The sequence below is a fragment of the Limnohabitans sp. genome, from assembly GCF_017848645.1.
Classification (GTDB): Bacteria; Pseudomonadota; Gammaproteobacteria; order Burkholderiales; family Burkholderiaceae_C; genus Limnohabitans_A.
This window is the reverse complement of the sequence record NZ_JAFEIF010000004.1, coordinates 1-53,534: the sequence shown is the minus strand read 5'-3', so window position 1 is coordinate 53,534 and position 53,534 is coordinate 1. Positions and strand designations below refer to the sequence as shown.

At 58.6% G+C, this 53,534-nt stretch carries 66 protein-coding genes, 1 tRNA gene and 1 pseudogene (1 of these 68 running past the window's edge); 23 read left to right on the top strand and 45 right to left on the bottom strand.

The annotated features are described in order from the left end of the window. The 5 genes from QZ190_RS01110 to QZ190_RS01090 form a co-directional block, all read left to right on the top strand. Positions 1–830, top strand: the 3' portion of a protein-coding gene (locus QZ190_RS01110) for a tripartite tricarboxylate transporter substrate binding protein (protein ID WP_291912563.1). The gene continues 142 nt to the left of window position 1, outside the view; only the last 830 of its 972 coding nucleotides appear in the window; its start codon lies beyond the left edge, outside the window; it ends in the stop codon at positions 828–830. After that, the gene (locus QZ190_RS01105; protein WP_291912561.1) at positions 827–1,210 is read left to right on the top strand and encodes a nuclear transport factor 2 family protein; all 384 of its coding nucleotides are present in this window, start codon (positions 827–829) and stop codon (positions 1,208–1,210) included. Before QZ190_RS01110 ends, QZ190_RS01105 begins: the two co-directional genes overlap by 4 nt. 13 nt (positions 1,211–1,223) lie before the next feature. Further along, positions 1,224–2,537, top strand: a complete 1,314-nt coding sequence (locus QZ190_RS01100) for a sulfatase-like hydrolase/transferase (protein WP_291912559.1) — start codon at positions 1,224–1,226, stop codon at positions 2,535–2,537. Positions 2,538–3,192: 655 nt separating this feature from the next. Beyond that, positions 3,193–3,420, top strand: coding sequence for a glycine zipper 2TM domain-containing protein (locus QZ190_RS01095; RefSeq protein WP_291912557.1), 228 nt, complete (start codon positions 3,193–3,195; stop codon positions 3,418–3,420). A 10-nt stretch (positions 3,421–3,430) separates the two neighbouring features. Beyond that, on the top strand, positions 3,431–3,577 hold the full coding sequence (locus tag QZ190_RS01090; protein WP_291912554.1) for a lmo0937 family membrane protein: 147 nt from the start codon (positions 3,431–3,433) through the stop codon (positions 3,575–3,577). Between the two features lie 223 nt (positions 3,578–3,800). On the opposite strand, the gene QZ190_RS01085 is transcribed toward QZ190_RS01090, so the two are convergent. After that, the gene (locus QZ190_RS01085; RefSeq protein WP_291912552.1) at positions 3,801–4,184 is read right to left on the bottom strand and encodes a hypothetical protein; all 384 of its coding nucleotides are present in this window, start codon (positions 4,182–4,184) and stop codon (positions 3,801–3,803) included. Further along, positions 4,184–4,510 (bottom strand): hypothetical protein, encoded by a 327-nt coding sequence (locus QZ190_RS01080; protein WP_291912549.1) that lies wholly within the window; start codon positions 4,508–4,510, stop codon positions 4,184–4,186. The genes QZ190_RS01085 and QZ190_RS01080 overlap by 1 nt, the downstream gene beginning before the upstream one ends. Before the next feature lie 61 nt (positions 4,511–4,571). On the opposite strand from QZ190_RS01080, the gene QZ190_RS01075 reads away from it, so the two are divergent. Beyond that, on the top strand, positions 4,572–5,492 hold the full coding sequence (locus tag QZ190_RS01075; RefSeq protein WP_367114214.1) for a methyltransferase: 921 nt from the start codon (positions 4,572–4,574) through the stop codon (positions 5,490–5,492). A 13-nt stretch (positions 5,493–5,505) separates the two neighbouring features. On the opposite strand, the gene QZ190_RS01070 is transcribed toward QZ190_RS01075, so the two are convergent. After that, positions 5,506–6,309: an exodeoxyribonuclease III gene (locus QZ190_RS01070; RefSeq protein WP_291912548.1), complete on the bottom strand. Its 804-nt coding sequence runs from the start codon at positions 6,307–6,309 to the stop codon at positions 5,506–5,508. On the opposite strand from QZ190_RS01070, the gene pyrE reads away from it, so the two are divergent. After that, on the top strand, positions 6,308–7,012 hold the full coding sequence (gene pyrE, locus QZ190_RS01065) for an orotate phosphoribosyltransferase (RefSeq protein ID WP_291912547.1): 705 nt from the start codon (positions 6,308–6,310) through the stop codon (positions 7,010–7,012). The genes QZ190_RS01070 and pyrE overlap by 2 nt on opposite strands. 302 nt (positions 7,013–7,314) lie before the next feature. On the opposite strand, the gene QZ190_RS01060 is transcribed toward pyrE, so the two are convergent. Continuing rightward, positions 7,315–7,512 carry a hypothetical protein gene (locus tag QZ190_RS01060; protein ID WP_291912546.1) on the bottom strand — a complete coding sequence of 66 codons (198 nt, stop codon included), beginning with the start codon at positions 7,510–7,512 and terminating at the stop codon, positions 7,315–7,317. Between QZ190_RS01060 and QZ190_RS01055 the strand changes: the two genes are divergently transcribed. Genes QZ190_RS01055 through QZ190_RS01040 form a run of 4 tightly spaced genes read left to right on the top strand, consistent with a single transcriptional unit; the run spans position 7,511 to position 13,044 of the window. Then, positions 7,511–8,878, top strand: a complete 1,368-nt coding sequence (locus tag QZ190_RS01055; RefSeq protein WP_291912545.1) for a TolC family protein — start codon at positions 7,511–7,513, stop codon at positions 8,876–8,878. The two genes, QZ190_RS01060 and QZ190_RS01055, sit on opposite strands and share 2 nt — an antisense overlap. Positions 8,879–8,907: 29 nt before the next feature. Next, positions 8,908–11,136 carry a type I secretion system permease/ATPase gene (locus QZ190_RS01050; protein WP_291912543.1) on the top strand — a complete coding sequence of 743 codons (2,229 nt, stop codon included), beginning with the start codon at positions 8,908–8,910 and terminating at the stop codon, positions 11,134–11,136. Further along, positions 11,133–12,344 (top strand): HlyD family efflux transporter periplasmic adaptor subunit, encoded by a 1,212-nt coding sequence (locus tag QZ190_RS01045; RefSeq protein ID WP_291912541.1) that lies wholly within the window; start codon positions 11,133–11,135, stop codon positions 12,342–12,344. The genes QZ190_RS01050 and QZ190_RS01045 overlap by 4 nt, the downstream gene beginning before the upstream one ends. A 28-nt stretch (positions 12,345–12,372) precedes the next feature. Continuing rightward, the gene (locus QZ190_RS01040) at positions 12,373–13,044 is read left to right on the top strand and encodes a helix-turn-helix domain-containing protein (RefSeq protein WP_291912539.1); all 672 of its coding nucleotides are present in this window, start codon (positions 12,373–12,375) and stop codon (positions 13,042–13,044) included. A gap of 103 nt (positions 13,045–13,147) precedes the next feature. Here the strand turns inward: QZ190_RS01040 and QZ190_RS01035 are convergent. Continuing rightward, positions 13,148–13,223: transfer RNA gene (locus QZ190_RS01035), tRNA-Arg, on the bottom strand. Between the two features lie 138 nt (positions 13,224–13,361). Here QZ190_RS01035 and QZ190_RS01030 point away from each other — a divergent pair. After that, the gene (locus tag QZ190_RS01030) at positions 13,362–13,877 is read left to right on the top strand and encodes a c-type cytochrome (protein ID WP_291912537.1); all 516 of its coding nucleotides are present in this window, start codon (positions 13,362–13,364) and stop codon (positions 13,875–13,877) included. Positions 13,878–13,921: 44 nt separating this feature from the next. Here the strand turns inward: QZ190_RS01030 and QZ190_RS01025 are convergent, their stop codons facing one another. The 12 genes from QZ190_RS01025 to QZ190_RS00970 form a co-directional block, all read right to left on the bottom strand. Further along, on the bottom strand, positions 13,922–14,473 hold the full coding sequence (locus tag QZ190_RS01025) for a DUF2946 family protein (RefSeq protein ID WP_291912535.1): 552 nt from the start codon (positions 14,471–14,473) through the stop codon (positions 13,922–13,924). Then, on the bottom strand, positions 14,466–15,479 hold the full coding sequence (locus tag QZ190_RS01020; RefSeq protein ID WP_291912533.1) for an alpha/beta fold hydrolase: 1,014 nt from the start codon (positions 15,477–15,479) through the stop codon (positions 14,466–14,468). Before QZ190_RS01020 ends, QZ190_RS01025 begins: the two co-directional genes overlap by 8 nt. Positions 15,480–15,485: 6 nt before the next feature. Continuing rightward, a complete protein-coding gene (locus QZ190_RS01015; RefSeq protein ID WP_291912531.1) occupies positions 15,486–15,935 on the bottom strand; it encodes a nuclear transport factor 2 family protein in 450 nt (149 codons plus the stop codon). Positions 15,936–16,121: 186 nt separating this feature from the next. After that, on the bottom strand, positions 16,122–16,535 hold the full coding sequence (locus QZ190_RS01010; protein ID WP_090044366.1) for a F0F1 ATP synthase subunit epsilon: 414 nt from the start codon (positions 16,533–16,535) through the stop codon (positions 16,122–16,124). A 70-nt stretch (positions 16,536–16,605) separates the two neighbouring features. Next, positions 16,606–18,009: a F0F1 ATP synthase subunit beta gene (gene atpD, locus QZ190_RS01005; RefSeq protein ID WP_291912528.1), complete on the bottom strand. Its 1,404-nt coding sequence runs from the start codon at positions 18,007–18,009 to the stop codon at positions 16,606–16,608. A gap of 38 nt (positions 18,010–18,047) precedes the next feature. Then, complete coding sequence (gene atpG / locus QZ190_RS01000) at positions 18,048–18,932, bottom strand: F0F1 ATP synthase subunit gamma (protein ID WP_291912526.1); 885 nt, start codon at positions 18,930–18,932, stop codon at positions 18,048–18,050. 27 nt (positions 18,933–18,959) lie between these two features. Beyond that, complete coding sequence (atpA, locus tag QZ190_RS00995; RefSeq protein ID WP_090142412.1) at positions 18,960–20,513, bottom strand: F0F1 ATP synthase subunit alpha; 1,554 nt, start codon at positions 20,511–20,513, stop codon at positions 18,960–18,962. Between the two features lie 44 nt (positions 20,514–20,557). Next, the gene (locus QZ190_RS00990; protein ID WP_090142411.1) at positions 20,558–21,088 is read right to left on the bottom strand and encodes a F0F1 ATP synthase subunit delta; all 531 of its coding nucleotides are present in this window, start codon (positions 21,086–21,088) and stop codon (positions 20,558–20,560) included. 22 nt (positions 21,089–21,110) lie between these two features. Continuing rightward, the gene (locus QZ190_RS00985; RefSeq protein WP_291912524.1) at positions 21,111–21,581 is read right to left on the bottom strand and encodes a F0F1 ATP synthase subunit B; all 471 of its coding nucleotides are present in this window, start codon (positions 21,579–21,581) and stop codon (positions 21,111–21,113) included. Between the two features lie 36 nt (positions 21,582–21,617). After that, positions 21,618–21,866, bottom strand: a complete 249-nt coding sequence (gene atpE, locus QZ190_RS00980) for a F0F1 ATP synthase subunit C (RefSeq protein ID WP_019429175.1) — start codon at positions 21,864–21,866, stop codon at positions 21,618–21,620. 56 nt (positions 21,867–21,922) lie between these two features. Continuing rightward, positions 21,923–22,801 (bottom strand): F0F1 ATP synthase subunit A, encoded by an 879-nt coding sequence (atpB, locus tag QZ190_RS00975; protein WP_090142409.1) that lies wholly within the window; start codon positions 22,799–22,801, stop codon positions 21,923–21,925. Positions 22,802–22,816: 15 nt separating this feature from the next. Further along, complete coding sequence (locus tag QZ190_RS00970; protein WP_291912511.1) at positions 22,817–23,335, bottom strand: ATP synthase subunit I; 519 nt, start codon at positions 23,333–23,335, stop codon at positions 22,817–22,819. 192 nt (positions 23,336–23,527) lie between these two features. On the opposite strand from QZ190_RS00970, the gene QZ190_RS00965 reads away from it, so the two are divergent. The 5 genes from QZ190_RS00965 (at position 23,528) to QZ190_RS00945 (ending at position 27,118) form a co-directional block, all read left to right on the top strand. Continuing rightward, positions 23,528–23,974 carry a CopD family protein gene (locus QZ190_RS00965; protein ID WP_291912509.1) on the top strand — a complete coding sequence of 149 codons (447 nt, stop codon included), beginning with the start codon at positions 23,528–23,530 and terminating at the stop codon, positions 23,972–23,974. Positions 23,975–23,999: 25 nt separating this feature from the next. After that, the gene (locus QZ190_RS00960; protein WP_090142406.1) at positions 24,000–24,299 is read left to right on the top strand and encodes a DUF493 family protein; all 300 of its coding nucleotides are present in this window, start codon (positions 24,000–24,002) and stop codon (positions 24,297–24,299) included. A gap of 2 nt (positions 24,300–24,301) precedes the next feature. Next, positions 24,302–24,964: a lipoyl(octanoyl) transferase LipB gene (lipB, locus tag QZ190_RS00955; RefSeq protein ID WP_291912506.1), complete on the top strand. Its 663-nt coding sequence runs from the start codon at positions 24,302–24,304 to the stop codon at positions 24,962–24,964. A gap of 43 nt (positions 24,965–25,007) precedes the next feature. Further along, positions 25,008–26,015 carry a lipoyl synthase gene (gene lipA, locus QZ190_RS00950; protein WP_291912504.1) on the top strand — a complete coding sequence of 336 codons (1,008 nt, stop codon included), beginning with the start codon at positions 25,008–25,010 and terminating at the stop codon, positions 26,013–26,015. Between the two features lie 377 nt (positions 26,016–26,392). Further along, entirely contained in the window at positions 26,393–27,118 is a 726-nt protein-coding gene (locus QZ190_RS00945) for a CPBP family intramembrane glutamic endopeptidase (protein WP_291912502.1), read from the top strand. 126 nt (positions 27,119–27,244) lie between these two features. Here the strand turns inward: QZ190_RS00945 and QZ190_RS00940 are convergent, their stop codons facing one another. Beyond that, positions 27,245–29,137 (bottom strand): tetratricopeptide repeat protein, encoded by a 1,893-nt coding sequence (locus tag QZ190_RS00940; RefSeq protein ID WP_291912500.1) that lies wholly within the window; start codon positions 29,135–29,137, stop codon positions 27,245–27,247. Between the two features lie 184 nt (positions 29,138–29,321). On the opposite strand from QZ190_RS00940, the gene yghU reads away from it, so the two are divergent. Further along, positions 29,322–30,206, top strand: a complete 885-nt coding sequence (yghU, locus tag QZ190_RS00935; protein ID WP_291912498.1) for a glutathione-dependent disulfide-bond oxidoreductase — start codon at positions 29,322–29,324, stop codon at positions 30,204–30,206. Positions 30,207–30,248: 42 nt separating this feature from the next. Here the strand turns inward: yghU and ptsP are convergent, their stop codons facing one another. From ptsP to QZ190_RS00910, 5 genes are read right to left on the bottom strand one after another with little or no spacing between them, the layout of a single operon-like run. Next, complete coding sequence (gene ptsP, locus QZ190_RS00930) at positions 30,249–31,997, bottom strand: phosphoenolpyruvate--protein phosphotransferase (RefSeq protein WP_291912497.1); 1,749 nt, start codon at positions 31,995–31,997, stop codon at positions 30,249–30,251. Between the two features lie 3 nt (positions 31,998–32,000). Continuing rightward, on the bottom strand, positions 32,001–32,270 hold the full coding sequence (locus QZ190_RS00925; protein WP_291912495.1) for an HPr family phosphocarrier protein: 270 nt from the start codon (positions 32,268–32,270) through the stop codon (positions 32,001–32,003). Next, positions 32,239–32,682 (bottom strand): PTS sugar transporter subunit IIA, encoded by a 444-nt coding sequence (locus QZ190_RS00920; protein WP_291912493.1) that lies wholly within the window; start codon positions 32,680–32,682, stop codon positions 32,239–32,241. Before QZ190_RS00920 ends, QZ190_RS00925 begins: the two co-directional genes overlap by 32 nt. 12 nt (positions 32,683–32,694) lie before the next feature. Beyond that, entirely contained in the window at positions 32,695–33,975 is a 1,281-nt protein-coding gene (locus tag QZ190_RS00915; protein ID WP_291912491.1) for an MFS transporter, read from the bottom strand. Then, positions 33,972–34,520, bottom strand: a complete 549-nt coding sequence (locus tag QZ190_RS00910) for a hypothetical protein (protein ID WP_291912489.1) — start codon at positions 34,518–34,520, stop codon at positions 33,972–33,974. Before QZ190_RS00910 ends, QZ190_RS00915 begins: the two co-directional genes overlap by 4 nt. A 53-nt stretch (positions 34,521–34,573) precedes the next feature. On the opposite strand from QZ190_RS00910, the gene QZ190_RS00905 reads away from it, so the two are divergent. Then, positions 34,574–35,818 (top strand): CaiB/BaiF CoA-transferase family protein, encoded by a 1,245-nt coding sequence (locus QZ190_RS00905; protein WP_291912487.1) that lies wholly within the window; start codon positions 34,574–34,576, stop codon positions 35,816–35,818. Continuing rightward, positions 35,818–36,546 (top strand): alpha/beta hydrolase, encoded by a 729-nt coding sequence (locus QZ190_RS00900; protein ID WP_291912486.1) that lies wholly within the window; start codon positions 35,818–35,820, stop codon positions 36,544–36,546. The genes QZ190_RS00905 and QZ190_RS00900 overlap by 1 nt, the downstream gene beginning before the upstream one ends. A gap of 33 nt (positions 36,547–36,579) precedes the next feature. Here QZ190_RS00900 and QZ190_RS00895 read toward each other — a convergent pair whose 3' ends face one another. Further along, positions 36,580–37,242: a DUF4197 domain-containing protein gene (locus QZ190_RS00895; protein WP_291912484.1), complete on the bottom strand. Its 663-nt coding sequence runs from the start codon at positions 37,240–37,242 to the stop codon at positions 36,580–36,582. Between the two features lie 24 nt (positions 37,243–37,266). Here QZ190_RS00895 and QZ190_RS00890 point away from each other — a divergent pair, with 24 nt between their 5' ends. Continuing rightward, complete coding sequence (locus QZ190_RS00890; RefSeq protein ID WP_291912482.1) at positions 37,267–37,794, top strand: peroxiredoxin; 528 nt, start codon at positions 37,267–37,269, stop codon at positions 37,792–37,794. 81 nt (positions 37,795–37,875) lie between these two features. Here QZ190_RS00890 and QZ190_RS00885 read toward each other — a convergent pair whose 3' ends face one another. Then, entirely contained in the window at positions 37,876–38,328 is a 453-nt protein-coding gene (locus QZ190_RS00885) for a cytochrome c (protein ID WP_291912480.1), read from the bottom strand. 94 nt (positions 38,329–38,422) lie between these two features. Here QZ190_RS00885 and QZ190_RS00880 point away from each other — a divergent pair, with 94 nt between their 5' ends. Continuing rightward, on the top strand, positions 38,423–39,085 hold the full coding sequence (locus tag QZ190_RS00880; protein ID WP_291912478.1) for a cytochrome b/b6 domain-containing protein: 663 nt from the start codon (positions 38,423–38,425) through the stop codon (positions 39,083–39,085). A gap of 122 nt (positions 39,086–39,207) precedes the next feature. Then, complete coding sequence (locus QZ190_RS00875) at positions 39,208–39,627, top strand: GNAT family N-acetyltransferase (protein WP_367114215.1); 420 nt, start codon at positions 39,208–39,210, stop codon at positions 39,625–39,627. Positions 39,628–39,711: 84 nt separating this feature from the next. Here the strand turns inward: QZ190_RS00875 and QZ190_RS00870 are convergent, their stop codons facing one another. From QZ190_RS00870 to QZ190_RS00775, 20 genes and pseudogenes are all read right to left on the bottom strand, one after another. Further along, complete coding sequence (locus QZ190_RS00870) at positions 39,712–40,218, bottom strand: peroxiredoxin (RefSeq protein WP_291912476.1); 507 nt, start codon at positions 40,216–40,218, stop codon at positions 39,712–39,714. Between the two features lie 103 nt (positions 40,219–40,321). Further along, positions 40,322–40,591: a 30S ribosomal protein S17 gene (gene rpsQ / locus QZ190_RS00865; protein ID WP_090044304.1), complete on the bottom strand. Its 270-nt coding sequence runs from the start codon at positions 40,589–40,591 to the stop codon at positions 40,322–40,324. Positions 40,592–40,600: 9 nt separating this feature from the next. Beyond that, entirely contained in the window at positions 40,601–40,795 is a 195-nt protein-coding gene (gene rpmC, locus QZ190_RS00860; protein ID WP_053172813.1) for a 50S ribosomal protein L29, read from the bottom strand. 17 nt (positions 40,796–40,812) lie between these two features. Next, a complete protein-coding gene (rplP, locus tag QZ190_RS00855; RefSeq protein ID WP_019426900.1) occupies positions 40,813–41,229 on the bottom strand; it encodes a 50S ribosomal protein L16 in 417 nt (138 codons plus the stop codon). Positions 41,230–41,240: 11 nt separating this feature from the next. After that, positions 41,241–42,119, bottom strand: a complete 879-nt coding sequence (gene rpsC, locus QZ190_RS00850) for a 30S ribosomal protein S3 (protein ID WP_090142387.1) — start codon at positions 42,117–42,119, stop codon at positions 41,241–41,243. A 14-nt stretch (positions 42,120–42,133) separates the two neighbouring features. Continuing rightward, a complete protein-coding gene (gene rplV / locus QZ190_RS00845; protein WP_019426902.1) occupies positions 42,134–42,463 on the bottom strand; it encodes a 50S ribosomal protein L22 in 330 nt (109 codons plus the stop codon). Between the two features lie 9 nt (positions 42,464–42,472). Then, the gene (gene rpsS / locus QZ190_RS00840; RefSeq protein WP_007847809.1) at positions 42,473–42,751 is read right to left on the bottom strand and encodes a 30S ribosomal protein S19; all 279 of its coding nucleotides are present in this window, start codon (positions 42,749–42,751) and stop codon (positions 42,473–42,475) included. Between the two features lie 10 nt (positions 42,752–42,761). Then, on the bottom strand, positions 42,762–43,586 hold the full coding sequence (gene rplB / locus QZ190_RS00835; protein ID WP_019426904.1) for a 50S ribosomal protein L2: 825 nt from the start codon (positions 43,584–43,586) through the stop codon (positions 42,762–42,764). Between the two features lie 2 nt (positions 43,587–43,588). After that, the gene (gene rplW, locus QZ190_RS00830; RefSeq protein ID WP_089952296.1) at positions 43,589–43,903 is read right to left on the bottom strand and encodes a 50S ribosomal protein L23; all 315 of its coding nucleotides are present in this window, start codon (positions 43,901–43,903) and stop codon (positions 43,589–43,591) included. Then, the gene (rplD, locus tag QZ190_RS00825; RefSeq protein ID WP_019426906.1) at positions 43,900–44,520 is read right to left on the bottom strand and encodes a 50S ribosomal protein L4; all 621 of its coding nucleotides are present in this window, start codon (positions 44,518–44,520) and stop codon (positions 43,900–43,902) included. The genes rplW and rplD overlap by 4 nt, the downstream gene beginning before the upstream one ends. Then, complete coding sequence (gene rplC / locus QZ190_RS00820; protein ID WP_062406804.1) at positions 44,520–45,185, bottom strand: 50S ribosomal protein L3; 666 nt, start codon at positions 45,183–45,185, stop codon at positions 44,520–44,522. Before rplC ends, rplD begins: the two co-directional genes overlap by 1 nt. Positions 45,186–45,367: 182 nt before the next feature. Beyond that, positions 45,368–45,682 carry a 30S ribosomal protein S10 gene (gene rpsJ, locus QZ190_RS00815; protein ID WP_019426908.1) on the bottom strand — a complete coding sequence of 105 codons (315 nt, stop codon included), beginning with the start codon at positions 45,680–45,682 and terminating at the stop codon, positions 45,368–45,370. Positions 45,683–45,758: 76 nt separating this feature from the next. Further along, complete coding sequence (gene tuf / locus QZ190_RS00810; RefSeq protein ID WP_100174243.1) at positions 45,759–46,949, bottom strand: elongation factor Tu; 1,191 nt, start codon at positions 46,947–46,949, stop codon at positions 45,759–45,761. A gap of 205 nt (positions 46,950–47,154) precedes the next feature. Continuing rightward, positions 47,155–49,257, bottom strand: a complete 2,103-nt coding sequence (gene fusA / locus QZ190_RS00805) for an elongation factor G (protein ID WP_291912425.1) — start codon at positions 49,255–49,257, stop codon at positions 47,155–47,157. 99 nt (positions 49,258–49,356) lie between these two features. After that, positions 49,357–49,827, bottom strand: a complete 471-nt coding sequence (rpsG, locus tag QZ190_RS00800; protein ID WP_291912423.1) for a 30S ribosomal protein S7 — start codon at positions 49,825–49,827, stop codon at positions 49,357–49,359. A 165-nt stretch (positions 49,828–49,992) separates the two neighbouring features. Next, positions 49,993–50,370, bottom strand: a complete 378-nt coding sequence (gene rpsL / locus QZ190_RS00795) for a 30S ribosomal protein S12 (protein WP_011466063.1) — start codon at positions 50,368–50,370, stop codon at positions 49,993–49,995. A gap of 150 nt (positions 50,371–50,520) precedes the next feature. After that, positions 50,521–51,678, bottom strand: a complete 1,158-nt coding sequence (locus tag QZ190_RS00790; RefSeq protein WP_291912370.1) for a D-alanyl-D-alanine carboxypeptidase family protein — start codon at positions 51,676–51,678, stop codon at positions 50,521–50,523. Between the two features lie 114 nt (positions 51,679–51,792). After that, positions 51,793–52,419 (bottom strand): CocE/NonD family hydrolase, encoded by a 627-nt coding sequence (locus QZ190_RS00785; protein WP_291912368.1) that lies wholly within the window; start codon positions 52,417–52,419, stop codon positions 51,793–51,795. After that, complete coding sequence (locus QZ190_RS00780; protein WP_291912367.1) at positions 52,419–52,763, bottom strand: (2Fe-2S) ferredoxin domain-containing protein; 345 nt, start codon at positions 52,761–52,763, stop codon at positions 52,419–52,421. The genes QZ190_RS00785 and QZ190_RS00780 overlap by 1 nt, the downstream gene beginning before the upstream one ends. Positions 52,764–52,808: 45 nt before the next feature. Next, a pseudogene (locus QZ190_RS00775) lies at positions 52,809–53,534 on the bottom strand (VanZ family protein); the annotation flags it as partial.

Here is a 53,534-nt window from a genome sequence, read left to right as displayed (position 1 = left end):
TGGCGAGGCATTTGGCTGACCGCTTGTCCAAAGTTTTTGGGCAACCCTTCATTGTGGAAAACCGGTCCGGGGGCACCGGGCTCATTGGCATGGACCAAGTGGCCAAAAGCAGCGATGCCCACACCCTGGGCATCATGTTCATGCCGCACACGGTATTGCCCGCGTTGGTCGCCAAGATGCCTTATGACACCTTGAAAGACATTGTGCCTATCAGCCAGACGCAGTGGACCTACAACGTGCTCGTGGTCCGCAGCAACTCGGCTGTGCGGGATGTGACCGGTTTGATGGCGTTGGCCCGCAAAAGCCCTGGCAAGCTGATTTACAGCTCTGGTGGTGCAGGCTCACCCGCGCATTTGATGGGTGAGTATTTCAAGCAGCTGACCGGCACTTTCATCTTGCATGTGCCCTACCGGGGACCGGTGGCGGCCTTGCAAGACCTGATGGGCGAGCAGGTGGACATGATGTTTGCCTCACTGGCTGCGGCACTGCCCCACATCAAAAGCGGTCGTTTGCGGGCCATCGCGGTCACGGCGGCTGAACCGCTGGAAGCCCTGCCCGGTGTTCCGACTTTTGCCCAAGCTGGATTCCCCCAATTTGATGTCCGGGACTGGGCCGGTCTGGTGGGGCCTGCTGCGTTGCCGCCAGCTGTGGTTGAGCGACTCAATGCCGAGGTGGGCAAAGCGCTCACTGAAGCCGGTCTTGAGCAAAGATTCTCCCAGATGGGGGTGTATCTGCAGACCAGCACGGTGGCCGGATTTGGCGAATTGGTGAAAAAAGAAATCCCCAAATGGGCGGACGTGGCGCGCCGCTCGAACATCAAAATGGAATGACAAACATTAGCGCATTGATGGCAGAAGAGCAACGCCGCCAAGCCATGCTGGGCGGTGACATCGCGGCACTCGAAGCCTTGCTGTCGGAGGGGCTGGTCTACGTGCATTCCACCGGTGGGCGCGATACCAAGACCACCTACTTGAACAAAATGGCCAGCGGCAGCCTGAAGTACCTGACTTTGTCTTTTGAAGACTTGCAGGTGCATGCGGCGGGCCCGGGCGAAATGGTGACTGGACGCATGTCGGCCGACGTGATCATCGGTGGGCAGTCCAAAGCGATCCGCAGCTTGTTTTTGACAGTGTGGATGCCCGAGCTTGGTGCAGATGGGCAGCAAGGCCTGCGCATGCTGGCCTACCAGGGCGCACCCTACCCCGTCTGATTGTTTTGGGCCTATGACCAACTTCATTTTCATCGTCGCCGACGATCTGGGCTACGCTGACTTGGGCTGTTATGGCGGACGCGAGGCCGGGTTCGGGCCTGTGTCACCGGTGCTGGACCGTCTGGCGGCCCAGGGTCTAAAGTATGTGAATGGGTATTCGAACTCGCCTGTGTGTTCACCCACACGGTTTGCATTGATGACCGGTCGCTACCAGTACTGGGTCCGTGGGGCCAGTGAAGAGCCCTTGTTGGGGTCCACGCGTGGCCATCCGGAAATGGGCCTTCACGCCGACTTGCCGACATTGCCGTCCATGCTCAAGGCGCAGGGGTACCACACGGCCTTGATTGGAAAGTGGCACCTTGGATTCAGGCCACATTTTGGTCCTGAAAAATCGGGCTACATGCACCACTTCGGCCCCATGTCGGGCGGCGTGAGTTATTACGGACACAACGCGCGTGGGCCAGACTCGGATCTGGAGCTCGATGGCCAGCCCTACGATGAGCCGGGCTATCTGACCGATCTGATCTCCAGACGGGCCGCGCAGTATGTGCGAGACCGTGCCGCCGATGGACAGAAATTCTTTCTGAGCTTGCATTACACCGCGCCACACTGGCCCTGGGAGACGCGTGCTCAAGGACAGGTCAACCCCGAAATTGTCAAAGACATCATGCACCTCGATGGTGGGAATGTGGAGACTTACCGCACGATGATCCGAGAAATGGACGAAGGCATCGGATGGGTGGTGGATGCTTTGCGCGAGACCGGGCGGCTGGACGATACGCTGATCATTTTCACCAGCGACAACGGCGGCGAGCGTTTCTCGGACAACTGGCCCTTGGTGGGCGGCAAGATGGACTTGACGGAGGGGGGTATCCGTGTCCCCTACATCGTGCATTGGCCAAAGGGAATTGCCCAGCCTGGCAGCGTCTGTACACAACACTGCCTGACAATGGACTGGACCGCCACCGTGCTGGACATCGCCCAAGCGCAGCCGCCTGAAGGGCATGTGCTCGATGGTGTCTCGATGAGACAGACTATGCAGGATGCTCAAAAGACCTTTGAGCGACCAATGTTCTGGCGGATGAAACACAAGCAACAGCGGGCGCACCGCGACGGTGATTGGAAATACCTCCAGGTCGAAGACCACGAATACCTGTTCAACCTGTCTGAAGATGCCCGGGAGAGGGCCAATCAGGCACACCGTCATCAGGACAAGTTCAGGACCATGAGGGCCGCCTGGCTCCAATGGAATGCCCAAGTGCCCCCAGTGCCTGAAGATGCTCGGGTGCATGTGGTCTATACATTGCGCGAAATGCCCGCCCGGTGATATTGGAACAAGTCTTTGTCTTTCAAGGCCTTGCTGCTTTGACACAACTTGGGGGAATAAGGGTTCACTCGCTTTCAAATGTCCAACAAGAGCCAGCTAGTGCTGCTCACATGTTCGCCGTGATGGTCCGCTATCAGCCTCTATGCTCAGGTGACAACTATGCGCAGATGTTGTTTTGTGAATGACACTGGCCCCTCTGTCGGTGAGACTGCGGGGCCAGCGAAATCTGCGCATAGTTGTCACCTGAGCATAGAGGCTGTTATGTAGAGATCTACATAACAGCCTGAAACGGTCATAAAAACTGAACGTTTTAGGCCTGTGTAGCTCACAAGCAATAAGTCTTGTAAATCAATGCTGTTCTAAACATTGACCACATAAAAATTTAGAGCCACCCAGTCCTGTGCGCTGAAATTCGAAACTTTGACAATGATTTTTTGATCTACTTACTCCTTTTTTCAGAGGGAAGCGAGTTCTAAACTTTGTTATCAGGTCCCTTTATAGGAAGCGGTCCCCCCAAGGTGCTGTGGTGCACCTGTGTGGCCTGCCGGACAGACCGGGCAGGAGCCTTCTTCTATCTTGGGATGGCTGGCTGGTCCTGCGTCATGGTGACGCGGGCCTGAGCCGGGTATTCGTCTTTTCAGACAAGGAGTTCACCATGCATATTCCTCATCCATTGATCCGCATCTCAGGCACGGCCCTGCCGGTCATGGCCTCTGTGGCCATGGCTGCCTGCTCGGGCATGACGCGACAAGAAAAGAACACCGCCATTGGCGCTGGTGTAGGGGCCATTGGCGGCGCCATCCTGACCGGCGGCAGCACCACGGGCACCGTAGGTGGTGCTGCCGTGGGTGGTGTGATTGGCCACGAAGTTGACAAAAAATAAAGGCCCTCAAATGCTTGAAACTCTGGCCGTCGTTTTGGTGATTTTGTGGCTGTTGGGTCTGGTCTCGTCGTACACACTGGGCGGCTTGATTCACCTTTTGTTGGTGCTGGCTGTGGTGGTGGTGCTGGTGCGCGTGATCCAGGGACGCAGGCTGTGAACCCTGCCCGACCGCCCCCAAGCGGCACCCTTGCTTCATACCGATTGCTTTTGTCTTCCACCGTTTGGTTTTTTTGTAGCACAAGCTTGTGCAGATGCTGGGGCGAAAGACGTCTTGCTCTCAAGCCAGCGCTGAAGCAGCAGCAACCAAGCAGGGTCACGCAAAGCCTGGGTCAACTGGGCCCTCGACATCGCCAATCGCTGTGCGGGTGTCAGGTCAGGATTCATGCCGAATTCACTTGCCGGATGGCCTGCAGGTCGAGCGCGATTTGCGCTTGGATGTCTTCCAGCAAAGGTTGCAAGCGCAGCCGACGCGCCCACCACCAACAGATGACGCTCAAAAGCAGACATGCGCCTGGCAGCGCTGGCAGTACCCAGACGTGTGGACTCGCCTGCTGTGGCCATGCGCTCCACAGCAGCAAGGCCACGCCACCAAAAATCAACGCCAGCAACATGGCCAAAACGCTGAGCCCATACATCAGCCAGCGGTTTTTTTGGGCGCACACATAACGGGCACTCACTTCACTGACCAAGTCAGCATACCCTTGGGCATGTGACTTGAGCAAGTGTGGCGGCAGCAGCAACACTTTCAGAAGCAAGCGCAGCATCACTGCGAACGTGAACGCATGAACCAAGACGCAGCCAGCGCGATCGCCGCACCCGTGCCTGCAGCAATCAGCACAGAACGAATGGGGTCATGGTGGATCATGTGCTCAGTGGTCAAGCGCACATGCTTTGCTTCTGTTTCCAGCTTGTGTTTGGCATCTGCCAAGGCTTCTTTGCCAGACTCAGTCAGATCGTGCCATTCGTCTTTCACACGGTGACTCATGCGATCGAGAGCCGGGCGGGCTTCATCGACCAAGTCTTCGACCTGGCTGGTGATGCCAGCGCCCAGTGAAGAGATTTTTTCGTTCGCCGTTTTGGTGTTTGACATGGAATGCCTTGAGGTTGGTTGAAATGGATGGAGGACTTCACTTTAGCCCTCGCACACATCGATGTCTGTGGTCTACCGCACCCAAGTTCATGACGTCATCATTCGATGGAACTTTGTTGAGATCGCAGACCACACACAAGCGATCCGCAGACCCCAAGCGTTCAGCCGCTGTGCTGGCGCTGGCTGGGTGTACAGTCCGACCAGCCAGCGCCTTTTGGTCTTTTGCATGCGCGCTGCACCGATTGCTTTTTTGAACCCCTCATCACCCGGCTACCTGACCAAACAGGAAAGCATTGCGGTCACAGGCGTGGACGACTTGCTCATCCGCTCCTTGCTCGACAAGCACCAGTTTCACGACCCCTTGGACGAAGCCCTGAATCTGGGCATTTCATCGGCCACCTGGCCCTTGTTTGGTCTGCTGTGGCCCTCAGGCATGCGCTTGGCAGAGCGCATGGCGCGCCGCCCCGTCTCGGGCGAGCGCATTCTGGAAATTGGTTGTGGTTTGGGCCTGGCCAGTTTGGTGGCGCACCGCCGGGGCGCACAGGTCACGGCCAGCGACTGCCACCCGCTGGCGCATGCTTTTCTGGACGAAAACACCCGACTCAATGGCTTGCTGCCCCTGCCCTATTGCCATGGGCTGTGGGGCACGGCCGCCGCCCGAGAGGACGGCCTGCCCGTGCTCACACATGCGCACGATGCCCCTTTGTCCGGTCTGTTCGACTTGATCGTGGGCAGCGATATCCTGTACGAGCGCGATGACGCGGGCACACTGGCCCAATTCATCGGTGAACACGCCGCCCTCAGTTCAGAGATCTGGGTGATCGACCCCAACCGGGGCAACCGCGCCGCCTTTCACAAACACATGGCACAGCTGGGTTTTGCAATGCATGAGCAGGTGCTGGACCAAGCCGCACAGGGTGGTGAGGACGCTTACAAGGGACGCATGCTGACGTACACGCGCGAGCTGCGCGGCAACACGTGAGGCAGGCTGCGACTCACAAGCTCATGTCGTAGCCGATCGTGATCGGTGCGTGGTCCGAGAACTTCTCGCCTTTGTAAATGTGCTCGGTGCGGGCCTTCTCGGCCACAGCGGGGGTGGCCAGGTGGTAGTCCAGACGCCAGCCCACGTTCTTGGCGTAGGCTTGGCCCCGGTTGCTCCACCAGGTGTAGCAATCGTCGGTGGTGTGCGGCTGCAGTCGGCGGTACACGTCCACCAGGCCCCCTTCGGTGGTCAGTTGCGTCATCCAGGCGCGCTCTTCAGGCAGGAAGCCGCTGTTTTTCTGATTGCTGCGCCAGTTTTTCAGGTCGGCTTGCTGGTGCGCGATGTTCACGTCGCTGCAAACGATGAATTCGCGCTCGCCCTTGAGGGCCATCAGGTGCGGGTACATCACACTCAGAAAGCGGAACTTGGCTTCCTGCCGCTCAGGGCCCGATGAGCCGCTGGGAAAGTAGCTGCTGATGATGGACATCTTGCGCGTGGGCGTGTCAAAGCGCAGCTCCACATAGCGGCCTTCGGCATCGAACTCGCCGCCGTCAAAGCCGACCACCACATCGCTGGGTTCGTGGCGGGTGTAGACCCCCACGCCCGAGTAGCCTTTTTTCTGGGCAAAGTGGAAATAGCCCTTGAGGTCCGCCAAGGCCTCGAACTTGCCCGCCACGTCGGGGGCCTGGGCTTTGACCTCTTGCACGCCAATACAATCGGGTTTTTCTTGCGCCAGCCAGGCTTCAACGCCTTTGGTCGTGGCCGAGCGGATGCCGTTGAGGTTGAGGCTGGTGAGTTTGAACAAGGATTTCCCCATGGTGACAGGACAGGCAAGCAGCGCCGATACACAGGCGCTCGCTCAGGAATTTGTGCAGTTTGCGGTCGATTCGGGCGTCTTGCGCTTTGGGCAATTCAAGACCAAGGCCGGGCGCATGAGCCCTTACTTCTTCAACGCCGGTCTGTTTGACGACGGCGCCAAGCTCAGCCGACTGGCGCAATTTTATGCACAAGCCCTGCTGGCCAGTGGCATCGAGTTCGACATGATCTTCGGCCCGGCCTACAAGGGCATTCCACTGGGCGCAGCGGTGGCCATCGAACTGGCCCGTTTGGGCAAGAACGTGCCCTTTGCCTACAACCGCAAAGAGGCCAAGGACCATGGCGAAGGCGGCTCTTTGGTGGGCGCCCCCCTCCAAGGGCGCGTGCTGATCGTGGACGACGTGATGAGCGCGGGCACGGCAGCGCGTGAATCCATTGCCCTGATCCAGGCCGCCGGGGCCACGCCGCACGCCATCGCCATTGCGCTGGACCGCCAGGAGATGGCGACCGAAAAGCAAGCCGACGGCTCGGTCAAGGATGTGCCGCACAGCGCGGTTCAATATGTGCGCAATGCACTGGGCATGCAGGTGTGCACCATCGCCCAGCTGTCTGACCTGCTGGCCTTCCTGGCCCGCCAAAGCCAGCCCGAGCTGCTGGCCCACCTGGCCCATGTGCAGGCCTACCGGGACCGCTACGGGGTTTGATCACGACAACAGGCCCTGAACATGGGATGGGCCATTGGATGTGATGGGGGCACATTTTGCAGGCGTGCTCAGCCTCCCCATGCGCGGCCCAGCAGGTGCATGGCTTGACCCTTCGGCCATTTCCAATAGACTTCAAACAGATCTAAAAAGTTAATATATTTGTATACTTTTGTTTATAATTTGCTATTTATAGGCTATTAAGTCCTTGAAATGGAAAAAACACCTCCATCAAGTGCTGTCACCCGACAGAAAAAAGCAGAATTTTGATCCTTTTGTGACCTCTTTCGGCTTGCCTGGCAGCATCAATGCTTGTTTTTTGCATCAAGCACGCCCTTGACCTGCCCCCTTGCTTCGCCAAGACTTGGGTACAAAACATTTTTTTGCACTAAATCACCATTTACGTCTATTTTTTTGGCAGGGGTACGCCAATTGGTGGATTCGCGAACTATTTTTTGTAGCGAGAATTTCATTTTTAACGTAGTTGGTATTTCATCCACCATGATTCATTCCGAATGTCAAAAATACATTCTTCGGTCTCCGCACAGGGGCGGGCCGTTTTTTGGATTTTTTGCCACTTCCAAGAGCGCCTGCTTGGTGCTGGCGGCTGCACTCGTGCCTGCCGCATTGCATGCTCAGTCATTGCCTCAAGTGGTGAATCAAGCCTTGCAAACCTACCCGGCCGTGTTGTCTGCATCCGCAAAGACCGCAGCTGCCCGCAGCGACATCACCCGTGCACGCAGCGCCCACTACCCCCAGCTCGGCGTCAGCGCTACAGCCAACGCCTATTCATCCGGAACCCTGCCTTTGGGCACAGAGCGGACCGCGATCTCCCCCACAGCCCGCCTCAACCTGTGGTCGGGCGGCCGGATTGAAGCGGAGGCACAGCGCGCCGAAGCGCTGACATTGGCCTCTGAACATTTGCAAGCGAACACGCTGGATGAGGTGGCGCAATTGGCGGCTGAAGCCTATCTCAATTGGGCTAAAACGGCCGACTTGTACAGCCTGGCCGTTCGCAACGTCAACGCACATCGCGAAACCCTGAATGACATCCAGAAAATTGCCGAAGCCGACACGGGTCGCAGGGTAGATTACGAGCAAGCCTTGGTTCGTATGGAAAACGCGACCCTGGCATTGCAGCAACGCAAGTCAGACTTTGCCCAAGCGATTCAGCGCTTGCGACGCTTCTGGAAGGGCGATATGGATGCACGGCCCATGAACCTGGATGCCGCCATGTCTGACTCGGGCGTCCTGGGTCGTATCCCCACCTCTTTGAGCAAGACGATGGAGCTGGTCTCCGAAGACTTGGCCCCCATTGCACAAGCGCGCGCCCAACTTCAGGCGGCACAAGCCAGTGTGCGTCAGGCCAAGGGGCAATACTGGCCCACCGTTGACCTCGCGGTATCACGTCAGGTCAACACCTTCACCGGCAAACAAGATGCCTTGACCCAACTTCAGGTCAATGCACCCTTTTACAACGGTGGCGGCACCTCTGCCTTGGTTGAAGGTGCCGTTAACCAAGTCAAATCTGCCGAATTTGCATTGGAAGAAGCCCGTCTGCTGGCCCGTGAAAAAGCAGCTTTTGCCTGGCAAGAATGGGCCTCGGCCAAAGCCCGTTCGGATACTGGCAGCGCCCAAACCCTGGTGAGCGACAAACTGGTCGAGGCCTACCGACAGCAATTCCGGGTGGCCAGGCGTTCTTTGCTGGATCTTTTGAATATCCAGGCCGACACTTTCAATTACCGCAGTGCGGCCCGGGCCGCTTTTCACGACGAACGTCTGGCACGCGTGCGCGTCCTCGCGGCCACCGGCGAATTGGCCAAACGCTTTTCTGCAGAGCCCGGTCTGGTGACTGCACCTGCCAGATGAACGACGTACAGACCCCACATTGATTGAACATGGCTAAATTGATCCCATTGCCCACCACGGGCGGTGCACATTCACCTGTCCTGGGTGACACGCCGCCTCGTCCTGCCCAAGGGTCTGACGCGATGGCAGACCCCTTGCTGCTGTGCATGACCATGGCCGCGAAACTGCTGGGGCGGCCCGTTCACTACCAAGTGATGCGTGCCGGCTTTGCCCTCGACAGCAGAGGCCGCGTGCCTTTGGCCGCCTACCCCGACATGGCGCACAAAAATGGCTTGATGGCCGCGTGGTCACGGGTTCGCTTGTCCGAGATCCCCCACTACGTTCTTCCCGTGTTGATGCCCTTGATCGATGGCAGAGCCTGTGTGCTGCGCAACATCCAGGGCAACGAAGCCATCGTCTTGTGGGCCGACAAAGGCCTGGAGGACCAGCGCATTCCTTTGGCCGAATTACAAGCCTTGGCGCGCCCCGAGGTTTTGGCTCTGAAATTGCCCCCCACGCGCCACGACCAGACCTTGACGCCCATGCAAGGTTCGGCGTTCAACTGGTTTTGGGGCACGCTGTGGCGTTTTCGGGCTTTTTACGTGGAATCCATGGTCGCCACTGTGGTGGCCAACATCCTCACGCTGGCCTCCATCTTTTTCACCATGAACGTCTACGACCGTGTGGTGCCAACGGGTGCCTACACGTCCTTGTGGACCTTGGCCATTGGAACGACTGTGGCCATTTTTCTGGAATTCATCATGCGCTGGCTCAAAGCCCGCTTGGTGGATCTGGGCGGCAAAAAAGCCGATTTGGCCATCAACGCGACGCTGCTGCGGGAGATCATGGCCATTCGCCTGGAACACCGCCCTCAGTCTGCAGGTATTTTTGCCAGCTCCATGCGGGACTTTGAATCCTTGCGCGATTTCTTCTCCTCGGCTTCCCTCGTCTTGTTGGCGGATATGCCTTTTGTCTTGATGTTTCTGGCCTTGATCGCCATGGTGGGTGGGCCGCTCGTCTGGATTCCGGCCTTGGCCGTGCCTGTGCTGATCATCATCGGACTGCTGGCCCAAAAGCCTTTGATGTCCGCCATGCGGCAGAACATGAAGGAATCGGGTGACAAACAAAGTGTTTTGGTGGAGTCGGTCCTTAATCTCGAATTGCTCAAGGCCCACAACGCCGAAAGCTATTTGCAGCGGCGCTGGGAGATGTCGAACTTGGCTGGCGCCGATTCCTACAAGCGCATTCGCAGCTTGACCAACTGGATCATGGGCTTGACCACGTCGATCCAGCAAATCATCACAGTCGCCATGGTGGTAGGTGGTGTTTACCTGATCCATGCCAATCAGTTGACCCTGGGCGGTCTGATTGCATCGGTGATCTTGGCGGGTCGCGCCATCGCACCTTTGGCCAGCGTCATGTCACTGGCCTCGCGCTACCAGCAAGCAGCCACCGCGCTGGAGACGCTGGATGGTCTGATGAAGCGCCCACGCGATCGAACCCATGGCCGCAATTACTTGGTTCCTGAAAGCATCCAAGGCGGCCTTCAGGCCGAAGCACTTGAATTTGCTTATCCTGGCGAACACAAGATCCCAGTGATCAAAAAACTGTCCATCCAAATCGCCCCGGGGCAAAAAGTCGCCATGCTCGGCCGCGTTGGCAGTGGCAAAAGCACCTTGTTGCGGCTCATGGCGGGTCTTTATGCCCCCGGTGCTGGCAACATTCGACTGGACGGCGTGGATTTGCAACAAATTGAGCCCAGCGAAGTTCGCAGCCGCACCGGTTATGTCGGTCAGGACCCCCAGTTGTTCATGGGCACTGTGCGTGACAACCTGATCCTCGCTGACAGCTGGATCACCGACGTCAGGATCACTGAGGTGCTCAAAGCCTTGAACATCTATGACATCGTGGCCAACCACCCGCTGGGTCTTGACATGCCCGTCACAGAAGCTGGCGGCGGCTTGTCGGGTGGCCAACGCCAGTTGCTGTCCATCGCTCGCATGATGCTGCGCAACCCGCAATTGGTCTTCATGGACGAGCCCACATCGAACATGGATCAAAACACGGAAGCTCGTGTGATCGCGGTCCTCAAGGATTGGTTGCGCGGGCGCACGCTCCTGATGGCCACCCACAGACCCCAACTTTTGGAGTGGGTGGATTTGATTGCTGTTGTTGACAGTGGGCAATGCGTGGCGCTAGGCCCCAAGCAGGAAATGATTGACAAGTTGTCCCGTGGCATTGATGTCAATGGCGTCAAGAATCAGGGAGCATCTACATGATCAAGTACAAAGCCAGCCGTTCAGGCTTTGGCGTCAATACCGTTGAAGATGATGAACGCCACGCCAGCAAGACCCTGGTCTGGGCCACCGGTCTGACCTTGGTTTTAGCCTTGGCTTGGGCAGCATTTTTCGAACTGGATGAAATCACGCGTGGCCAAGGTAAGGTGATTCCCACCAGCCGCGAGCAAGTTATCCAAAGCCTTGACTCAGGTGTTTTGAGTGAATTGTTTGTACGAGAAGGCAGCGTCGTTGAAAAGGATCAGGTTCTTTTGCGCATCGACGATGCCCGCTCTGGGGCTGTCTTCAGAGAAGCGCAGGAAAAGTTCCTCTCCTTGACAGCCTTGGCAGCTCGACTCAAAGCCGAAGCCTATGGCACAGCACTCGTTTTTCCACCCGAACTCAATGAGCACCCCGACTTGATGCAGCAAGAACTGCAAGCATTCAATGCACGAAAGCGTTCACTGACCCAGTCACTGCACGCCTTGGACACCTCTTTGGCTGCTGTCACGCGTGAATTGACCATCACCGAACCCATGGTTCGCCAGGGTGTGATGTCTGAAGTTGAGTTGCTGCGCCTCAAGCGCCAGCAATCGGAGTTGATGGGTCAACGTGCCGAGCGTCAAAACCGCTATCTCACCGATGCCAACAACGAGTTGACACGGGTGGCATCTGAGCTTTCTCAAACCAAGGAAAACGCCTCTGCGCGCGAAGATGCCTTCCTTCGCACAACGATTCGCTCCCCCATGAAAGGCGTTGTCAAGAATGTGCAAATCACCACCGTGGGTGGTGTCGTGCAAGCGGGTCAACCGATTTTGGAAATCGTCCCAACTGAAGACGTCATGTTGGTTGAAGCCTACGTCAAACCCTCTGAAGTGGCGTTCTTGAAAGTTGGACAGGCTGCTGTGGTGAAGCTCACCGCTTACGACTTCAACAAATATGGTGGCCTCGAAGGTGTTCTTGAACATTTGAGCCCGGACACCTTGCGTGATGAAAAACAAAAGAAGCCCGGGAACCCCGTGGAATTGGAAGAGGGTTTTTACCGAATCATTGTTCGCGTCAAAGAACCCACAGATTTGCGCAACGGTTTGCGCCTGGTTCCTTCGCCCGGCATGACCGCATCTGTGGAGATCCGCACGGGGTACAAAACCGTTCTGGAATACATCTTCCGTCCACTGCAAAACGTCACGCAAGCATTGCGTGAACGTTGAAATGACAACTTAGAACAGGAGCATCAGCATGTCCGATCAAACCTACCCCGTGATCGATTCTGATCGACCACAAACCACCAACAAAGTCGTATCCCTGCCCAAGACTGCCACGCAGACACCTCAGTTCTTGAGTACTGCCGAAGCTGCCCGCATGCTGGGCTTGTCCACCACCTTGGTCCAAACTTTGGTGGACCAAGGTGACCTCAAAGGATGGAAAACACGTGGGGGTCACCGTCGCATCTCCCTGGATTCGATCATGGATTACCAAACCGTCTCCAGACATGTGGTCGGCTCCCAAAACAAATCATCGGTCAAGCCCAATGTCACCGTCGTGATCGAGTCACCACCTTTGTTCTTGGAACTTAAAACGGAATGCGCCTTATGGAATCTGCCCATTGATGTGCATTTCTTTGATTCAGTCACCGAAGCATTGCTAGAACTTTCCAGCCAGAAGCCGGACATGATTGTTGTCGAAATGTCCATGCCTCGACCCCAGCAAGAAAAGACGTTCCAGGCACTTGAAAACTTTAACCAACGTGGTCACACCCCGTTGTCGGTGGTGTTGATCACTGCTGAAAAAGATTTAAAGGCCAGCATGCCTGCAGGGGCAAGCTCCTCCATCCAGGTCGTTTCAGGCCCCATGTCAGCCGTTTGGTTGCACGCCTACCTCACGGGTGTGATTGCTTCGTGCAGAGCTTGAAACTTGTTGTCGGTTTTTCCAATCGGCACAGTCGAGTAACTGTTGAACTGCCAACAAGGTGTTAAAGCGCATCTGCGCCCTGTGGAGTTTTTGTGATTCAAGTTGGTGCGGCTGGCGGGGATCGAACCCACGACCCTTGGCTTCGGAGGCCAATACTCTATCCACTGAGCTACAGCCGCACATCACTTTTTTGATTATCTCACGCCCGCGCGCCCTCTTGAACGTTTTGCAAGATCGGTGAAGGGTGCAACGCTATAATCTGTGGTTGATTTGATCTATACATAGGCCCTTGCGGCCACGCCCCAACAGAGGATCTCATGAGCGACAACAGCCACGATCAGCACGAAGCCCACACCGGCCCGGTCAAAACCCCCAAGCAAATGCTTTTGTTGAGTTTGGCCTCCTTTGTCATCCCAGTGTTCATCATCATTGGCTTGGTTTTCTATGTGACATCGGCCAATAAACCAGCCGCCGGTGCGGTCGACACCGAAAAAGCCACGGCCATGCGCATCCAAAAAATTGGGGCTGTAGAAGTTCGTGATGCCAACCGCCCCCTCAAACCAGGTGCCGATGTTTACAAAGCCCAGTGTGCTGCTTGCCATGATGCGGGTGCTGCCGGCGCTCCGAAGTTTGCGGATGCGGGTGCTTGGGGTGCACGTTTGGGCCAAGGCCTTGAAGCCTTGGTCAACTCGGCCCTCAAAGGCAAGGGAGCCATGGGTGCCCAAGGCGGTGGCGATTTCAACGACACTGAAATCGCCCGTGCGGTGGTGTATTTGGCCAATGCAGCGGGTGGCAAGTTTGAAGAGCCCAAAGCCCCTGAAGCTGCCAAGTAATTTGTCAAACTCCTTCAAAAAACCGACCTTCAAGGTCGGTTTTTTTACGCCCTTTTGCTTGCAGTCGCTTTCATTTCCGGGCTCATCACATAACCATATTGAGCGGGCAACTCATCTGCGGCGACATCCTCCAAGGTCCATCGCGACATCTCCAGCGCTTGTGCGGCCTTGGGCACATCGAGTGTGTGCACCAAGCCCAATCCCAACGTGGTGTGCAGATAGACCTTGCCATCGTTGTCCACCAGCGTCTTGTTCACTTGAGCCAATGCCCCGGTGTGTGAAGTCACTTCAAAGTCATCACCAATGCGCCAAATGTGTGGGGTCGCTTCGAGCTCGATGTACACACGCTGCGGTCCATTCTGAAAAAACCAGCACCCCTGAGCATCGGCTTCGTAGTTGCGGTGGATGAAATCGATCAGTTTCTCGTGCCTCAACACCGAGCCCTTAGCACCAGGCAGACCGCTCTGAAACGCCCCCAGCGCCTGCGCCCTGTCATCGCGCATCCACCATTGCCCTCGGCTGTCCAGGCCCAGCCAACCATAACAATCTGGCACATCGGGCCATTTGGCCATGGCTTGTCGTACGATGTCATCCACGTCTTGACTCCTCTGGTTTCACACAGAGTCCTGCAGCTTGCAACAACCAGGCACCTACCGCATCGGGCATGGCCCTGACATGCGCGGGCCAGCGTCCTTGTGCAAAACCCACATGACCACCCTGTGCTGGCTGCCACAAGCACACGCTGGACGACACATCATCTGGTCCCGGCAAACTGTTGGCGGGTACGAAAGGATCGTTCAAGGCGTTGAGTGCCAGCGCAGGCACGCGGATGTCTTGCATCATGGCTTTGGCCGATGCGCGCTTCCAGTAATCCTCGGTGTTTTTGAATCCATGCACAGGCGCCGTGAAAACATTGTCAAAACTGTACAGATCTTTGGCGGCCAACATGGCGTCTTTGTCGAACAAACCCGGGTGTTGCGCCCACTTGGCCACGGCTTTGGGCTTCATGCTGCGCAAAAACATGGGCGTATAAATGTGCCTGTTCAGCCCCCGCCCAATGGCCAGACCGCTTTGCATCAAATCCAGTGGTGAACAAATGGAGGCCACCGCATCCGCTTGAATGCGTGCTTGCTGGCCGTGCTCAGCAGCCCAACGCATCAAGGCATTGCCGCCCAAGGAAACCCCAGCGGCCACCAGTGTCTGCCCCCCAAGCGCTCGGTGTTCGCGGCGAAGCCGCTGCAGCAACCAATCTATTTCCTCATGATCACCAGAGTGGTAGGCGCGTGGCGCGCGGTTCAACTCGCCACTGCAACCTCGAAAATGAGGCAGTGCCAAATTCAGATCTTGCTCTGCGGCCCAGTCCGCAAAGGCCTGGGCGTAGTGACTCGCCGATGAACCCTCCAAGCCATGAAATAAGACCAACAAGGGGCGCTCATTTCGGCTGGCGTGTTGCTTATCGATGTCCAGGAAATCACCATCAGGCGTTGTCCATCGTTCTCTCAGCCAAGGCTTCAAAGAACTCCAACGCCTGCGGGCATAAAGGGCTGACCAGATGGTTTGGGCGTGTCCACCTGGCAGCCAAGCGGGGGCATGGTCCAACATTCGTTTTCAGTGCAAAACCGTGGGTTTCGCACCCACATCGGCTGCATCCTTGGGCGTGCCAGGACTCGCGTGATGGGCCACCATGCGCCAACCTTGTGGGGTCTTGTGGTAAACGTTGGTGGCAATCACGTAGGCTTGCCGAGCACCTTGAGGCGTGATGACCTCCACCCTTTCAACCAAGTGGTGCACGGAGCTCGCCAAGGACTGAACTTTGTGCACACGCTCAGGAAATGCCTGCACACTGCCGTTGTTGAACATGGCCTCAAATGTGGCCCGAATGGCACCTGCGCCGATCATGCGAGCCCCCCCTGGGTGCACACACACAATGTCATCCTCTTCCGCCCAACAAGCCATGAGTTGCGCGATGTCGGCGTTGTGCAGGGCTTCGTAAAAGGCCTGCTCGATGTCATCGGGCGTGCCGCCGACCACGGCCGCCTGCAATTTGGCGCGTTTCATGGGCTTGTTTTATTCCAAGAAGTCATTTTCTCATTTTGCCTTGTTTGCCTCGCCTTGGCCTGTGTGTTGTCTTACCATGACCTAGCCGAACCCTTAGATAAGAAAAAACCCGGTCACAGTGAACTGTGCCGGGTTAGTCGACTGGACCATATTGCCAATGGCAATACAGCTGTCAGTGCATGAGTTTTACTTTTTACGGTATTTGCGCAAGGCCGACAACTGTGCCGCGAGCACAGCCAATTCGGACTGGGCCACAGCCAAATCAATTTCACTTTTGGCGTTGCGCAGAGCTTCTTCGGCCAATTGCTTGGCAGCGTTGGCTTTTTCTTCGTCGAGGTCTTTGCCGCGGATCGCGGTGTCCGACATCACGGTCACGCAGTCGGGCTGCACTTCCAGAATGCCACCGGCCACGAAAACGAATTCCTCGCCGCCGTCAGCCTTTTCGATGCGAACCGACCCGGCCTTGATGCGGGTGATCAGCGGTGTGTGGCGGGGGTAAATGCCCAGCTCGCCAGACTCACCGGGCAAGGCCACAAATCGGGCTTCACCCGACCAGATGGACTCTTCGGCACTGACCACATCAACGTGGATGGTGTTCATGTTTACTCCTTAAAAAGGTGCTTTGAAGCGGGCTACGGGAAGGCTGGATCAGCCACCCCGTGGCGCTGCTTTAAGCGGCCTTTTTGGCCTTCTCGAAAGCTTCGTCGATGGTGCCGACCATGTAGAAAGCTTGCTCTGGCAGGTGATCGCACTCGCCAGCCACAATCATCTTGAAACCACGGATGGTTTCGGCCAAGGTGACGTACTTGCCTGGCGAACCGGTGAACACTTCAGCAACGTGGAAGGGCTGCGACAGGAAACGCTGGATCTTGCGGGCACGGGCCACGGCCAACTTGTCTTCAGGCGCCAAATCGTCCATGCCCATGATGGCGATGATGTCGCGCAGTTCGCGGTAACGCTGCAATGTGCCTTGCACAGCGCGGGCTGTTTCGTAGTGGTCTTGACCGACCACCAGAGGATCGAGCTGACGGCTGGTGGAGTCCAAAGGATCCACAGCGGGGTAGATACCCAGCGAAGCGATGTCACGGGACAACACCACGGTGGAGTCCAAATGCGCGAAGGTGGTCGCTGGCGAGGGGTCGGTCAAGTCGTCCGCTGGCACGTAAACGGCCTGGATCGATGTGATGGAGCCCACCTTGGTGGAGGTAATACGCTCTTGCAGGCGGCCCATTTCTTCGGCGAGTGTAGGCTGGTAACCCACAGCAGAAGGCATACGACCCAACAAGGCGGACACTTCGGTACCGGCCAGTGTGTAACGGTAGATGTTGTCCACGAAGAACAACACGTCTTTGCCTTCGTCACGGAAGGATTCGGCGATGGTCAGACCGGTCAAGGCGACGCGCAAACGGTTGCCTGGTGGCTCGTTCATCTGACCGTACACCATGGCCACTTTGGACTCAGGCAGGTTCTCGAGGTTCACAACGCCGGAGTCGGCCATCTCGTGGTAGAAGTCGTTACCTTCACGGGTACGCTCACCCACACCAGCGAACACGGACAAACCGCTGTGCGCCTTGGCGATGTTGTTGATGAGTTCCATCATGTTCACGGTCTTGCCCACACCGGCACCACCGAACAAGCCCACCTTACCGCCTTTGGCGAAGGGGCACACCAAGTCAATCACCTTGATGCCGGTTTCCAGCAACTCTTGCGAAGGCGACAGTTCGTCGTACGCAGGGGCTTTGCGGTGGATGGAGGCGGTCAGTTCCTGGCTCACTGGACCACGCTCGTCGATGGGCGCGCCGAGCACGTCCATGATGCGGCCCAGAGTGGCCTTGCCCACGGGCACGGTGATCGCTTTGCCGGTGTTGGACACCATCAGGCCACGGCGCAAGCCGTCGGAAGAACCGAGCGCAATGGTGCGCACGATGCCGTCGCCGAGTTGCTGCTGCACTTCCAGGGTCAGCGCGGAGCCTTCCATTTTGAGCGCGTCATAAACTTTGGGCATCTGGTTGCGTGGAAACTCCACGTCGACCACAGCGCCAATACACTGAACAATTTTTCCTTGGGCTTGCATTTTTCGCTCCAAATAATTTGAATTTGCAGAACTGGGAATCAACCGCTGATCGCGGCTGCGCCAGAGACGATTTCCGACAGTTCTTTGGTGATGGCGGCTTGACGGGTCTTGTTGTAGACGAGCTTGAGCTCGCCGATCACATTGCCGGCGTTGTCGGTCGCTGCCTTCATGGCCACCATACGGGCGGCATGCTCAGAGGCCATGTTTTCAGCCACGGCCTGGTAGGCCAAGGCTTCTGCATAACGGACCAAGAGATCGTCAATCACCGACTGGGCATCGGGTTCATAGATGTAATCCCAGGCGTGCGTGTGACCCGCGGCTTTGGTTTCGGCCTGCATGTCGGCCGCAGACAAAGGCAGCAACATGTCGATGGTGGGCACTTGAGCCATGGTGCTGACAAACTTGTTGTAGCACAGGTACACCGCGCTCACTTCACCGGCAGCGTAAGCATCGAGCAACACCTTGACGGGGCCAATGAGCTTGTCCAGGTGCGGCTTGTCGCCCAATTGCGTCACATGCGCTACCACCTTGGCATTGACCCGGTTCAGAAAACCGAGGCCCTTGCCACCGATGGCCACCGCCATGGGCGTTTTGCCTTGGGCTTGTGTTTCACGCAGTTGAGCCGTCACCGCGCGCAACAAGTTGGTGTTCAAGCCACCGCACAAACCCTTGTCCGTGGTCACCACAATGAAGCCCACCGACTTGCCGTCGTTGCGCTGCATGAAGGGGTGGACGTATTCAGGGTTGGCCTGACCGAGATGGGTCGCAATGGTGCGAATCTTCTCGCTGTAAGGCCGGGCCGTGCGCATACGCTCCTGCGCTTTGCGCATTTTGGAGACGGAAATCATCTCCATGGCCTTGGTGATCTTCTTGGTGTTTTCCACCGATTTGATCTTGGTGCGTAGTTCCTTGCCCGATGCCATCAGAGGCTCCTTTTGATCAGGTGGAAATTAAGCAAAGCTTTTCTTGAAAGCGGCCACGGCGGTGTTCAATTCGGCTTCAGCCTCTTTGTCCAGTGCTTTGGAGCTTTCGATCTTGGCCAGCAATGCGGCGCACGAGTCCTTCAGGTAAGCGTGCAAGCCGTGCTCGAAGGCCAGGACTTTCTTGACATCGATGTCGTCCATGTAACCCTTGTTCACCGCAAACAGGCTGGCTCCCATCAGGCTGATGGACAGCGGGCTGTACTGGGCTTGCTTGAGCAATTCGGTCACGCGGGCACCACGGTCAAGCTGCTTGCGTGTGGACTCGTCCAGATCGGAAGCGAACTGCGCAAACGCAGCCAGTTCACGGTACTGGGCCAAGTCGGTACGGATACCGCCGGACTGGCCTTTGATGATCTTGGTCTGGGCCGAGCTACCCACGCGAGACACCGAAACACCGGCGTTGATCGCAGGGCGGATACCGGCGTTGAACAGGCTGGTTTCCAGGAAAATCTGACCGTCGGTGATAGAAATCACGTTGGTAGGCACGAAAGCGGACACGTCACCGGCTTGGGTTTCGATGATGGGCAGTGCCGTCAAGGAACCTGTTTTGCCTTTGACGGCGCCTTTGGTGAAAGCTTCGACGTAGTCGGCGTTCACGCGGGCTGCGCGCTCGAGCAGACGGCTGTGCAAATAGAACACGTCGCCAGGGTAGGCTTCGCGGCCTGGTGGGCGGCGCAAGAGCAGCGACACTTGGCGGTAAGCCACGGCTTGCTTGGACAGATCGTCATACACGATCAAAGCGTCTTCGCCACGGTCACGGAAGTATTCGCCCATGGTGCAGCCGGAGTAGGCAGACACGTACTGCATCGCGGCAGATTCAGAGGCAGAAGCAGCCACCACGATGGTGTATTCCATTGCGCCAGCTTGTTCCAAAGCGCGCACCACGTTCTTGATCGACGAGGCTTTTTGGCCAATCGCGACATAAACGCAGGTCATGTTCTGACCCTTCTGGTTGATGATGGCGTCGATCGCGACGGCAGTCTTGCCGGTCTGACGGTCACCAATGATCAATTCGCGCTGACCACGGCCCACTGGCACCATGGAGTCGATCGACTTCAGGCCGGTTTGCATCGGCTGGTCAACCGACTTACGTGCGATCACGCCAGGGGCGACTTTTTCGATCACGTCGGTCATCTTGGCGTTGATCGGGCCTTTGCCGTCGATCGGCTGACCCAATGCGTTCACCACACGGCCAATCAGTTCGGGGCCGACGGGCACTTCCAGAATACGTCCGGTGCACTTGACCGTGTCGCCTTCGGAGATGTGCTCGTACTCGCCCAAGATCACGGCGCCCACCGAGTCACGCTCGAGGTTCAGGGCCAAACCGTAGGTGGCAGCACCATCAGCAGTGGCTGGGAATTCGAGCATTTCGCCCTGCATCACATCGGACAGGCCGTGCACGCGAACGATACCGTCGGTCACGGACACCACGGTGCCTTGGTTGCGGATATCGGCGCTGGCGGACAGCCCTTCAATGCGGCTCTTGATCAGTTCAGAAATTTCTGCGGGATTGAGTTGCATGACTCTTTCCTTCTTTCTTTAAATATGTCCGGTCTCCATCCGCATCAAGCGGTGAGGGCCGATTTCATTTGTTCCAGTCGGGCCTTGACCGAGGTATCGAGTACCTCGTCGCCCACCACCACACGGATGCCGCCGATCAAGGCAGCATCGAGCTCGACGCTCACATTGAGCTTGCGCGCAAAGCGTTTTTCGAGCGTGGACGACAAGTCGGCCAAAGCCGATGCGTCGATGGGGAATGCGCTGTAGACCACCGCGTCAGCGGTGCCACCTTGTGCATTCATGAGGGCTCGGTACTGCTGTGCAACCACAGGCAGCGCACTGAGACGGCGGTTTTCGATCACCAGGCGCAGGAAGTTCTTGCCAGCCTCGGGCAGTGCTGTGCGCACCACACCGGAGATCAGGTCAAACGCCTGCTCGTCGGACACTTTGGGGCTGTCGATGAACTGCTGCAGTTGCGCATTGTCGGCAACGACAGCAAGTTCATCCAGCCAAGCGGCCGTGCCAGCAAGATCGGATGCCTGCGCCTTGAACAGCGCTTCGGCATAAGGGCGGGCGATGGTAGCAAGTTCTGCCATGGTCTTCTCTGGCTGGAGCTTCTTACAGCTCGGTCTTGAGGCGGCTCAGCAGATCAGCGTGGACACCGGCATTGACTTCCTTGCGGAGAATCTGCTCGGCGCCTTTGACAGCCAGGGCAGCGACTTGCTCACGCAGAGCTTCACGAGCCTTGACTGATTGCTGCTCGGCTTCGGCCTTGGCAGCGGCGATGATCTTGTTGCCTTCTTCGGTGGCACGTGCTTTGGCTTCGTCAACGATGCCATTTGCACGGCGCTCGGCGTCAGCCAAGCGCGAAGCCGTCTCGTTGCGCGACTTGGCCAACTCGGACTCAACACGCGCATTGGCGCTCGAGAGTTCGGCTTTGGCTTTGTCGGCGGCAGCGAGGCCGTCAGCGATTTTCTGTGCCCGTTCGTCAAGCGCTTTTGTGATCGGGGGCCACACGAATTTCATCGTGAACCACACCAGAATCGCAAAAACGATCATCTGAATGAACAGAGTAGCGTTAATGTTCACGGTTGTGTCCTTCTTCTGATGGAAGAGGTACGTGGATTACTTCAGAACGAAGGGGTTGGCGAACGCGAACAGCAAAGCGATGGCCACACCAATCAAGAACGCAGCGTCGATCAGACCAGCCAAGATGAACATCTTGGTTTGCAGTTCGTTCATCAACTCAGGTTGACGAGCCGAAGACTCGAGGAATTTACCGCCCATCAAAGCGATACCGATGGAGGCACCGATAGCGCCCAGACCAACGATCAAACCGCATGCCAATGCCACCAGGCCGAGAATGTTTTCCATGAGAAGCTCCTAAAAGTGAGAGGAAAAAGAAACAAGAAACGAGGGAAAAAGAGTCATCAATGTGCGTCGTGCGCTTGACCTGTGTAGATCAGCGTCAACATCATAAAGATGAAGGCTTGCAAGGTGATGACCAGGATGTGGAACAGAGTCCACACTGTGCCGGCAAGGATGTGACCGATGGCCAAACCCACGCCAGTTGCAGACAATGCCCAGCCGCCACCCATGAGGGCAATCAACATGAACACCAACTCACCCGCAAACATGTTGCCAAACAGTCGCATACCGTGCGAGACCGTTTTGGCCAAATATTCAATCATCTGCATCAGGAAGTTGACTGGCCACAGGGCCCAGTGGTCACCGAATGGTGCAGCAATCAGTTCGTGCGCCCAGCCACCCAAGCCTTTGATCTTGATGTTGTAGACCAAGCAAATGAAAAGCACAGAGCAAGACAGGCCCAATGTGGTGGACAAGTCGGCTGTGGGCACCACGCGCATGTAATCCTTGAAGCCCAAAGCTGGACCCGCGGCATGCCAAGCGGCAGGAATCAGGTCGACAGGCAACATGTCCATCGCGTTCATCAGGAAGATCCAGACGAAGACGGTCAAGGCCAATGGAGAGATGAGTTTGCGGCTTTTGGCGTTGTGGATCACGCCTTTGGCCTGGTTTTCCACCATTTCGGACAGGATCTCAACCGCTGCTTGGAAGCGGCCGGGCACGCCAGAAGTGGCTTTGCGGGCACCGGCCCACAACACGAAACAACCGATCACACCCAGAACGATCGAATAAAAGACCGAGTCAAGGTTGAACAAACTGAAGTCAACGATGCTCGTTTGCTTGACGCCTTCAAATGAAAAGTTCATTTGCAGGTGTTGCAAGTGATGCTGGATGTACTCTCCAGCCGTTGGGGCGTGCGCGCCAGCGTTTTCAGCAGCCATAAATCACCAATCAGTTCAAAAAAGGGTCGGTTTCGATTTGCGTTGCATCCAGCCCAGCGCCATGGCCAGCCAGTACACCTTCATCGTCACCACGAAACCGGCCACCAAGGCAAGCCAGCTCAGATCAGAAATCACTTTGGGCGCCACCAAAAGCAACGCCACGGTCAAGACAATCTTGACCAACTCCCACACCATCAAGCCCATCAAAGCAGAGCCCGGCTGGGTGCGCCGCATTTGTCGGCTCAAGGCCCGTACAAACACCACGGCAGGAACCACCACCGCCACCGAACCCCAGGCTGACGACACGGCAAGCTTCCACTCGCCCGTAAACAGCCCCGTCATGATCGCCAGCAAAGCACCCACCCCCACCTGCAAGAGCAGCACGCGCCAAGGCGAAGCCTGAGGGTTGTGTTGTCGCCAGGCCTGCGCCTCTTCGGCGCTCAGGGGCTTGAATTCGGGCTCGAGGCCTTCATCTGCGGCATCTGGCGTATCGCTGGGTGTACCCGTTTTCAGGGATGAGGCGATTTTGGTCATCTCAAATTACACCGGTAGTTGCGTACACGCCGAACACTGCAAAGCCTCTGATTATACGTAGAAACCCGTGCGTTCCCACTTTTTTTGATCCAGATCTAATTGCCCTTGGCCCAACACGCCCAATACCAGCAGCGACAATGGCCAAAAAAGCTGTTTTGAGCTCTGCTTTTCAAGTTGAAGATCGGTTGATATATGTACGAATGGTTTAAATTTTTTCATCTGGCAGCGGGCATCGTCTGGCTGGGCGGCATGGCCCTGGTCATTCTGGCGCTGCGCCCAGTGGCCATCGCCCGGATGGCCCCTCCCGAGCGCCTCGCCCTGATGTCGGGCGTCCTGACCCGATTTTTCGCCATGGTCTGGATCTCGATTGCCCTGATTTTGGCCACAGGTTTCTGGATGCTGTCGATGTCCGACATGAAGCTCGCCCCCAAAGGCTGGCACGCCATGTCGGGCCTGGGGCTGCTGATGTGCCTGATTTTTGCGCACATCTGGTTTGCGCCCTTTCGCCGCCTCAAAGCCGCCGTGGCGAATTCGGATTGGCCTGCAGCGGGTAAGGCTTTGGGGCAAATTCACCCCTTGGTGCTGACCAATTTTGCTTTGGGCTGGCTGGCGGTTTTGGCGGTCATCGTCTGGCGTTAAGCTAGCGGGCCTAAGGGACTATTTCATGAGCGCTTCCATCACACCACCGGCAGGCATCGACCCGCGCAAAGACACCCTGATCGAGTACCCCTCGATCTTCCCGATCAAGGTCATGGGCGCCATGGTCGACGGCTTTGCCGAAGCCATGTGCCAGGTCGCCCTGCAGTTCGACCCTGGCTTTGACCCCGCCACCATCGAGCTGCGCCCCAGCAAAGGCGGCAACTACCTGGGCGTGACGCTCAGCATCACGGCCACCAGCCGCGAACAACTCGACGACCTCTACCGCGCCCTGACCTCGCACCCCATGGTCAAAATCGTGCTTTGAGCATGGACATCCGGCTTCTTGGGCAAGTGGACTACTTGCCAACCTACGAAGCCATGCAGGCCTTCACGGCCAACCGCACCCCGGACACGTCCGATGAACTTTGGCTGTGCGAACACCCGCCTGTGTTCACCCAAGGACTGGCGGGCCAAGCCTCGCACCTCTTGATGCCAGGCGACATTCCGGTGGTGCAAACCAACCGGGGCGGACAGGTCACTTTTCATGGCCCCGGCCAAGTCATGGCCTACCCCTTGGTCAACCTGCAGCGCGCCGGGTACTACGTCAAGGAATACGTCTTCAAGCTGGAAGAGTCGGTCATCCGCACCCTGGCGCACTTTGGCGTGACGGGCCACCGGGTGGCGGGTGCGCCAGGCATCTATGTGCGCATGGACGACCCCTTCAGCCACGCGGCCTTGGTCGGCCCAGCCCCGGCGGGCGACCCCTTCAAGGGCCTGGGCAAGATCAGCGCCTTGGGCATCAAAGTCAGCCGCCACTGCACCTACCACGGCGCGGCCCTGAACGTGGCCATGGACCTTCAACCCTTTGAGCGTATCAACCCCTGTGGTTATGCCGGCCTGAAAACCGTGGACCTTTTTACAATCGGTGTTGAAACCACCTGGGACGATGCTGCCCGTGTGCTGGCAGGCCAACTCACCGCCCGCCTGTGAAACGCCCCCTGACCTGCCGCCAAACGGCAACCGAAAGAATCCGATGAGCAATAACCCGACCGAACGCCAAGTGGTTCGCGAAGTCCAAAGCGTAGAAAACTACGACCCCATGGCCAAGCAAAAGGCTGCCGCCAAACTCTCGCGCATTCCGGTCAAGGTGGAGCAGGCCGAGGTGCTCAAAAAGCCCGAATGGATCCGCGTCAAAGCGGGATCGCCCACCACCCGTTTTTACGAAATCAAGGATGTGCTGCGCGCCAACAAACTGGTGACGGTGTGCGAAGAGGCCAGCTGCCCCAACATCGGTGAATGCTTTGGCAAGGGCACCGCCACCTTCATGATCATGGGCGACAAGTGCACGCGCCGCTGCCCGTTTTGCGACGTGGGCCACGGCCGGCCCGACCCGCTGGATGTGAACGAGCCCGACAACCTGGCCAAGACCATTGCACAGCTTCAACTGAAGTATGTGGTCATCACCAGCGTGGACCGCGACGATCTGCGCGACGGCGGTGCGGGCCACTTTGTGGAATGCATTCGCAAAACCCGCGAACTCTCGCCCACCACCCAGATCGAAGTGTTGGTGCCCGACTTCCGGGGGCGTGACGATCGCGCCCTCGAAATCCTGAAGGCCGCACCGCCTGACGTGATGAACCACAACATGGAAACCGTGCCGCGCTTGTACAAAGAAGCACGCCCCGGCTCGGACTACCAGTTCTCGCTGAACTTGCTGAAAAAATTCAAAGCCCTGTTCCCGAACGTGCCCACCAAAAGTGGCCTGATGGTCGGCCTGGGCGAAACCGACGAAGAAATTCTGGAGGTCATGCGCGACATGCGCGCGCACAACATCGAGATGCTCACCATTGGCCAGTACCTCGCCCCCAGCAACAGCCACCTGCCCGTGCGCCGCTACGTGCACCCTGACACCTTCAAGATGTTCGAGGCCAAGGCCTACGAAATGGGGTTCAGCCACGCCGCAGTGGGGGCGATGGTCAGATCCAGCTACCACGCCGACCAGCAGGCCCATTCGGCGCACCTGAACACCCCGGCCCGCTGATCCACCAGCGCCCAAGCACCAAGGCGAGCCAGCCTACGGGCCTTCGGTTTTCAAGCGGCTCTTTTTTGCAGGTCTTTGAAGTCGCTGAAGGCGGTGCTGCCGAAGAAAAGGCGAGGTGACAGGCTAAACGGCCTGCTTCGTCCTTGAATGCCATGGTGTCAGAAAAAAACTGAGCAAGGCCTCAGTACAAGTTTTTCCCGAACTCATCAAGGTTCTCACAAGCATTCAAACACCCTGGAATAAAATTCCAAAGAATGAAATCATCGACGACCATTACTGAAAATTCACTCACTTGTCGCCTTCTGAAACACCCACTTGTCCGTTTGGTCTTGGGCATGGTCTTCGTATCACTTGGGACGATGGGCGCAAGAATTGTCATGCTCGAATGGATGGGGGCGGGAGAATTGGTTGGAGGCACCGCCGTGGTGTGCTGTGGCATCTTGAGCTACACCCTGTTTGTCCGACTCATTGAAAAACGACCCGTCAGCGAATTGGCCTTGAACCAGGCCGTCCCCCAAACACTCTATGGCCTGCTGATCGGCTGGCTGCTGATGAGCAGCGCCGTCGCCGTGCTTTACTGGCAAGGTTTTTACCAAATCACGGCCTACAACGGTCTGCACGCCATGGCCGGTTCACTGATGGTCGGCCTCGTGCCGGCCTTCTTGGAAGAAATCATTTTTCGCGCACTCATCTTCAGACTGGTCCAAGAATGGCTGGGCAGCTGGTTCGCGTTGTTGGCATCCGGAGTCCTTTTTGGTCTGGTGCACATCGTCAATCCTGGCGCCACGCTCTGGTCCAGTCTGGCCATTGGGCTCGAAGCCGGCGTGCTCCTTGGCGCTGCCTACATGCTCACACGCACACTCTGGCTGGCCATCGGCATCCACTTCGCCTGGAATTTCAGTCAAAGCGGCCTTTATGGGTTGCCCACCTCTGGCATCCAGACCACCGGTCTGGTAACAGCCCAAATGTCGGGGCCAGAAATCCTGACGGGCGGCAGCTTCGGTATCGAAAACTCGATCCTGGCCGTTGTGTTCTGCCTCGGCGCTGCAGTTATCATGCTTTGGCGTGCCCCAAAACACCCATCGGCTCATCCAGCCCCATGAGCTTCACCAAAAAAGACGAAGCGGGCATGCTTACCGTGGGCCGACTGGCCTGAGAAGTGCATAACGACCTCACCCCCTCTTGAAGTCCCCAGTGACCCCGATGGAAACTGGCCTGCCCCTCGGATTTCAAGCAACCATCTTCTGCCGCCACAGGTCCTGCATCGCAGTCCACCAATCTCGGGCAAAACGCGGGGCATCGAACAGGGGTGAGCTGGCCGCTTGGCTGCGCACTTGCTGGCGCAGGCTTTGCAGGCGCTCGGCCACCTGATCGCCCCCTTGGCCCCAAGCCACCGCTTGCGCCACGTAGTCGGCCTCGCTGTGGGTCACCCAATCGTGCAGGCCCAGATTGCTCAACATGGCCTGGCCTTGCCTGCCCAGCATGCCGGGCATGGCCAGCGTGAGGGTCGGCACGCCCATCCACAAGGCTTCGGCGGTGGTGGTGCCACCAGGATAAGGAAAGGTATCGAGCAGGATGTCCACCTGGCTGTAGCTGTCCAGGTACTGCGCGCGGCTGACCGGTGGCAACAAGTCCACCCGCGCCACGTCGATGCCCGCCGCGTGCAAGCGCTCGCCAAAGCGGGCCAGCTGCCCCGCGTCGCTGAACTGCGGTGCCTGCAAACGCAAACGCGCCTGCGGGCAAGCGGCCAGAATGTGCGCCCAAGCGGCCAAAACACCCGGGTTGATCTTGGGCAGCGTTTGGTAACAACCGAAGGTGATGAAGCCATTGTTCAGGACCGGTGCCGCAGACGGCTCGGGTGCGGCGACAGGCGGGCTCATGCACAAACGGGTGTGGGGCAGACGAACCACTTGCTCCACATACATCGACTCTTCGCCCTCGGGCACGCACACCGGATCGGCCAGGATGGCGTCCATTTGCGGCAGACCGGTGCTGGCAAAGTAGCCCAACCAACTGACCTGGAGCGGTGCAGGTTTGGCAGCAAAGACCGGCAAGCGGTTGCCCGCCGTGCGCCCGGACAGGTCCACCAGGATGTCTACGCCGTCGCTGCGGATTTGCGCCGCCAGCCGCTCGTCGGTCCACAAATCCACCGTGTGCCAAGCCTCAAAAACCGGCCGAATGCGCTCGGTCAGTTCGTCAGATGTCGGGGCATTGGCATAGGCCAGCAAGCGCAACTCGCCGCAGGCCACGGCGGTGCTGGCCAGCGCCAGCAACACATCGCGCAAAAAGTAGCCCACCGGGTGCTGGTGCAAATCGGCCGACACCAGGCCCACGCGCAAGGCTTGGGGCGGGGCCGGTCGGCGCGGCCACTCGGGCGCGGCCGGGTACAACTGCGCGCAGCGGCGCAGCAAGGCCTGGTGCGCGGCCTCGTCGGGCGGGTAACGGTAGTGCTGCACAAAGATCAGGTTGGCCAATGAATCGGCGTGGCGCGGCTCCAGCGCCAGCGTGGCTTGGTATGCGCGGCTGGCTTCTTCAAAGTCAAAGGCGTCTTGCCACCATTTGGCCAGGTTGAAGTGTGCCTGCAAATGACCCGGCTCCAGCGCCAGCGCGGCCTCATACGACGCCTTGGCCTCTTGGGTTCGGCCCAGCGATTGGTAGGTCAAGCCCAGATTCAGGTGCGAGTTGGCATGCCCCGGACGCAGGGCAATCGCCTGGCGCAAGTGCACCACGGCCTCCTCGTGGCGCTGCAGTTTTTGCAAACTCAGGCCCAAATTGGCCAGCGCCTCCACATGCCCGGGTTGCTCGCGCAGCAGGTCCTGGTAAAGCTCTACGGCCAAGGCCAGCCGATGTGTGCGTGCCGCCAAGGTGGCCTTCAGGTTCAAAGCCGACAAACGGTAGGCCAGCGGCACGCCAGCTTGCGCCAACAAGGCATCGGTGCGGCTTTCGGCCTGTGCCCATTCGCCTTTTTGGTAGTCGTTCACGGCCTCTTGCAGCCAGGCTTGGCATGCAGCGGGGGTGGGGGCAGATGAGGGCTTGGACATCGGCACTGAGGCTTGCCCCAAGAGCTTGGTCAGCATGCCCGAGGGCTTGGCTGGTCGGCCTTTGGCGGGTGGTTTTTTCATGGGGGCAAAGGCGACTTGCGCGACAATGGTCTTTTTAAAAGGTGGATTTTAGTGATCACTCGGCCCGCACCATGGCGCCTGAGATCAGTCGCCGCTTGGGTACGGTGCCAGCGCTGCGAGGAACGGGCTTTTCCCCTAAACTTGCCCCACTCAAGGCGCTCACGCCCACCACCTCAAAGCCCCCATGACCGACACCACCTCTGACGCCACCGCCTACACCCCCCCCAAAGTCTGGACCTGGAACAAGGCCAATGGCGGGCGATTTGCCAACATCAACCGCCCCATCTCGGGGGCCACGCACGAACAAGAACTGCCGCGAGGCCAGCACCCGCTGCAGCTGTATTCGCTGGGCACACCCAATGGCGTCAAAGTCACCGTGATGCTCGAAGAGTTGCTGGCCCTGGGGCACGCAGGCGCGGAATACGATGCGTGGCTGATCCGCATTCAGGACGGTCAACAATTTGGCAGCGGCTTTGTCAGCGTCAACCCGAACTCCAAGATCCCGGCGCTGCTGGACTGCAGCGGCGAGCAGCCCGTGCGGGTGTTCGAGTCGGGCGCCATCTTGCTGTATCTGGCCGAAAAATTTGGCGCTCTGGTGCCCACCGACCCCGCCCGACGCGCCGAATGCCTGTCGTGGTTGTTCTGGCAAATGGGCAGCGCCCCTTATTTGGGCGGCGGCTTCGGGCACTTTTTTGCCTATGCGCCGGTCAAGATCGAATACGCAATCGACCGCTTTGCCATGGAGGTCAAGCGCGAGATGGATGTGTTGGACCGCCGCTTGGCCGAAAACCGCTTCATCGCAGGCGACGACTACACGATCGCCGACATCACCATCTGGCCCTGGTATGGCGCTTTGGCCAAAGGTCTGCTGTACGAGTCCGGTGAATTTTTGCAGGTGCAGGAATACACCCATGTGCAGCGCTGGGCCGAAGAACTGGCGCAACGCCCTGCCGTGCAACGCGGTCGAATGGTCAACCGGGTCATGGGCGCGCCCGAGTCCCAGCTGCACGAGCGCCACGACGCGAGCGATTTCGACACCCGCACGCAAGACAAACTCAAAGCCGAGTAACGCCGTCGCCGGGCAGGCCCTGACCGGTGGAGCGAAGCCCATTCAAGGGTTCAGGCTGGCAGCCGGGTCCTCGCTGTCCAGCACCTGTGCGGCCCAGGGGGCCAGTTTTCGGGTGTCCGAGCGCAGCACCTGATGCTTGACCGCCAGGATTTGTGAGGGGTGCATGGAAAAGCTGCGCAGACCCAGCCCCAGCAGCAAACGGGTCATGGCCACATCGCCCGCCATCTCGCCGCACACCGACACACCCTTGCCCTGGCGCTGACACTCGGCAATCGTGTCGGCGATCAGGCGCAGCACAGCTGGGTGCAGCGGGTCGTACAGGTGGGCCACCGATTCATCGGCCCGGTCAATCGCCAAGGTGTACTGGATCAGGTCGTTGGTGCCAATGGACAAGAAGTCAAAGTACTTGAGGAACAGGCGCAAAGACAAAGCGGCCGCCGGGATCTCGATCATCGCGCCCAAACGCACCGGGCCATGGGCAACGCCGCGGCGGTCGAGTTCGTGGCGGGCCTGCGCGATCAGGGCCAGCGTTTGACGGATCTCGCTGCCATGCGCCAACATGGGAATGAGCAAATGGACCTGGCCGTGCGCCGCTGCCCGCAAAATGGCGCGCAGCTGCGTGAGGAACATGGCCGGATCGGCCAAGCACCATCGGATGGCACGCAGACCCAGGGCCGGGTTCAGGTGTGAAGCTTCGTGGCGGCTTTCATCGAGTGGCTTGTCGGCGCCCACATCCACGGTGCGGATGGTCACGGGCAAACCGTTCATGCCATCCACCGCACGGCGGTAGGCCTGGTACTGCTCTTCTTCGTCTGGCAGATGGCCTTGGCGGCCCATGAACAGGAATTCGCTGCGGAACAAACCCACACCGACCGCACCGGCCGTGAGGGCAGCTGCGGTGTCTTCGGGCATTTCGATGTTGGCCAGCAGCTCGATTTTTTGACCGTCGAGCGTGACAGACGGGGTGTGGCGCAAGCGCGCCAGGCGCTCGCGCTCCAGGTCGCCCTGGCGCTGTTTGAAGCCGTAATCGGCCAGGATGATGGGCGAGGGGTCCACAATGACCACGCCCGCATCGCCATCGATGATGACCCAATCGTCTTGCTTGACCAGCTGGCTGGCAGTGCGCGCGCCCACCACCGCCGGAATGTCCAGACTGCGCGCCACGATGGCGGTGTGCGAGGTCTTGCCGCCGACATCGGTCACAAAGCCGGTGAACACACTTTGTTTGAACTGCAGCATGTCGGCAGGCGACAGGTCGTGCGCCACCAGCACCAAGGGCACATCGGTGTCGCCCAATTGCAATTCTTGCTGAGGCCGCTGTGGACGCTTGGCTTGCGTCACCAAGGGCCCAGTGCCCTTGAGGCAGTGCAGCACCCGTTCGCCCACTTGCTCCATGTCGGCCTTGCGTTCGCGCAGGTACGGGTCTTCCATTTCCTCAAACTGGCGCACGATGATGTCGAGCTGGCTGGTCAGCGCCCACTCTGCGTTGTACAGGCGAGTTTTGATCCAGTGCACCACACCAGACGTTAATTCTTCGTCTTGCAGCAGCATCAGGTGCACGTCCAGCAAGGCCGCCAGCTCGTGCGGCGCGTCCTTGGGCATATCTATTTGCAGGCGCTGCAGCTCGTCGACCACCGCATCGCGGGCCACGCGCAAGCGCTGGATTTCAGCGCCAACCTGTTCGGGCTTCACAAAGTAGTGCGCCACATCGACGCGGCTGGAGGCCACCAGAACGGCACGGCCGATGGCGATGCCACGCGCCACCGCCAAGCCATGGATACTGAAGGTCATGGCTTATTCGCCTTCGCCAAACTTGTCGTTGATCAGGGCCAACAGCGCCGTCAGGGCCTCCTCCTCGCGCTCGCCCAGAGTCTCCACCATCACCTCACTGCCCAGACCGGCCGCCAACATCATCACACCCATGATGCTTTTGGCATTGATGCGGCGCTCGCCTTTGCTCATCCAGACTTCGCACGGAAAGCTGCCGGCCAATTTGGTCAATTTGGCGGAAGCCCGGGCGTGCAGGCCCAATTTATTGCTGATGGTCACGTTGGCTTGGGGCATGTCTCTGTCCGGTTTGGTTTTGGGGGGCGGTGCTGCCCACGGGCATCACGCCCTGAGTGCCGCCTGCATGGGCGCGTGCGGCCAAGGCTTCCAGGCTTTCGTGGCGGTAGCACACGCTGCGCAGCAGCATGGGCAAATTGGCCCCGGCCACCAGGCGCGTGTGCAGCCCATCGCCCAGCTGTTGGGCCACGTTGCAAGGCGTGGCGCCAAAGACGTCACTGAGCAGCAGCACATCGGTCGTGTCCAGTGAGGCCATGGCTTGGCGCGCCCGGGCCAGGCTGTCTTCGGGCGCGTCATGGGGCAACACGTCCAGCGCCAGCACGCCGCTGGCGCAATCGGGAAAGACGTGCAGGGCGCACTCGCGCAAGGCGGTGGCCAGCGGCGCGTGGGCGATGATGAGGATGCCGATCATGGTGGGGTCCGATTATCGGCTCTGCGCTGGTTTTTTCAGCATGAAAAAAGCCCACGAGGCGACCGAAGTCAGGCCAAAACAGGCCAAGGCCACTTGGTAAGCCTGCGTGTTGGCCAACCCCAGGCCGCGCCCGGCATCGACCAGCAGGCCAATGCCCCACTGCACCACAAAAATGCCCGCAAAAATCACCAGGTTGTAGGCCGACAAGGCACGACCGGCCAAGTGCGAGGGGAAAGCCATGCCCACAGCGGGCTGGGCCAGCGCCACAAAGGTGCTGGTCACACACAACAGCGCCACGCCCACGGCAGCACCAGCCCCCACGCTCGGCCCCATCCAGACCAGCGCCGCGATGACCCCGAAGCTCAAAGGCAAGCCCCAGGCAATCAGCCGCTCGACCGGAATGCCCCGGCGCGCCAGACCCGGCGTGATCAGGCCCCACACCCAAAAAGTGACCAACATGGCCAAGTTGATGAGGAACAAGCCGGATGCGGCCTCGGCCGCTGTCCAGCCCGCCACCTGCGTCATCCAGGGGCCCGCCCATAAAGTCTGGATGGCCACCATGCCGCCGTAGCTGAAAAACCCGATCGGCGTCATGCGCCAAAAATAGGCGCTGCGCCAAATTTCGCGGTAACTGCCGTCGTCGTCGGGCGGCGTCTGCGCGGCAGCTGCCGTCAGCGTGGCCGTTTTCCACACCGGCACCAACAGGGCGATCAAGAGCATGGCGATGGCGATCATCACGCCCAGCATCACAAACAAAGCGCGCCAGCCCCAGATGGGCATGAGCCACTGCACCGGCAAGGTGGCCGCCAGCATGCCCAAAGAGCCGGTCATCAGCATCCAGGAGTTGGTGCGCAGTTGGGTGCTGGCATCAAACCAGCGCCGGTAGCCCGTCAGCGGTGCCATGAGGCAGGCGCTCACGCCCATGCCGCACAGCACGCGTGCGGCCAGCAGGCCATGAAAACTGTCGGCCCAGGAAAAGGCCAGGCAACCGAGCACCGCAAAACTCAAAAAAGCCAGGATGACTTTTTTCGGGCCATGCTGGTCCAGCCAGCGCCCCAAGGGCAGCTGCGTCAGCGAAAAGCCCAGGAAGTATCCCCCTGCCAGCAGCCCGAGGTCTTGCGCGCTCAGGCTGAATTCGGTGGTCAAGGTGGGCGACAAGGTGGCGGTAATCGCCCGCACCAAAGCCGAGAAAAAGTAGGCCAGCGCGAAGGCCAAAAACACCACCACCGCCATGCGGCGCGGCAAGTGGTCAGGATGCGCCAAAGTGTTGTCGCTCAAGGTGGTGGCGCTCATGGCTGGATGCTTTCAAACAAAGTGTTGGCCAATTCCGCCGGGATTTTGCGGTCGTAGACCACGGCATGGACCAGCCTCACCCGCTCACCTTCGGCCACCGCCCCCCACACGGCGTCCATGTTCACCGGCTCGCCATTGGCCCGCTGGCCCTGGGCTTGCACCCGCACAGACGTCGCCAAGGGCAACTGGCCCGGCCGCTGCCAAGCCTGCTGCTGCCCGGCCGCCAAGGGCTGGGTCACGCGGGCATTGTCCAGGGTGGCTTTTTGCCAGGCGACCATCACCGCGCTGGCATCATCGCCGGCAGGCAAGGGCGCACTCATCACCGCCACCATGGCCGTGCCGCTTTCGCAGCCCACGACCTGCAGGTCCACAGGCACGCCGCCCAAAGGCACGCTGCGGGTGGTACGGTCGGGTTTGCAGGGCAATTGGGCTCTGAGGGCGGTTCCCTCGAAAGTCACGTTGCGCCAGTTCTGGGCTGGGCTGCAAGCGCTCAAAGTCAGGGCCCCGAAGAGGCTGGCCACCAAGGCCGAAGTATGGATTCGCATGGGGTGATTATCCTGATCAGCGGCCACATTGGGTTTTGGCGACAATGTGCCCCATGAATTCACTCGACGGCATCCGCGTTCTCGACCTCTCCCGCGTTTTGGCGGGCCCCTGGTGTACCCAGACCTTGGCCGATCTGGGGGCTGATGTCATCAAGATCGAACGCCCCGGCACGGGCGACGACACCCGCACCTGGGGGCCACCCTTCTTGAAGGACGCGCAAGGCCAGGACACCGCCGAGGCCGCCTACTATTTGGGCGCCAACCGCAACAAGCGATCGGTGACCTGCGACATCGCCCAGCCCGAGGGCCAAGCGCTGATCCGCGAACTGGTTCGCCACTGCGACGTGTTTGTGGAGAACTTCAAGGTCGGCGACATGGCCCGTTACGGCCTGGACTACGCCAGCCTGAGCGCCTTGAACCCCAAGCTGGTCTATTGCAGCGTGACCGGCTTTGGCCAGACCGGCCCTTACCGCGAGCGGGCGGGCTACGACTATGCCGTGCAAGGCATCGGTGGCCTGATGAGTGTGACCGGTGAGCGTGATGACTTGGGCGGCGGCCCGCAAAAAGTGGGTGTCGCCGTGGCCGATCTGTTCACCGGCATGTACGCCACGGTGGCGATTTTGGCGGCCCTGCGCCACGCCGAGCGCACGGGCGAGGGCCAGATGGTCGACATGGCCTTGCTCGACACGCAGGTCGCCATGCTGGCCAATTTGGGATCGAATTACCTGGTCAGCGGCAAAACGCCCGGCCGCGCAGGCAACGCACACCAGAACATCGTGCCCTACCAGGTGTTCGAGGTCATGGCCCCACCGGGCGCTGCGCCTGGCAGCCGCGACCACTTGATCTTGGCGGTGGGCAACGATGGGCAATTTGCCAAGTTCTGCGCTGTGGCGGGCTACCCAGAGCTGGCGCAGGACCTACGCTACGCCCAAAACACCCAACGCGTGCGTCACCGCGACACCCTGGTGCCCCTGCTGGAGGGCATCCTGAAAACCCGCACCAAGGCCGACTGGCTGGCGGCCCTTGAAGCGGCCAAGGTGCCCTGCGGAGCCATCAACACCCTGAGCGAGGTCTTTGTGGACCCGCAAATCCAGGCCCGTGGCATGGTGCAAGATTGGCAGCACCCCATCAAACCCGATCTGAAACTGGTGGCCAGCCCGATCAAGATGAGCCTTACACCCGTGCGCCAGGACTTGCCGCCGCCCATGCTGGGCCAGCACACCGCCGAAGTCTTGGCCGAAGTGCTGGGCTGGAACGCCGAAAAACTCGGACCCCTGCGCGGCAAAGGGGTGATCTGATGGCCAACTTTTTACTGGTGCATGGCGCGTGGCACGGGGCTTGGTGTTGGCAGCGTGTGGTGCCGGGCCTGATGGGTGCTGGGCACCGCGTCCATGCCGTCACCCTAACTGGAGTGGGTGAGCGCGCTCACTTGCTCAGCCCAGGCATCGATCTGGAAACCCACATCACGGATGTGATGGCCGCCATGGAAGCCGAAGAGATGGACGACGTTGTACTGGTGGTGCACTCCTATGCCGGCATGCTGGGCACGGCCGTGGCCGACCGCAGGCCCGAGCGCCTGCGCCACCTGGTCTATCTGGACGCGGTGCTGCCCAAACCCGGCGAAAGCTGGAGCAGCACCCACGCCAGCGCCACCCGCAATGCCCGCATCGCTGCGGCGCAAGCCGATCCCCTGCATGCTTTCCCTGCGCCGGACCCGTCGGTTTTTGGCTTGAGTGATGCCGACCACGCCTGGGTGCAAAGACGTCAAACCCCGCACCCGGGCGGCCCCTACACCCAAGTGCTCGACTTTGATCCGCAACGCGTGGCCAGCGTGCCGCGCACCTTCATCAACTGCACCACACCACCTTTGGGCACCATCGATGTCAGCCGCCTGCGCATGGTGGACCCCAAGTTCTGGGACGGCGCATGGCTGCCGGGCTCACAAGTGCTGGAGATGCACACCGGTCATGACCCCATGGTCAGCGACCCGGATGGCTTGGTCCAGCGCTTGTTGTCCTTGCTCTAAAGCCTTTTTCGTTTGGCGCCTGAGTGGGCACACTCAGCGCAATGCGCCAAACACCTTGCTGAGCAAGGCACTGCCTGCCTGAGCCGGGTTTTGGCGGATCTTTTTTTCCTCTTCGCCGATCATGTAATACAGCCCATCCAGGGTTTTTCCGGTGACGTGGTTTTCCAACAAGGCTTTGTCTTTGGGCACCAGACCCATGCTGGACAACTTGCCCGCCACCGCATTGAATTGCTCCACCACGCCCAATTGGCCCAACACCTGTGTGACCTGGGGCAAGAATTGCGCACTCAAGGGCGCACGCGTCTTGTCCACAAAGAATTGGGTAACCGCTGTGTCGCCCCCCTTCAAAATGTCCTTGGCGTCTTGCACCGACATGGTCTGTATCGACTGCATCAAGGCCTTTTGGGCCAAGGGCACAGCCTGTTCGGCGGCCCGGTTCATTTGCAAGGTCAAAGCATCGAGTTGCTGGCCCATGCCCAGCGTCTTGAGCATTCTCGCGCCCTTGTTCAAGACATCCGGCAAGCCAATGCGCACTTTGTCATTGCCCATGAAGCCATCTTGAACCCCAAGCAAACCGATCGCCGCACTGGCGCCTTTTTCCAAGGCCAGCTTCATGCCTTGTGAGGCATCCCCGGCGCTCAAGTCCGCCAAACTGAAGGCATGCGCGGGCACAATGGCCAAAATGCCCGAGGACATGGCGAACGTATTAAACTTTCTGCGATGAAGAACCACCTGAATACTCCCTGGAATTTGCAGCCTGTGGGCCGTCGTGTGTTGAATGGGGCTTGCACGCTCGGCTTGCTGCTGGCCCTGTGGGGGTGTGCGGGTGAGCGTGCGCCCGAATCTTCCTTCGTTTTGCTCGACGGCAGCACCGTGAGCACGCAGCAATTGCAAGGAAAAGTATCTTTGGTCAATTTCTGGGCCACCAGCTGCACCTCGTGTGTGGCCGAAATGCCCGAGCTGATCGCCACCCACAACAAGTTCAAGGACCGGGGCTATGAAACCGTGGCCGTGGCCATGAGCTACGACCCGCCCAGCTACGTGGTCAACTTTGCGCAATCACGTCAGTTGCCCTTCAAAGTGGCCATTGACAACACCGGGGGTGTTGCGCGCGCTTGGGGCGATGTCAAACTCACGCCCACCACCTTTTTGGTGAACAAGCAAGGGCAAATCGTCAAGCGCTTTGTGGGTACGCCTGACTTTGTCGAACTGCACCAGTTGATCGACAAGCTGCTGGCCGAATCCTGATTCGCATGTCCGTCACACCAGCAACCGGGCCGCGCTGACCCGGTTGTGCTGTGGTTGTCAGGCTGGTGGCCTGCGCTGCTTTTAATCCTTGCGGAAGTTGTCGTGACAAGCCTTGCACGACGCGGCTGCCGGACCAAATGCCACCTTCAAGGCATCAATGTTGCCCGCTTTGGCTGCGGTATTCAGCTTCACGATTTCGGCTTGCATTTTGTCAGCCGCTTCTTTGTACTTGGCAGCTTCTTTCCAGACCTCTGGCTTGGCACGGGTATCACCTTTGTCGGTGCCTTCCCCAAACGCCGCCCAAGGCAACTTGGACAGGGTGGCCACCACATCGGCGTTGTCAGCTGCTGCCTTGGCATCGTAGGGCGTGCGGCCATTGGCCATGGCACCGAGTCGGCCGAAATGCGCCGCCATCACCGTGAAACTTGCCTTGCGGTATTTGATGGCATCTTCGGGTTTGGCAAATTGCGCCTGGGCGGGCAGGCCCATCGCCACCAGCAACAAAGCACCAGCGCAGCGCGTTGTGTATTTCATGTTTGACTCCCATCATGGTTAAACAAGGTTAAAAAGATTTATCCTTGATTCAGTTTCTCATATCTTTCTCTTTTCTGCTTCCATGAAAGTGCCCATGTTCACAGTTCGCATTTGGGATCTGCCCACCCGCTTGTTCCATTGGGCATTGGCCGCTTGCGTGATTGGCTTGGTCATCACGGGCAATGTGGGGGGCAACGCCATGGTGTGGCATTTCCGCTTGGGCTATGCCGTACTCACTTTGTTGCTTTTTAGATTGGCTTGGGGCTTTGTGGGTGGTCATTGGTCTCGCTGGTCCCGTTTGCCCTTGCACCCACGACATGCTTTGGCCTACTTGCAAACACGTTCAGCCGAACGGACCGAAGCCGGACACAACCCCCTGGGCTCATGGTCCATTCTCGCCATGCTGTTTTTTCTGTTGTTTCAGGTGTCTACCGGTTTGATCAGTGACGACGAGATCGCCAACGCCGGACCTTTGACGGCACTGATCTCCGGCAGCTGGGTGACATGGGCTTCGGCCTGGCACAAGAATTGGGGCAAGCTGATCATCATTTTGTTGGTGGTCTTGCACTTGCTGGCTTTGCTTTGGCACCGTTTCAGGAAACATCCGCCCTTGGTGCCCGCCATGATCCACGGTGACAAAAGCTTGCCTGAGCCGGTTCCTGCCTCGCACGATCAGCTGCGCCACCGCCTTGGGGCCTTGCTGCTCTTGGGTCTGTCGGCATTGGCCGTTTATGGATTGCTGTCCCTTGCGGGCTGATCACGCCCTTACACTGTGCGCATGAGGAGGTTCCCCCCTTGAATCCATCGTCTGAAACACCCGTCATTGCGCTGCGAAACCCCAAGCATGCGACCGATTGGCTGGCCACGCGCACCATTTTCATGGAGTACGCGGCCAGCCTGAATGTGGATTTGTGTTTTCAGGGTTTTGAGCAGGAGCTCAATACCCTGCCTGGCGAGTACAGCGAACCCCGTGGTGCCTTGCTTTTGGCTTGGGTGGACGGTGCTGTGGCCGGGTGCTGTGCTTTGCGGCCATTCGATGCCAGCGACTATGCCAATGCCGCCGAGATGAAGCGTCTGTATGTGCGCCCTGCCTACCGGGGTCTGGGACTGGGCCGCTTGCTGACTGAAGGCATTCTGGATGCTGCCCGAGCTGCGGCCTATCACTGCGTCTTGCTCGACACCCTGGACGACATGGAGGCCGCTCGCGCCTTGTACGAGGATTTGGGTTTTGTCGAAATTCCACCCTACTACCATAACCCGCACGCTGGGGCGCATTACCTCAAAGTGGACATTGCCTGACTGGTGTGTCGGCCAGCTTGACACCTTGACCAGCATGCGTAAAAAAAGGGACCTCAGGTCCCTTTTTTGTCTGGTTGACCCAGTTCAGCCCTTGGCTTGGGCCAGCAGCGTTCCGGCATCGCTGACTTCAAATTTGCCAGGACCTTCCACGTTCAAGGTGGCCACCTTGCCGTCTTTGACGAGCATGGAATAGCGGTTGCTTCGCAAACCCATGCCACGCGATGTCAGGTCCAGCGTCAAGCCTGTGGCTTTGCTGAAATCGCCACTGCCGTCGCCCAGCATGCGCACTTTGGCACCGGTTTTCTGCTCACGTGCCCAGGCACCCATCACGAATGCGTCGTTCACGCTCACGCACCAGATTTCGTCCACGCCGGCTGCCTTCAGGGCATCGTGGTTTTCCACATAGCCCGGTACGTGTTTGGCCGAGCAGGTGGGGGTGAAGGCGCCTGGCAAGGCAAACAGGGCGATGGTCTTGCCCGCTGTGGCTTTGGCCACGTCGACGGGATTGGGGCCAATGCTGCAACCGTTGCCTTCCACTTCGACGTATTCCATCAGTGTGGCTGCGGGCAATGTGTCTCCGACTTTGATCATGTTGTGCTCCTTGTTGTGGTTTGGCGATATTGCCGGGGTAAAAAAAAACGACCCACCATTGTGGGTCGTTTTCAAAAAGTCTGCAGCAGTCGGCCGGATGGGCTTAAACGGCAGCAGCTTTCTGAACCAGGCGCGTAGCAACCCAGTTTTTGGTCTTCGAAATCGGACGGCTTTCCGTGATTTCGATGGTGTCGCCCAGGTGGTACTCACCTGTTTCGTCGTGCGCGTGGTACTTGCTCGACTTGGCCACGATCTTGCCGTAGAGGGCGTGTTTCACACGACGCTCGACCAGCACGGTCACGGTCTTGGCGCGCTTGTCGCTGACCACCTTGCCAATCAAGGTGCGCTTGAGGGATGTTTTAGCTTCCGTCATGGTCACTCCTTACTTGGCGGCTTGCTTTTGGGCAAGGATGGTTTTGGCACGGGCGATGGCACGGCGAGTCTGGCTCAGCGTACCGGTGTTGCCGAGTTGTTGTGTGGCTTTTTGCATACGAAGGCCAAAGTGGGCTTTTTGCAGCGCTTTGATTTCGTCTTTCACACCAGCAACGTCTTTTTGGCGCAATTCAGCAGCGTTCATTTCTTATTTCTCCTGAATTATTGGCCAATCATGCGTGCCACGAACGTGGTGCGCAAGGGCAGCTTGGCAGCGGCCAATTTGAAGGCTTCACGGGCCAACTCTTCAGGCACGCCCACGATTTCGTAGAGCACCTTACCGGGCTGGATCTCGGCCACATAGTATTCAGGGTTACCTTTACCGTTACCCATACGCACTTCAGCAGGCTTGGTGGAAATCGGCTTGTCAGGGAACACACGAATCCAGATGCGGCCGCCACGCTTGACGTGACGGGAAATCGCACGGCGTGCGGCTTCGATCTGGCGGGCCGTCAAACGGCCGCGGTCTGTGGACTTCAGACCGAAGTCACCGAACGCCACCGTGTTACCACGGGTAGCGACGCCGGTGTTGCGGCCTTTCTGTTCCTTGCGGAACTTTCTGCGAGCAGGTTGCAGCATGTTGTTACTCCTTATTGACCGTCAGCTGCTGCAGCTGGCGCGGCGACTGTGCGTACGCGCTTAACGGCGGGTTTGGCATCACCACCCGCGCCGGCAGGCTTGTCGCTGCCGTCGGTGGGTGCTGTGTTGGTGCCAGCGGGGCGACGTGGGCCGCCACGGCGATCGCCTGCGGGGCGCTCACCAGGACGTGCGTCACGGCGTGGACCACGCGGACGGCGCTCTTCTTCGGCACGAGGCTCAGCCAGAGCTGGTGCATCGTTGCGACCCAAAGTATCACCCTTGTAGACCCAGACCTTGACGCCGATGACGCCGTAAGTGGTCTTGGCTTCAGAAGTGGCGTAATCGATGTCCGCACGCAGGGTGTGCAATGGCACACGGCCTTCGCGGTACCACTCGGTACGGGCAATTTCGATGCCGTTCAGACGACCAGCCGACATGATCTTGATGCCTTGGGCACCCAGACGCATGGCGTTTTGCATGGCACGCTTCATGGCACGGCGGAACATGATCCGCTTTTCGAGTTGCTGGGTGATGCTGTCAGCGATCAGTTGGGCATCGATTTCGGGCTTGCGCACTTCTTCGATGTTGACCGCAACAGGCACGCCCAAGCGAGCAGCGAGTTCTTTCTTGAGCAACTCGATGTCTTCGCCTTTTTTGCCGATCACCACACCTGGACGAGCCGAGAAGATGGTGATGCGGGCGCTCTTGGCTGGACGCTCGATCAGCACGCGGGAAACCGCGGCGTTCTTGAGCTTGGCCTTGAGGTACTCACGCACCTTGATGTCTTCGGCCAGCATGCCGGCGAAGTCTTTGTTGCTGGCGTACCAACGGCTGGACCAGTTACGGCTGACGGCCAAACGGAAGCCGGTAGGATGGATTTTTTGTCCCATGTTTCTTCCCTGGCTTAGTTGCCGACCGTCACATACACATGGCATGTGGGTTTGCTGATGCGGTTGCCACGGCCTTTGGCGCGGGCGGTGAAACGCTTGAGCGTGGTGCCTTGTTCGACGTAGATGGTTTTCACCTTCAACTCGTCGATGTCGGCGCCGTCGTTGTGTTCAGCGTTGGCGATGGCGGACTCAAGAACCTTCTTGACGATGCCCGCAGCTTTTTTCTGCGTGAAGGTCAGAATGTTCAGAGCTTGATCCACTTTTTTACCGCGAATCAAATCGGCGACCAGGCGGCCTTTATCGACCGACAAACGGACGCCCCGGAGGACTGCACGTGTTTCCATGGTCTTTCCTTATTTCTTCTGGACTTTTTTGTCCGCAGGGTGACCCTTGAATGTCCGGGTCAATGCGAATTCGCCCAATTTGTGGCCAACCATCTGGTCGGTCACATAAACAGGAACGTGTTGCTTGCCGTTGTGAACGGCGATGGTCAGACCGATGAAATCGGGCAGAACCATGGAGCGACGCGACCATGTCTTGACGGGCTTTTTGTCTTTGGTGGCAACGGCTTTTTCAACCTTGGCCAACAAGTGGTGGTCAACGAATGGACCCTTTTTGAGAGAGCGTGTCATTGTCTAACCCTTACTTCTTGCGACGCGACACGATCATGACCTGTGTGCGCTTGTTGTTACGGGTACGGTAGCCCTTGGTGAGGTTGCCCCACGGGTCTACTGCATGACGGCCTTCGCCGGTACGGCCTTCGCCACCACCGTGCGGGTGATCCACCGGGTTCATGGCCACGCCACGAACGGTTGGGCGGATACCCATCCAGCGCTTGACACCGGCCTTGCCCAATTGGCGCAGGCTGTGCTCTTCGTTGGCGACTTCACCAATGGTTGCACGGCACTCGATGTGGATCTTGCGAACTTCACCGGAGCGCATACGCACCTGAGCGTAGATGCCTTCGCGAGCCAGCAAAGTGGCCGAAGCACCTGCCGAGCGAGCGATCTGAGCACCCGCACCGGGCTTGAGCTCGATGCAATGGATGGTCGAACCCACGGGGATGTTGCGGATAGGCAGCGTGTTGCCAGCGCGGATGGGGGCTTCAGCGCCCGACATCAGGGTGGCACCGGCTTCAATGCCACGGGGGGCAATGATGTAACGGCGCTCGCCATCGGCGTAGCACAGCAAAGCAATGTGCGCAGTACGGTTTGGGTCGTACTCGATGCGCTCGACTTTCGCCGGGATCGCGTCTTTGTTGCGCTTGAAGTCCACCACGCGGTAGTGGTGCTTGTGACCACCGCCTTTGTGGCGAGTTGTGATGTGACCGTTGTTGTTACGGCCTGACTTCTGGTGCTGGGGTTCCAGCAACGGCGCGTAGCCTTCACCTTTGTGCAGGTGGTCACGGGTGACCTTCACCACGCCACGACGGCCTGGGGATGTCGGTTTGATCTTGATGACAGCCATGATTACGCGGCCTCCCCGGACAGGTTCAGCTCTTGACCTGGTTGCAGCGTGACATAGGCCTTGCGAACGTTGTCGCGACGGCCAATGGTTTTGCCAAAACGCTTGGTCTTGCCCTTGGTATTCACCACAGACACGCCTTTGACCTCAACCTTGAACATCAACTGCACAGCGGCTTTGATTTCAGGTTTGGTAGCGTCCTGCAGCACTTTGAAAGTCACAGTGTTGGATTTTTCAGCAACCATGGTGGCCTTTTCGGACACGATGGGAGCCACCAGCACGGACATCAGACGACCTTCGTCAAACTTCACGGCGCTCATGCAAACATCTCCTTGAGTTTGTCCATGGCACCTTTGGTCACGAGGACTTTCTTGAAGTTCACCAAAGACACGGGATCGGCGTAACGTGGCTCAACAATCAGGATGTTGATCAGGTTGCGCGATGCCAAGTACAGGTTTTCGTCGACTTCGTCAGCGATCACCAGCACGTTGTCGAGACTCATGGCCTTGAACTTCGCAGCCAGCTGCTTGGTTTTGGGTGTCTCGACCTTGAAGGAATCCACCACAGCCAAACGGCCTTCGCGGGCCAGCTGCGAGAAGATCGAAGCCATACCAGCGCGGTACATCTTCTTGTTGATCTTCTGGGTGAAGTTTTCGTCGGGCATGTTCGGGAAAATCCGACCACCGCCACGCCACAAAGGCGAGGAAGTCATACCAGCACGAGCGCGACCCGTACCTTTTTGTTTAAAAGGCTTCTTGGTGGAGTGGTGAACTTGTTCACGGTCCTTTTGGGCGCGGGTGCCTTGACGGGCGTTTGCCTGATATGCCACCACGATCTGGTGAATCAGGGCTTCGTTGTATTCACGACCGAACACAGTCTCGGGCGCGTCCACTTTGGAGGCGGCTTGACCTTGGTCGTTCAGGAGTTCGAGCTGCATCAGTTCGCTCCTTTAACTTTAACGGCGGGACGCACAGTCACGAAACCACCTTTGGAACCGGGAATGGCACCCTTGATCATCAACAGACCACGGGCTTCGTCAACGCGGATCACGGCGAGGTTCTGCGTGGTGCAAGTCACGTCACCGAGGTGGCCCGACATTTTCTTGCCAGGGAACACGCGGCCAGGATCTTGCGCCATCGAAATCGAACCAGGCACGTTGTGCGAACGGCTGTTACCGTGCGATGCGCGCTGCGATTTGAAGTTGTGACGCTTGATCGTGCCGGTGAAGCCTTTACCGATGGAAGTGCCTTGCACGTCCACCTTCTGACCCACAGCAAACACAGCAGCCACGGGCACAGTGGCGCCAGCGGCGTACTGGGCGGCCGTGTCGGCGGTCACGCGGAATTCTTGAATGATTTCACCGGCTTCAACACCGGCTTTGGCCAGGTGACCAGCGATGGGCTTGGTCACGCGCGATGCCTTGCGGGCACCAAATGTCACTTGCAAAGCGACATAGCCATCGTTCTCTTGGGTTTTGACCTGGGATACGCGGTTGTTGGACACATCCAGCACTGTGACAGGAACGGAATCCCCATCATCAGTGAACAGACGCATCATGCCCACCTTGCGACCCAGCAACCCGAGGGAGTTGCTCAGACTCATTGTTTTCTCCAAAACTTTCACCGAGGCCACTTCAATTGGCAGCCCCGTTTGGTGTGTGAAAGACTGTTAATAAATCCCACCCCAAAAGAGGTGAGCCTGAAATTATAGCCCGACTCGCCATTTCTGGCAAATCGGGCCTTGTTTCAAGTTTTTGGATAGCTTTTCAGCCACCCCAAACCGCATTACTGCAGCTTGATTTCGACGTCCACGCCAGCGGGCAGATCGAGTTTCATCAGGGCGTCCACAGTTTTGTCTGTGGGGTCCACGATGTCCATCAAACGCTGGTGCGTACGGATTTCCAACTGGTCACGGCTGGTCTTGTTGACGTGCGGCGAGCGCAGGATGTCAAAACGCTTCATGCGTGTTGGCAAAGGCACAGGGCCCTTGACAATCGCGCCGGTGCGCTTGGCTGTGTCAACGATCTCGGCAGCGGACTGGTCGATCAGTTTGTAGTCAAACGCCTTCAGGCGAATTCGGATTTTTTGCTTGGATGACATGTCAATTCCTTGTGGTGAGTGTTCTGCTTGCTACAGCGCAAAGGACGAGCCTTTGCGCTGCTGCGCCACAAAAGAATTAAGCGATGATCTTGGCAACGACGCCAGCGCCAACGGTGCGGCCACCTTCGCGGATGGCGAAGCGCAAGCCTTCTTCCATCGCGATGGGGTTGATCAACTTCACAGTGATCGACACGTTGTCACCAGGCATCACCATCTCTTTGCCTTCTGGCAATTCGATCGCGCCTGTCACGTCAGTCGTACGGAAGTAAAACTGTGGACGGTAGTTGTTGAAGAAAGGCGTGTGACGGCCACCTTCGTCTTTGGACAAGACATAGATCTCGCCCGTGAAGTGGGTGTGGGGCTTGATCGAGCCGGGCTTGCACAGCACTTGGCCGCGCTCGACGTCTTCGCGCTTGGTGCCGCGCAGCAAGATACCGACGTTGTCACCAGCTTGACCTTGGTCCAGCAGCTTGCGGAACATCTCAACGCCTGTGCAAGTGGTCTTGACGGTGTCTTTGATACCCACGATTTCGATTTCTTCGCCGACTTTAACGATACCGCGCTCGATACGGCCAGTCACCACAGTGCCGCGACCCGAGATGGAGAACACGTCTTCCACTGGCATCAAGAAAGCACCGTCCACTGCGCGGTCAGGCGTAGGGATGTAAGTGTCCAAAGCTGCAGCCAGCTTCATGATGGCTTCTTCGCCCAATGGGCCTTTGTCGCCTTCGAGGGCCAGCTTGGCAGAACCCTGGATGATCGGTGTGTCGTCGCCTGGGAAGTCGTACTTGGACAACAACTCGCGCACTTCCATCTCGACCAGTTCCAACAACTCAGCGTCGTCAACCATGTCGCACTTGTTCAGGAACACGATGATGTAAGGCACGCCAACTTGACGGGCCAACAAGATGTGCTCGCGGGTCTGAGGCATAGGGCCGTCAGCAGCGGAGCAAACCAGGATCGCGCCGTCCATCTGGGCAGCACCGGTGATCATGTTTTTCACATAGTCAGCGTGGCCTGGGCAGTCAACGTGAGCGTAGTGGCGGTTTTCTGTTTCGTACTCCACGTGGGCGGTGTTGATCGTGATACCACGGGCTTTTTCTTCGGGCGCTGCGTCGATCTGGTCGTACGCTTTGGCTGCACCGCCGAACTTGGCTGCCAACACGGTGGTGATGGCGGCTGTCAGTGTGGTTTTGCCGTGGTCAACGTGACCGATGGTGCCCACGTTCACGTGGGGCTTGGTCCGTTCGAATTTTTCCTTAGCCATTTTTCAATCCTTAAAAAGAGCAATGCCCGTGTGTTGGTTTAATGTTTGCATCAGGTTGCTTGATCACTCCGCACGGGCACAGAGTGGCACTTGATCACAGACAGTTTCTGAACTTTCAGATCTGACTATGGCTTACTTTTCGTTTGCTTTTAGTCAGAGGTGCCCGAGCAAATTCGCTGGCGAATTTGCTCGGGCACACATGCTTTTATTTTGCGCGTGCAGCCACAATGGCTTCTGCCACGTTGCGAGGCGCTTCAGAGTAGTGCTTGAATTCCATGGTGTAGGTGGCGCGACCTTGCGACATCGAGCGCAGCGTGGTCGAGTAACCGAACATTTCGGACAAAGGCACTTCGGCCTTGATGGCCTTGCCGCCACCAACCATGTCGTCCATGCCCTGGACCATGCCACGGCGTGAGGACAAGTCGCCCATCACGTTACCGGCGTAGTCTTCTGGTGTCTCCACTTCCACAGCCATCATCGGCTCCAGAATCACGGGCTGGGCTTTGCGGCAACCTTCTTTGAAACCAAAGATGGCGGCCATTTTGAAGGCCATTTCGTTCGAGTCCACATCGTGGTACGAACCGAAGTGCAGAGTGACTTTGACGTCCACAACGGGGTAGCCCGCCAACACGCCTTGACCCAGAGCTTCGATCACGCCTTTTTCCACTGCAGGGATGTATTCGCGAGGAACCACACCGCCCTTGATGGCGTCAACGAATTCAAAGCCTTTGCCTGGCTCTTGGGGCTCAACCTTCAGAACCACGTGGCCGTATTGACCCTTACCACCGGACTGACGCACGAACTTGCCTTCGGCTTCTTCGACGGTCTTGCGGATGGTTTCGCGGTAAGCCACTTGAGGCTTGCCCACGTTGGCTTCCACACCGAATTCGCGCTTCATGCGATCCACGATGATTTCCAGGTGCAGTTCGCCCTGGCCGCCAATGATGGTCTGGCCGGATTCTTCGTCGGTCTGCACGCGGAAAGACGGATCTTCTGCGGCCAGGCGCGACAGGGCCATGCCCATCTTTTCCTGGTCGGCTTTGGACTTGGGTTCCACAGCTTGACGGATCACGGAGTCAGGGAACACCATGCGCTCGAGGGTGATCACGGCATTGGGATCGCACAGGGTTTCGCCTGTTGTGACGTCTTTCAAGCCCACGCAAGCAGCGATGTCGCCCGCACGGATTTCGTCGACTTCTTCACGGTTATTGGCGTGCATTTGCACGATACGGCCAATGCGTTCTTTCTTGCCGCGCACCGCGTTGTACACGGTATCGCCCTTTTTCAGGACGCCAGAGTACACGCGCACGAAGGTGAGCTGACCCACAAACGGGTCGGTCATCAATTTGAAGGCCAGTGCCGAGAACTTTTCGTTGTCGTCAGCCTTGCGGATGATTTCTTTTTCGTCTTCGTCGAAGCCCTTGATGGCTTTCACGTCCAAAGGCGAAGGCATCAATTCCAGAACCGCGTCCAGCATGCGCTGCACGCCTTTGTTCTTGAAGGCGGTGCCACACAGCATGGGTTGGATTTCGCTGTTGATGGTGCGAACGCGCAAACCGTGTGTGATTTCTTCTTCGGTCAAGTCGCCTTCTTCGAGGTACTTGTTCATCAGCTCTTCAGAGGCTTCAGCAGCTGCTTCCACCATCTTCTCGCGCCACTCTTTGGCCACTTCCACCAAATTGGCCGGGATTTCTTCGAAGGTGAACTTCATGCCCTGAGACGCTTCGTCCCAGATGATGGCTTTCATCTTGCGCAGATCGACCACGCCGGTGAAGTTTTCTTCAGCGCCAATCGGGATCACGATTGGCACGGGGTTGGCCTTCAGGCGCAACTTCATCTGCTCGACGACTTTGAAGAAGTTGGCACCGGTACGGTCCATCTTGTTCACAAAGGCCAGACGTGGCACTTTGTACTTGTTGGCCTGACGCCACACGGTCTCGGACTGGGGCTGCACGCCACCCACAGCGCAGTAGACCATGCAAGCGCCGTCGAGCACGCGCATGGAGCGCTCGACTTCAATGGTGAAGTCCACGTGGCCGGGGGTGTCGATGATGTTGATGCGGTGGTCTTCGAAAGAGCCGTCCATGCCTTTCCAGAAGCAGGTGGTGGCCGCAGAGGTGATCGTGATGCCACGCTCTTGCTCTTGCTCCATCCAGTCCATGGTGGCAGCGCCGTCGTGCACTTCACCAATCTTGTGGTTCACGCCGGTATAAAAAAGAATACGCTCTGTCGTTGTGGTCTTGCCAGCGTCGATGTGCGCCGAAATACCAATGTTGCGATAGCGCTCGATGGGGGTAGTGCGAGCCATAAATTTCTCCAATGATTAAGTACCAAAGCCCGCCACCCCTCATGGGGCCAGCGGGCCAGCTTCTGACAGTGTCGGGCTTCTGTATGAAGCCCGTGTGAATCAGAAGCGGAAGTGCGAGAACGCCTTGTTGGCTTCGGCCATGCGGTGAACTTCGTCACGCTTTTTCATGGCGCCGCCACGGCCTTCATTGGCCTCGAGCAGTTCGTTGGCCAAACGCAGGGCCATGGACTTTTCACCGCGCTTGCGTGCGGCTTCCTTGAGCCAGCGCATCGACAGGGCCAAGCGACGAACAGGGCGCACTTCAACAGGCACCTGGTAGTTCGCACCACCCACGCGGCGGGATTTGACTTCCACCATGGGCTTGACGTTGTTGATGGCAATCGAGAACAGCTCGACAGGGTCTTTGCCTGTTTTCTTTTCCATGGTTTCCAAGGCACCGTAAATGATGCGCTCAGCAACCGCTTTTTTGCCGCCTTCCATGATCACGTTCATGAACTTGGACAACTCGACATTGCCGAACTTGGGATCCGGCAGGATTTCACGTTTAGGGACTTCGCGACGACGTGGCATATTTCACCTCATATTGCTTCAGTTGGCGTCTTTTCAGACACCGCGAGCGTTATTCAAAACGACTCACTTACTCGACCCACCTGGACAATTCCGGGCTTCGGGTCACTTCGCTGCATCACCGCGCCACGCGGGAAACAGCACCGAAAAATTTCAACCCAACAGGGTTTACTTGGCCTTTGGCTTCTTCGCACCGTACTTGGAGCGCGACTGCTTGCGGTCTTTCACGCCTTGCAAGTCGAGCGAACCGCGCACGATGTGGTAACGCACACCTGGCAAATCCTTGACACGACCACCGCGCACCAGAACCACAGAGTGCTCTTGCAGGTTGTGGCCTTCACCGCCGATGTAGGAGATGACCTCAAAACCGTTGGTCAAGCGCACTTTGGCAACTTTACGCAGAGCGGAGTTAGGCTTTTTAGGCGTTGTGGTGTACACACGGGTGCAGACACCACGACGCTGTGGAGAGTTTTGCATCGCAGGGCTTTTGGACTTGATCGTTTCGACCTCGCGCCCCTGACGCACCAATTGATTGATGGTTGGCATTGTTTGTAACGTCCCTAAACGTTGAATTTAGACAAAAGAAACTTCCCCGCCCCAAAAGCGGAAAAGCCCGCCAGTATAACCGCGTGGCGGGCCGTGTGGCAAGTTATCCACAATTTCGTGGCCCTGAAGGGGTGCATCAATCCCTGCGCATCACTTGATCCACAGTCTCACCGCATCCCAGGCACGGCCCAGCACACCGGCTTGCTCGACCGGCTCCAGCACCAGCAAAGGGACTTCGAACAAGGCTTTGTCGCCCTGCATCACCTTCAGACTGCCCACGGCCTGCCCTTTGGCAAAAGGCGCGACCAAGGGGTCTGGGCGAACCACCTGGGTTTTGAGCTGTGCGGCGCTGCCTGCAGGAACAGCCACCACCAAGGGCCGTACCGAGCCGAGTTTGAGCACCGGCTGTTTGCCTTTCCAGACTGGTGGCGTGACCACCGCCTGGTTGGCGTCAAAGAGCTTGACCGCGTCAAAGGCCGAATAACCCCAATTGAGCAGCTTCTGACTCTCGTTGGCGCGGGCATTTTCACTTTCCGCCCCCAGCACCACACTCAGCAATCGGCGTGTGCCCACATTGGGCAGCTCCCGCTTGGCAGAAGCCACCAGGCAATAACCCGCAGCCTGGGTGTGGCCGGTTTTGAGGCCATCCACACTGGCGTCGCGAAACAGCAACAGGTTGCGGTTGGTGTCATTGGCCGCCGGGGTGCCTTCGTAGCGGTACTTTTTGATGGCGTAAAAAGGCACGTACTCCGGGAAATCGCGCATCAGGCGCGTGGCCAGCAGTGCCAGATCACGGGCGGTGGTGGTGTGACCAGGGGCCGTGAGGCCTTCGGGGTTTTTGTAATGCGTGTTGTGCATGCCCAAAAAGACCGCTTGGTCGTTCATCAGCTGCACAAAGCGCTCGACGCTGCCCGCCACCCCTTCGGCCAAGGCCACCGTCGCATCGTTGCCCGACTGGACAATCATGCCTTTGATCAAGTCCTCAACGGGCACCTTCATCTTGGGATCGATGAACATGCGTGAGCCGGGCATCTTCCAGGCGCGCTCGGACACCGGCAAGGTCTGCTTGATGTCGATCTTGCGATTTTTCAGGGCGTCAAAGACCAAATAGGCCGTCATCAGCTTGGTCAGCGAAGCGGGCTCCACCGCCATGTCGGGGTCTTTGGCCGCCAGCACCTGGTTGGCGGTCACATCCATCAGCAAGTAGGCTTTCACCGCCATTTCGGGCGCTTGTGGCATCTGGGCCTGGGCGAGCCACGAGATGGCCGCCAGCCCAGTGCCGACCAAAAATTTCAAAAAAGTGTTCATGCGCTTGTGTGTCATGCGGGTCATGGTTTGCCAAGTGCGCGCCGAATCGGGCGGCGCACGGGTTGTATCGAACAAAAGAAGGAAAAGAAGGGCCTTGGGCACCCTGTCAGGGGCTCAGGCCCTCAGGTGGCGCACCACCAAGGATTTGAGAAGGGGCAATTGTCCGTGAAAGAAGTGCTCACATCCGGGAATCACCGTGATGGGCAAGGATTGAGGTCGGGCCCAGTCCATCACGCTGGCCAGTGGCACCGTGTCGTCTTGCTCGCCGTGCAGCACCAGGCAGCGCTCGTGCAACTCGGGGGCCACTGGGGCCACCTCAAAGCGTGACGCTGCCGTGCCCACCAACACCAGTTGCTGCGGGGGGCGTTGATCGCCCAAGGCCTGCACCACATGGCTGGTGACAAAAGCGCCAAAGGAAAACCCGGCCAGCGCCAACGGCCCCTCGGGTGCCACCTGCGAGATGACTTGCTGCATGTCGAGGGCTTCGCCACGGCCTTCGTCGTAGATGCCCTCGCTCGCGCCCACGCCCCTGAAATTGAAGCGCACGGCGCGCCAGCCGCTTTGCACAAAAGCACGCGCCAAGGTTTGCACGACCTTGTTTTGCATGGTGCCGCCAAACAAGGGGTGAGGGTGGGCAATCACGGCCGTACCCTGCACGGGGCCATCGACGGGCTCGTCGATCAAGGCCTCAATCTGTCCAGCCTGGCCTTGCAGGCTGAGCGTGCGGGTCGTGGGGTTCATCAGCGCCCCAGGTGCTCGGGGGTCAGCAAACGCTCCACCACCTGGCCATTTTTCAAATGCGATTCGACGATCTCGTCAATGTCACTCGGGTCCACGTAGGTGTACCAAATGCCTTCCGGGTACACCACGGCCACAGGCCCGCCCGCGCAGCGGTCCAGGCACCCGGCCTTGTTGACCCGTACGGCGCCGGGACCGGCAAGGCCAAGTTCTTTCACCCGGGCCTTGCAATGGTCAAAAGCGGCCTGGGCGTTGTGCTGTGCGCAGCAAGCTTCGTTGTTTTTGCGCTCGTTCAGGCAAAAAAAGATGTGACGCTTGAAGTAGGGTTGGGTTGTTTCAGTGCTCATCCAGCAATTTTAGGCCTCCACCTGCGGGCAAGGGGTTCTCCCGGCTCAGGAAAGGCCGGGCCAAGACAGTCGGCGCACCAGATACACCAGCAAGGCATAGGGCCACAGCCAGCCCAGCCACTGGATCAGGCCATGAAAACGGATGAAGCGCCCCTGCTCCCAAGTCTGCAGCGTCAAGGAAAAATACACATCGGCCGATGCGCTGTTGAGCAAGCTCAACTGCAGCACCAAAGCCGCCAAAGCCAGCACCCAACACAGCCGGGGTGGGCACAAGGACAGCAGTGCCGCCCCCACCAAGGCCCAGACCAAGCCCATGAACACCTCAGGACTGATCCACCCCCACGCGTGCACAGGGCCGTATGTCAAAGCCGCCGACAGGGCGCTGGCCAGCAAACCCGCCGCCAGGCACAAGCCCGCCACCACCCAGCGCTGAGGCCTGCGGCGCACCACGCCAAAGGCGAGCAAACAAGGCAGCAGCAAACCAATGGCCACACACAAGGTCTCGGTCAAAGGCAACAAAGGCTGCAGTTCAGCGGTGCGCACGGGCCACCAATCCAGCCAAGGCGTGTCTTGCAACCACTCGATCCAGGTGGTCTCCACGCGCTCAAACACATGGCCTAACCCGAAGGGCACGGGGGCCGGAAACAGCAAAGCCAAGGGCCACAGGGCCAACAAGGCCAAGGGCCCACTGGCCTCGGGTTCAAACCAGCGGTCTCTGAAACGGCCCCAACGTTCGAGCAGCCCCGCCCAAGCCAGGCCGCGCGCCACCAC

Coding starts and splice junctions, on each gene's coding strand:
- QZ190_RS01105 (WP_291912561.1), top strand. CDS start 827: ATGACAAACATTAGCGCATTGATGGCAGAAGAGCAACGCCGCCAAGCC.
- QZ190_RS01100 (WP_291912559.1), top strand. CDS start 1,224: ATGACCAACTTCATTTTCATCGTCGCCGACGATCTGGGCTACGCTGAC.
- QZ190_RS01095 (WP_291912557.1), top strand. CDS start 3,193: ATGCATATTCCTCATCCATTGATCCGCATCTCAGGCACGGCCCTGCCG.
- QZ190_RS01090 (WP_291912554.1), top strand. CDS start 3,431: ATGCTTGAAACTCTGGCCGTCGTTTTGGTGATTTTGTGGCTGTTGGGT.
- QZ190_RS01085 (WP_291912552.1), bottom strand. CDS start 4,184: ATGCTGCGCTTGCTTCTGAAAGTGTTGCTGCTGCCGCCACACTTGCTC.
- QZ190_RS01080 (WP_291912549.1), bottom strand. CDS start 4,510: ATGTCAAACACCAAAACGGCGAACGAAAAAATCTCTTCACTGGGCGCT.
- QZ190_RS01075 (WP_367114214.1), top strand. CDS start 4,572: ATGTCTGTGGTCTACCGCACCCAAGTTCATGACGTCATCATTCGATGG.
- pyrE (WP_291912547.1), top strand. CDS start 6,308: ATGGTGACAGGACAGGCAAGCAGCGCCGATACACAGGCGCTCGCTCAG.
- QZ190_RS01070 (WP_291912548.1), bottom strand. CDS start 6,309: ATGGGGAAATCCTTGTTCAAACTCACCAGCCTCAACCTCAACGGCATC.
- QZ190_RS01055 (WP_291912545.1), top strand. CDS start 7,511: ATGATTCATTCCGAATGTCAAAAATACATTCTTCGGTCTCCGCACAGG.
- QZ190_RS01060 (WP_291912546.1), bottom strand. CDS start 7,512: ATGGTGGATGAAATACCAACTACGTTAAAAATGAAATTCTCGCTACAA.
- QZ190_RS01050 (WP_291912543.1), top strand. CDS start 8,908: ATGGCTAAATTGATCCCATTGCCCACCACGGGCGGTGCACATTCACCT.
- QZ190_RS01045 (WP_291912541.1), top strand. CDS start 11,133: ATGATCAAGTACAAAGCCAGCCGTTCAGGCTTTGGCGTCAATACCGTT.
- QZ190_RS01040 (WP_291912539.1), top strand. CDS start 12,373: ATGTCCGATCAAACCTACCCCGTGATCGATTCTGATCGACCACAAACC.
- QZ190_RS01030 (WP_291912537.1), top strand. CDS start 13,362: ATGAGCGACAACAGCCACGATCAGCACGAAGCCCACACCGGCCCGGTC.
- QZ190_RS01020 (WP_291912533.1), bottom strand. CDS start 15,479: ATGTTGGACCATGCCCCCGCTTGGCTGCCAGGTGGACACGCCCAAACC.
- QZ190_RS01015 (WP_291912531.1), bottom strand. CDS start 15,935: ATGAAACGCGCCAAATTGCAGGCGGCCGTGGTCGGCGGCACGCCCGAT.
- QZ190_RS01010 (WP_090044366.1), bottom strand. CDS start 16,535: ATGAACACCATCCACGTTGATGTGGTCAGTGCCGAAGAGTCCATCTGG.
- atpD (WP_291912528.1), bottom strand. CDS start 18,009: ATGCAAGCCCAAGGAAAAATTGTTCAGTGTATTGGCGCTGTGGTCGAC.
- atpG (WP_291912526.1), bottom strand. CDS start 18,932: ATGGCATCGGGCAAGGAACTACGCACCAAGATCAAATCGGTGGAAAAC.
- atpA (WP_090142412.1), bottom strand. CDS start 20,513: ATGCAACTCAATCCCGCAGAAATTTCTGAACTGATCAAGAGCCGCATT.
- QZ190_RS00990 (WP_090142411.1), bottom strand. CDS start 21,088: ATGGCAGAACTTGCTACCATCGCCCGCCCTTATGCCGAAGCGCTGTTC.
- atpE (WP_019429175.1), bottom strand. CDS start 21,866: ATGGAAAACATTCTCGGCCTGGTGGCATTGGCATGCGGTTTGATCGTT.
- atpB (WP_090142409.1), bottom strand. CDS start 22,801: ATGGCTGCTGAAAACGCTGGCGCGCACGCCCCAACGGCTGGAGAGTAC.
- QZ190_RS00970 (WP_291912511.1), bottom strand. CDS start 23,335: ATGACCAAAATCGCCTCATCCCTGAAAACGGGTACACCCAGCGATACG.
- QZ190_RS00965 (WP_291912509.1), top strand. CDS start 23,528: ATGTACGAATGGTTTAAATTTTTTCATCTGGCAGCGGGCATCGTCTGG.
- QZ190_RS00960 (WP_090142406.1), top strand. CDS start 24,000: ATGAGCGCTTCCATCACACCACCGGCAGGCATCGACCCGCGCAAAGAC.
- lipB (WP_291912506.1), top strand. CDS start 24,302: ATGGACATCCGGCTTCTTGGGCAAGTGGACTACTTGCCAACCTACGAA.
- lipA (WP_291912504.1), top strand. CDS start 25,008: ATGAGCAATAACCCGACCGAACGCCAAGTGGTTCGCGAAGTCCAAAGC.
- QZ190_RS00945 (WP_291912502.1), top strand. CDS start 26,393: ATGCTCGAATGGATGGGGGCGGGAGAATTGGTTGGAGGCACCGCCGTG.
- QZ190_RS00940 (WP_291912500.1), bottom strand. CDS start 29,137: ATGAAAAAACCACCCGCCAAAGGCCGACCAGCCAAGCCCTCGGGCATG.
- yghU (WP_291912498.1), top strand. CDS start 29,322: ATGACCGACACCACCTCTGACGCCACCGCCTACACCCCCCCCAAAGTC.
- ptsP (WP_291912497.1), bottom strand. CDS start 31,997: ATGACCTTCAGTATCCATGGCTTGGCGGTGGCGCGTGGCATCGCCATC.
- QZ190_RS00925 (WP_291912495.1), bottom strand. CDS start 32,270: ATGCCCCAAGCCAACGTGACCATCAGCAATAAATTGGGCCTGCACGCC.
- QZ190_RS00920 (WP_291912493.1), bottom strand. CDS start 32,682: ATGATCGGCATCCTCATCATCGCCCACGCGCCGCTGGCCACCGCCTTG.
- QZ190_RS00915 (WP_291912491.1), bottom strand. CDS start 33,975: ATGAGCGCCACCACCTTGAGCGACAACACTTTGGCGCATCCTGACCAC.
- QZ190_RS00910 (WP_291912489.1), bottom strand. CDS start 34,520: ATGCGAATCCATACTTCGGCCTTGGTGGCCAGCCTCTTCGGGGCCCTG.
- QZ190_RS00905 (WP_291912487.1), top strand. CDS start 34,574: ATGAATTCACTCGACGGCATCCGCGTTCTCGACCTCTCCCGCGTTTTG.
- QZ190_RS00900 (WP_291912486.1), top strand. CDS start 35,818: ATGGCCAACTTTTTACTGGTGCATGGCGCGTGGCACGGGGCTTGGTGT.
- QZ190_RS00895 (WP_291912484.1), bottom strand. CDS start 37,242: ATGTCCTCGGGCATTTTGGCCATTGTGCCCGCGCATGCCTTCAGTTTG.
- QZ190_RS00890 (WP_291912482.1), top strand. CDS start 37,267: ATGAAGAACCACCTGAATACTCCCTGGAATTTGCAGCCTGTGGGCCGT.
- QZ190_RS00885 (WP_291912480.1), bottom strand. CDS start 38,328: ATGAAATACACAACGCGCTGCGCTGGTGCTTTGTTGCTGGTGGCGATG.
- QZ190_RS00880 (WP_291912478.1), top strand. CDS start 38,423: ATGTTCACAGTTCGCATTTGGGATCTGCCCACCCGCTTGTTCCATTGG.
- QZ190_RS00875 (WP_367114215.1), top strand. CDS start 39,208: ATGGAGTACGCGGCCAGCCTGAATGTGGATTTGTGTTTTCAGGGTTTT.
- QZ190_RS00870 (WP_291912476.1), bottom strand. CDS start 40,218: ATGATCAAAGTCGGAGACACATTGCCCGCAGCCACACTGATGGAATAC.
- rpsQ (WP_090044304.1), bottom strand. CDS start 40,591: ATGACGGAAGCTAAAACATCCCTCAAGCGCACCTTGATTGGCAAGGTG.
- rpmC (WP_053172813.1), bottom strand. CDS start 40,795: ATGAACGCTGCTGAATTGCGCCAAAAAGACGTTGCTGGTGTGAAAGAC.
- rplP (WP_019426900.1), bottom strand. CDS start 41,229: ATGCTGCAACCTGCTCGCAGAAAGTTCCGCAAGGAACAGAAAGGCCGC.
- rpsC (WP_090142387.1), bottom strand. CDS start 42,119: ATGGGACAAAAAATCCATCCTACCGGCTTCCGTTTGGCCGTCAGCCGT.
- rplV (WP_019426902.1), bottom strand. CDS start 42,463: ATGGAAACACGTGCAGTCCTCCGGGGCGTCCGTTTGTCGGTCGATAAA.
- rpsS (WP_007847809.1), bottom strand. CDS start 42,751: ATGACACGCTCTCTCAAAAAGGGTCCATTCGTTGACCACCACTTGTTG.
- rplB (WP_019426904.1), bottom strand. CDS start 43,586: ATGGCTGTCATCAAGATCAAACCGACATCCCCAGGCCGTCGTGGCGTG.
- rplW (WP_089952296.1), bottom strand. CDS start 43,903: ATGAGCGCCGTGAAGTTTGACGAAGGTCGTCTGATGTCCGTGCTGGTG.
- rplD (WP_019426906.1), bottom strand. CDS start 44,520: ATGCAGCTCGAACTCCTGAACGACCAAGGTCAAGCCGCCTCCAAAGTG.
- rplC (WP_062406804.1), bottom strand. CDS start 45,185: ATGAGTCTGAGCAACTCCCTCGGGTTGCTGGGTCGCAAGGTGGGCATG.
- rpsJ (WP_019426908.1), bottom strand. CDS start 45,682: ATGTCATCCAAGCAAAAAATCCGAATTCGCCTGAAGGCGTTTGACTAC.
- tuf (WP_100174243.1), bottom strand. CDS start 46,949: ATGGCTAAGGAAAAATTCGAACGGACCAAGCCCCACGTGAACGTGGGC.
- fusA (WP_291912425.1), bottom strand. CDS start 49,257: ATGGCTCGCACTACCCCCATCGAGCGCTATCGCAACATTGGTATTTCG.
- rpsG (WP_291912423.1), bottom strand. CDS start 49,827: ATGCCACGTCGTCGCGAAGTCCCTAAACGTGAAATCCTGCCGGATCCC.
- rpsL (WP_011466063.1), bottom strand. CDS start 50,370: ATGCCAACCATCAATCAATTGGTGCGTCAGGGGCGCGAGGTCGAAACG.
- QZ190_RS00790 (WP_291912370.1), bottom strand. CDS start 51,678: ATGAACACTTTTTTGAAATTTTTGGTCGGCACTGGGCTGGCGGCCATC.
- QZ190_RS00785 (WP_291912368.1), bottom strand. CDS start 52,419: ATGAACCCCACGACCCGCACGCTCAGCCTGCAAGGCCAGGCTGGACAG.
- QZ190_RS00780 (WP_291912367.1), bottom strand. CDS start 52,763: ATGAGCACTGAAACAACCCAACCCTACTTCAAGCGTCACATCTTTTTT.